This window comes from Tsukamurella soli (assembly GCF_039541155.1).
Taxonomy (GTDB): Bacteria; Actinomycetota; Actinomycetes; order Mycobacteriales; family Mycobacteriaceae; genus Tsukamurella; species Tsukamurella soli.
This window is the reverse complement of record NZ_BAABFR010000022.1, coordinates 1-55,216: the sequence shown is the minus strand read 5'-3', so window position 1 is coordinate 55,216 and position 55,216 is coordinate 1. Positions and strand designations below refer to the sequence as shown.

Genomic DNA, 55,216 nt, shown 5'->3' with positions numbered 1-55,216 from the left:
CAGCGCACGGCGGTCCGGGCGGAGCCGAGATGCAGCGTCTCCGCGAGGCCGCGCGGCAGCACGTCGACCGGGGCCCATTCGGCGGCACCGCACCGTTCGATCTCTGGTACGACGACGAGCGTGCCGATCCGGTGCAGTGGCTCACCGAGCGGGGCTGGACGGTTGAGCGTACGGCGATGGACGATCTGTTCCGGAGCTACGGGCGTGCGGTTCCGCAGCTGCCTGCCGATCTGGTCGAGGTGTTCGGCGAGTTGCGGAACCGGATGTCGTTCTGGACTGCGGTCAAGGGCGCCGCGCCGGCGGACTCGTAGCCTGCGATTGGTGGCGAGTCCGCCGCGCACCCGAGCAGCCGATAGGGCGTGCGCGTCTACGGGTGGTCCCGGGGGTGGGATACGCCCGTCGTAGTCCCGGCGGATCAAGGGCAACGGGACGAGTTCGTGCGATCGGGCGGGACGATGCCCGTGGTCGTCCGCCGGAGCAGGGGCCGCGGTGCCGTTGCGGTCGCGGGATGATGTTTGATGGACGGTGTGACGAACCGATACGTGATCATCGGCGCCGGCGCGATCGGCGGAGGAATCGGCGGGTTGCTGACCCGGAGCGGGGTGCCGACGGTGCTCGTCGCCCGCGGCGCGCACCTGGACCGCATGCGAGCGGATGGCCTGCGGATCCGCACGCCCGACACGGACGAGACCACCGCGGTCACCGTCGCCGGCTCGCCCGCGGACGTCGAGCTCACCGACAGCGACGTCCTGGTCTTCACCACGAAGACCCACCAGGTGGAGGCGGCCCTGGCCGAGTGGGCGGACGCGCCGGTGGGCGATCGCACCGCCGGTGAGGCACTGCCCGCACTGATCGCGCTCAACGGTGTCGCGGCCGACCGCCGTGCGCTGCGCTGGTTCTCGCGCGTGTACGGCGTGTGCGTGTGGATGCCCGCGGTGTACCTGACGCCCGGCGAGGTGATCGTCCGCGCCGCGCCCGTGCACGGGATCCTGCACACCAGCAGGGTCCCCGCAGAGGCGACCGACGACGCCGATCGGGCGCTGCTTGCGCGTATCGCCGCGGACTGGGCGCCGGCCGGCCTGGAGGTGCCATTGCCCGACGACGTGATGCCGTGGAAGTACCGCAAGCTGCTCAGCAACCTCGGGAACGCGGTGCAGGCGCTGCTCGGAACGATGGATCGCGAGATCGCAGAGGCGGCGCGGTCCGAGGCGCAGCGGATCTACGCCGCCGCGGCGATCACGATGAACTCCGAGGCGGATGAGCAGCGTTCGCGGGAGCGGCTGCAGGTCCGGCCCGTCCCGGGCGCGTCACCGGATGCGCTCGGCGGATCCACCTGGCAGTCGATGAAACGCCGTGCCGGCTCGAGCGAGGCGGACTTCCTCAACGGAGAGATCGCCTCGATCGCCCACGGGCTTGGGATGCGGGCACCCGTCAACGCCGGGCTCGCGCGGCTCATGCGCCAGGCGAGTCGCGCGGGGACCGAGCCGGGGGCGTCGACGGCAGACCAGCTGCGGGCCGCCCTGGAGTGATTACGGGATCGCGGTGATGGTGACGGTGCCGCCCGCGGCCACGCGGCTGCCGCCGCCGGGGGACTGCCAGATCACCTGTGAGCTGTCGGAGCTCAGCAGGCTCTGCACCTTCACGGCGAGGCCCAGCGCCTCGAGCGTCTGCCGCGCCTCGCGGACGCTCATCCCCGTCACGGACGGGACCACGATGTTGGTGGCGACGGTGAGCGTGACGTGGTTGTTGGACGGGTCCACGCGTGTCCCCGCGGCGGGGCTGGTGGCGGTGACCACGCCGCCGCCCGAGCTCGACGACGAGTCCTGCGGCGCCTCGCCTACCAGGCCGGCGTCGGTCAGCGCGCTGAGGGCGTCCGGCGTGGACTTGCCGGTCACGTCGGGCACCGTCAGCGCGTTCGAGAGCAGCAGCGTCACGCTGCCACCCTGATCGACCTGGCCTGACGGGTCGGTGCCGATCGCCTGCCCGGCGTCCACCCCGGGGTCGAACTGCTGGCGGGTACCCGACACCGTCAGACCCGCGGCGGTGAGCGCGGCGCGCGCGTCGGCCTCCGAGTCGCCGCGCACTTCGGGGATGGTGACCGGGTGGTTGCCGGCCGAGGCGACGACGGTGACCGTCGACCCCACCGCAACACGCGTGCCGGGGGTGGGGGACAGGCCGATCACGCCGCCCTGCGCGATGTTGGGGCTGAACCGGCTGGGGCCGTGCACCGGCTGGAGGCCGCGGCTGCGCAGTAGCGCATCGACTTTGTCCTCCGAGTCGCCGGCCGTGAACTGCGGCACGACGGGCCGGCCCAGCGAGTACTTCAGATGCACCGATGAGAAGCGGGTCACCCGTGTGCCCGGCGCCGGGTCGACGCCGGTGACCGTGTCCTCGGTGATGTCGTTGCTGTAGCTGGGGTCCTCCACGACATCGAGGCCGGCATGCCGGATCGCCGACTCGGCAGCCACCTTGTCGAGCCCGCTGATGGTGGGGACCGTGGTCCACCGGCCCGCGCCGAGCCACCAGCCGCCTATGGCCAGCAGGAGTGCGGCGATCGCGATCAGTGCGACCGCGATGTACGTGCGGGTCCGGCGGCGGCGCGGTGGGGCCGCGGGCGGCAACTCCTCGGGGAACGCGGTGCGCATGGTCTCGGCCCGGGTGTGCCGTGGACCGGGAACGGCCACCGGCGGCCCGACGGGGACGGGGCCCGCCATCGGCGCTCCCAGCGCGGCGGTGGGCCCGGGGGCGACCATGCCGGTCGGCTCCGCGGCGCCGGGGATGTGCGGCTGGTTGCGCTGCGCGTCGTACAGGCCCACGGCGGCGCGTTGCTCGGCGCTCGACCGCGGTGCCGGCACGGTGAACGCGGGCAGGTGCAGCTGCTCGGCGACGTCGGCGAGCGCGTCGGCCATGGCCTGGCCGTCGGCGTAGCGATCCCGGGGGTCGCGGCTGCAGGCGCGCGCGACGAACGCGTCGAGCGCGGGGGGCACGCCCGCGATAGCGCGGCTGGGCAGGGGGACGTCGTTGTGCAGGCGCTGGTAGGCCAGCGAGATCGCGGTGTCTCCGGTGAACGGGACGTCACCGGTGAGCAGCTCATACACCATGATCCCGGCCGAGTACACGTCGGAGCGGGGGTCCGCCACGCCCGACTCCACCTGCTCGGGGGACAGGTAGGCCGCCGTGCCGAGGATCACCGACGAGCTGGTGACCGACGCGGCCGCGATGGCGCGCACCAGGCCGAAATCGGCGATCTTCACCTCGCCGGCGTCGGAGATCAGGATGTTCTCGGGCTTGACGTCCCGGTGCACCAGACCTGCGCGGTGCGCGGTGCCCAGCGCGCCCAGCACGGGCGCCATCACGGCTGCGACGGCGTGCGGCGGCATCGGTCCGCGCTCGCCGAGCAACTCGCGCAGCGTGCCGCCGTTGACCAGCTCCATCACGAGGAATGCGAGGTCGCCGTCGACGCCCTGGTCGTACACCGCGACGAGACCGGGGTCCTTGAGCTTGGCTACGGACCGCGCCTCGAACTCGAAGCGGGCCACGAACTGACGGTCCTCGGCGTATTTGGGGTCCATCACCTTGATCGCGATCGGGCGGTCGAGTCGCAGGTCCAGGCCCATGTACACGGTGGACATGCCGCCGCGCGCGATCACCGCGTCGATCCGGTACCGCTGCTCGATACGGACGCCGATCAGGCGGTCGCGGGGTGCGTTCACCTTCTCCTCGTCCCTCCTCGCTGGGTGTGCCGACAGTTCAGACTACCGACAGCGCGACACGATTCCGCCGTCGCGCCCCGGCGGCGCGGGTCATGGGCCGCGGGGCGCGACAGCGGCGCGTCGGTAGGCTGACGCGCGTGAGCGCTATTCCCTATGTGGATCCCTCCGTCGTCCCGGCCGACGTCCCCACCCATACGGTCGAGGCCGTCTCCCGGCATCTCGGAGTGTCCACCTCCAAGGTGCTCCAGATGGTCCGCGACCACGAGCTGATCGCCGTGCGCCGCGACGGATCGCTGTGCGTGCCCAAGGTGTTCTTCGCCGAGATCGACGGCCGGTTCGCGGTGGCCAAGCACCTGACCGGCCTCATCCGCCTGCTACACGACGGTGGTTACTCCGACTCCGACGTGATGCGCTGGCTGTTCACGGTGCAGTCGGACCTGGTCGGCTGGGGCGGCCCGGCGGAGGGCGCCACCCCCGCCGACACCCTGCACACCGACGGTGCACGAGAGGTCATGCGGAGGGCCCAGTCGCTGGCGTTCTGACGGTTCCATCCTCGGCCGGCAGGGGCGCCAGCCCCAGCGCGGGGCGCAGACGCAGTGGGTCCGGCCGGAGCAGTGACCAGCCGGCGAGGACTCCCAGCGCGGCGGCGAGCAGCACGTTCCACCACGAGTAGAGGCCGATCGAACCCGTGGGCATGAACACCGCCATCACCCACGTGACCAGGCCCGCGACGATCGCCATCGTGCGCCGGGACAGCACCAGCCCACCCGAGACCGCGAGCGGCCACGTGTAATACCAGGGCAGCGAGGCGGGGGAGAGCAGGCACACGGCGAGCAAGCCGACGACGATGCCGGTCAGGTTGCGACGCTCGTCCTGGCGGAACCGCCACCACGCCCACACGAGGGTCACCGCGAGCAGGACCACGCCGACCGACCGGGTGACCGCGAGGATCGGCGCGAGGTGCAGGTGCACGAAGGGCGAGCACACCCAGGCGATGAGCTGCGCTGTGGCGGTGGGGATCGAGATGTAGTTGATGATCTTGATCGACCCGGACAGCGCCGCGAGCCAGCCGAGGCCCACGCCCGCGATCAGCGAGAACGCCGCGAAGACGGCCGTGAATATCAGCACGGCGATCGCGGCGACCCGGGCGAAGTCGAGCACCGGACTGGGCTGATGCGCATCGGAGCGACGGTCGGCGCGGACGTGGTGCAGCCACATCCACACCACGAACGGCAGCGCGATCCCGGCGGTGCCCTTGATCGCCACGGCCACCGCGAGCACCGCGACGCCCGCCACGTGTTTTCGGTCCAGGACGAGCACGATCCCGGTCAGCATGAGGCCGACCATGAGCAGCTCGTTGTGCACGCCGCCCACGAGGTGCACCACCAGGAGGGGATTGAGCACCGCGAACCACATCGCCACCTCGGGCCGCGCGCCCATCCGGCGCGCCAGCGCCGGAACCGCCCAGGCCAGCAGCAGGAGGCCGGGCAGCATCACGAGCCGCAGCGCCATCGTCCCGGTCATCACGTCGTCGCCGCACAGCTGCGTGACCAGCCGCGCCAGCATGATGAAGGCCGGGCCGTACGGCGCGGTGGTCGTGGTCCAGATGCCGCTCACGTCGTCGAGGATGGGGTTGGGGTCCACCACGGGACCCACGTGGTACGGGTCGAAGCCGTCGCGCAGCAGCGCCCCCTGCGCCAGGTACGAGTATGCGTCGCGCGAGTACAGCGGGACCGCGAACAGCAGCGGCACCACCCACACCACGAGCGTCCAGCGCAGCTGGGCGAGCGACACGCGCCCGTCCAGGGTGCAGCGGCCCAGCCGCACCCACGACAGCACCAGCAGCGCGATCCCGATCCAGAAGGCGATCGAGCTCAGCATCAGGCCGTGGCCGAACCGCAGCCACGACAGGTGCGCGTCCTCGAGGGCCACGTCGTGCACCCGCACCGCTGCCGCGCCGAAGCTGCCGAGTGTCGTCAACACGGCCCCGAGGCAGCCGGTGACGGTCGGGCGCCCGTCCCGGGAGCGGAGGAAGTCGCGGAAACTGCTCACCCGCGGATTGTAGGCGGCAGGCCCGACAGGTTCTGCCGCAGCGAGGAACGAGTGGAGGTAGCAACCTGTCGCATCGGTACCGACAGGTTCTGCCGCAGCGAGGAACGAGTGGAGGTAGCAACCTGTCGCATCGGTACCGACAGGTTCTGCCGCAGCGAGGAACGAGTGGAGGTAGCGGCCGAAACCGTCACGCTCTGCGGTCGGCGAGCTGCGAGGCCAGCGCGGACAGCACCGCCCGCGCGGAGTCCGGCACGTCCAGCGCGGCGACGGCGGCCGTGGCTCGTGCGGTCAGGGCGGCGATGCGCTCCTCCGCGGCGGCGACGGCGCCTGTCTCCCGTAGTGCCGCACGGGCCTGCTCGACACCGTCGTCGGCCAGGTCGGTGCCGACCAGGCCGCGCAACCGTTCGGCTGCGGGGCCGCCGGCCGCCAGCGCCGATGCCAGCATCGGCGTCCGCTTGCCGGACCGCAGGTCGTCGCCCGACGGCTTGCCCGTCACGGCCGGGTCGCCGAACGCGCCCAGCAGGTCGTCGCGCAGCTGGAACGCGACGCCCACGTCCACGCCGATGGCGCGCAGCGCGTCGACGGTGGCGGGGGCCGCCCCGGCCAGCGCCGCGCCGACGTGCAGCGGACGCTCCACGGTGTAGCCGGCGGTCTTGAACCGCACGACCCGCTCGGCGGCTTCGGCGCTGGTGTCGCCCGACGCCTCGTTGACGATGTCCAGGTACTGGCCGCCGAGGACCTCGGTGCGCATAGCGGCCCAGGCACCGTCGGCGCGCGCGTAACGTTCGGGCTCGAGGCCGGCACCGCGGTACATGTCGTCGGCCCACGCCAGCGCGAGGTCGCCCAGCAGGATCCCGGCGGCCTCGCCGAACCGGTCCGAGGAACCGCTCCAGGCACGCTCGGTGTGCTCGGCGGCGAACTCGCGGTGGGTGGTGGGGAACCCGCGGCGAGTGAGCGAGGCGTCGATGATGTCGTCGTGGATCAGGGCGCAGGCCTGCACGAATTCGAGTGACGCGCACGCGCGGCGCGCGGGCCGGGAGGCCGGGTCGCCGCTCCCGGCCAGCCAACCGGCCCAGGCGAACGCCGGCCGGATGCGCTTACCGCCGCGCAGCACGAACCGCTCCAGCCCCGCGACGGCCCTGACGAACGTCGGGCCGACCGATGCCACCAGCTCGCGGCGCTCGGCGAGGAACGCCTCCAGCTCGGGCACGACCGCGGCGGCGATGTCGGCGGGGGTGGTGTCCGGCTGCGGGGGCATGGGGGAAAACTATGCTGGTCGGCGTGACGGAACAAAACCGGGACCCGGGTGTCGAGGCGGTCGCCCCCACTGTGGGTGCGCGGATCCGAGCCCAACGCGCGGCCGGGCGGGTGCCCTTCTCGCTCGAGTTCATGCCGCCCCGCGATGCCGCGGGCGAGGCGCGGCTGTGGCGCGCGCTGCGCACCTTCGAGCGGCTCGACCCTGCCTTCGCATCGATGACCTATGGCGCCGGTGGTTCCACCCGCGAGCGCACCGTGCGCGTGACCGGCGAGATGGTCGAGACCACGCAACTGCTGCCGGTGGCTCACCTGACCGCCGTGAACCACAGCGTCGCCGAGCTGCGCGGCTTGGTCGGCGCCTACGCCGACCAGCGCGTCCGCAACCTGCTCGTGCTGCGCGGCGACCCGCCCGGCGACCCGCTCGGCGACTGGGTCCGCCACCCGCAGGGCGTCGCGCACGCGGCGGAGCTGGTGCGTCTCGTGCGCGAGCTGGGCGACTTCACCGTCGGCGTCGCCGCGTTCCCCGAGGGGCATCACCGCTCGCCGGACCTCGCGACCGACACGCGCTTCCTGGTCGAGAAGCTGCGCGCCGGCGCCGACTACTCGATCACCCAGATGTTCTTCGACGTCGACGACTACCTGCGGCTGCGCGACCGCGTCGCGGCGTACGACGCCGAGCAGGGCGCCAAGCCGATCATCCCCGGCATCATGCCCATCACCTCGCTGCGCAGCGCGGTGCGGATGGCGGAGCTGTGCAACGCCAGGATCCCGGACGCGATGCGCGCCACCCTGGACGCCGCCGCCGGCGACGGCCCGGAGGAGAACCGCGCGGCCGTCCGCGCCGCTGGTATCGAGATCGCCTCGTCGATCGCGCGCCGCCTGATCGATGAGGGCGCGCCGAGCCTGCACTTCTGCACCCTCAACTTCGCCCGCGCGACGTCCGAGGTGCTCGCGAACATCGGCATCATCCCCGCCGTGGCGCCGACGGTGGCCACCCGGGCCTGACTGCGACGGTCAGCGGTGCAGCTTCTGCCGCAGCCGCTGCGAGAGCTCGAGCAGCGACTCCCCGGCACCGTCGGCGCCCGGCCTGGGCGAGCGGTCCCGCTGCGTGTACGCGATGGCCCCGACGACGACCGCGACGAGCAGACCGACGAAGGCGCAGATCCACGACCACTTCGTGAACGCCTGGATCGACGGGTCGGCATAGTGGGCTTCACTCGTGAGGTTCGCCGACGAGCCGCCGTTCACGGTCCAGGTGACGGTGTCGTCGCTGTCCTGGCGGCCGTTGGTCGCGGTGACGGGGCCGGGGAACTGCACGGACATGATCACCGACGCGCTGTTCGTGGCCAGCGAGCTGAGGTCGATCGTGCCCGACAGCGCCACTACGGAGCCGGTGCGTGCCACCGTCGCCTTCATCGATGCGTCCGTATCGATGAACGACTGGGACACCACGTCGCCGAGCTGGTTGAACTGGCCGAAGGTGAGCGGCCCGAACGTCATCTGCGTGCCGGCCTTGCCGGCGGCGTTGTAGTCCGCGACCGACGCGAGGCCCTGCAGGTCGCCGGGCACCGACAGCTGCGGGCCCTTCGGGTCGGCGGCCGGGACCTGCGCGGCCACGATCTTCCCGTACACCCGGTCACCGCCCTGCGGATCGGGTGCGCACGCGCTGAGCGCGGGTGCGCACACCATGAACAGGAGGACGAGCACCGCGGCTATCCGGCCGGGGGAGCGTCGGGCTGAGGTGAGGCGATGGTTCGCGGGCACCCGCCTATCGTGCCAGCCGCGCGGCCGCACCGGCGAACACTCCCCGCGCGCCGCGCCGAGCGATGCCGCGGCCGGAGCGCCGCAGGTCGTGTTCCAGCAGCCGTGCCGCGGACCTTCCGCTCGCCCCGTTGACGCCTCCGCCGGGATGCATCGACGCCCCCGCCAGGGCGAGCCCGGGGGCGCCCGGGACCCGCTGCGCGGCCAGTTCGGGGGTCGGGCGGAACAACAGCATGTCGTGCAGCGCCATCTCCACGTGCATCACGTTGCCGCCGATCAGGCCGAGCTCGGACTCGAGGAGGTCCGGGGTCTGGATGTACCTGTGGGTGACAGACGCGGACAGCCCGGGGGCCCAGGCGTCTGCCTCGGCCAGTACGCGGTCGGCCTCGCGACCGGCGATGTCTGGCCACCTACTGCCGTCGGCGAGTCGGTAGGGATGCCACTGCGCCCACAGGGTCACGTTGTGCGCGCCGGGCGGGGCGATCGATGGATCGAGCGTGCTGAACGCCATCGAGAGCACCGCCGGACGGGTAGGCGGCAGGCCCGCGAGCATGTCGCCCCGGGTTCGGGCGAGGTGTGCGCGGTCGGCGGCCAGGAGGCCGAGGCCTGCCTGATCGGCCGCCGCGATGCCGGGAAAAGCGGGCATCGCGTCGGTGCCCAGGCGCAGCACCATCCCGACGCCGCGGCCGACCTCGATACGTCGGCGCCATGCGGCTATCCGCGTGGCGTCGTAGCCTCCGGCGGCGAGCAGGTCCAGGGTGGCCAGGATGTGGGAGCCGGCGAGTACGGTGCGGGCACGGACGGTGCCGCCGGCCGTCGTGACGAGCCACCCGGCACCGTCGGGCGCGAGGGCGGTGACGGGCGTACCGAGCCGCACCACGGCACCGTCGGCGGCGAGGCGGGTCAGCAGCGCTGCCGTGAGCGCCCCGCTGCCGCCGATCGCGCGGCCGGGTGGCCGCACGTGCATGAGCGCCGCGAAGCCGACCATCGGCGCGGTACCGGGCTCGCTCATGGCCGGGCCGGACTGGGAGCCGAACCACGCGAGCGCCGCGCGGAGCCGCTCGTCGTCGAAGTACTCGTCGAGCAGCGAGTCGCCGGACTGCAGGAACGCGTGCGACATCCCGACGACGGTGCGCGACAGGTTCGCCCGTATCGAGTGGCCGTTCGGCACCCGCCCCCGCGCGGGCCAGAACGCCCGGCCGAGGTGCGACGGCGACGGTGGCGCCCCGAACGCCGTCATCATCGCCCGTGCCCGCGGCAGCCAGTCCCCGACGAAGCGACGGTAGGCGGCCGCGTCGCGGGCCCCACACGCGCGGGCGATGGACTCGCAGGTGGCGTCGAGGTCGACGCGGAAGAGGATCGGCGGGACGCCGCGTGCTCCCGGCGGCGGGGGAGCGAACGCCCACGGATCGCAGTCGAGGTAGGTCAGCCCGTATCGGGACAGCTCGAGGTCGTCGACGATGCCGGTGTGCCGGATCATCAGGTGTGCGGACGAGCCGCGGTCGATTCGGAAGCCGGGGAACCGCTCGACGGTCGAGACCGCGCCGCCGGGGACGGTGTCGCGTTCGAACACCGTGACGGAGCGGCCGGCGCGGGCCAGGTATGCGGCGCCCACCAGCGCGTTGTGACCCGAGCCGACGACCGCGCAGTCCAACTCGGCGGTCACGGGCGCGGCGGGGTCGGGTGTGGTCGGAGCGGGCGGGGCTCGGCGGGGCGGGACTCGAGGGGAAGCGGGCGGCCGAGGACGGCGAAGGGCCGCGGGTCGCCGGAGAACCGGAAGTCGCGCAGTACGTCGGTGAACCCGAAGGTGCGGTACAGCCGCCAGGCGCGGTTGGACTCGCCCTCGACCTCCGGGGTGGACAGGAGTACACGCGGTTCGGAGCGGCCGGTGAGTAGGGCGGTCAGCAGGCGCGCGCCGAGGCCTCGGCCCTGCGCGGTGGGGTGTACGTGCAGCTCGGTGAGTTCGAAGTACTCCCTGGACATGTCGTCGATGACGGCGGGTGCGTGTCCGCGCTGCCGCAGGCCCAGCCGCAGCTGGTGGTTCCACCACTGGTCGCGCTCGCCGCGGTAGCCGTAGGCGACGCCGACCAGGTGGTCGACCGGCCCGGTCGCGGTGGGCAGCTTCGCCAGCGCCCCGAAGGCCGAGTAGCCCGTGCGGGCCAGGTGCTCGCGCCACATGGGGCCGCGGTGCACCTCGGTCCCCTGCGGGTAGTTCATGGCGCTGACGTAGATCTGCAACGCGGCCGGCAGCCACAGCGTCGCGTCCTGCGGCGACAGCGCGACGATCCGCGCGGCGGCGTAGTCGCCTCCGGTGGCGGGCGCCCCGGGTGGCGCGTCGTCCACGGTTCCCCCTCGAATAGGTGCCCTTGACGTGTCGGTGACCCACGCTATATTAGAGGGTGTCGAATGAAAGTTCGATCACTGAGGATCTGATTCGAATCACTTCGAACCGGTTCGACGTGGCCGGCGGCCTGGCACGAGGCGAGGGAAGCGCTACGTGTCAGACCCGTCCGGTAGACCGACGTATGGGTCCGCACGGGCGGTGCGGATACGACTCGAGCGGCGAGGCGCGGGCGGGAGGAGCGGACATGGTGGAGACGGTGACGGCGTTCGAGGCCGACCGCGCTGAGGTGCGGGACGGTGCGGCGGCGCGCGCTGCGACCGTCCATGCCGCCGTCGCCGGGCGGCCGGGCGCCCAGGGCCGGCCGGGTGTGGCGGAAGTCGGATCGTAGCCATGTCGTTCTGTGAGCCAAGGAGTTGGGACTAGTGGTTGTCTTCCTAAGACCGCTTGGCCTCCGACTTGTACAGCTCGCGGCGCGCGCGGGCGTATGCCTGCTGCCGCTCGTCGGGCGTCGCACCGGCGTCCACCGCGACCGCGAGCAGCCGCTGGGCCCGGGCGAGCCGCTCCTGCTCAAGGGCGTCGAAGTCGCCGCGCCGCCGGCGGTGGGCCTCCTGCTCGGCGATGTCGAACGCGGTGGCGTACGCGTGTACCGCCTCGCGGTAGTCGCCCAACGCCTCACGGGAGTCGAGCAGCGACTCGGGCGGCTGGGGGCGGAGCAGGTCGGCGCGATGGCGGGCCTTGTGGAACTCGACGGTAAGCGGCTCCCGCATATCGATCATCATCGGGAAGTCGAGGATCGTCGCGAGGTCGGTCTCGTAGCCGAACCAGCGGTCGTCGACGGTGTCGTGCTCGGCCACGGTCTTCGTCAGCTCGCGCCGCGCGGTCTCCCGGTCGACGCGACCCATCCCCTTGGCCTTCGCGAGCTCGGCCTTCGTGGCCTGCTTGATCCGATACCGCTCGAGGCGCCGCTGGGCACGGCGCTCGTTCCACGCGGCGACGCCGCGCACGGCGCCCCCGATCGAGCCACCGAACACGAAGAGCAGCCACCAGTTGTTCCCGAGTGCATGCATGATCGCGTCCACGCATTCCAGGATGCCACCGGCGCCGGATACGCATCACCCCACATGAACCTGTGCACCCTTCCGTCGGTCGACGGAAGGGTGCACAGGTTCGGTTCTACGGGCGCAGCCAGCGGCTACGGGCGCAGCGTGAGGATCCGCGGCCCGTCGGCGGTGACCGCCACGGTGTGCTCCCAGTGCGCGGCGCGGGAGCCGTCGTCGGTCACCACGGTCCAGTCGTCGTCGAGCACCGTGGTGGAGGCGGTACCGAGAGACAGCATCGGTTCGATCGCAAGGGTCGAGCCCACGACCAGTGCAGGCCCACGGCCCGGCTTGCCCTCGTTGGGAAGGAACGGGTCGAGGTGCATCTCGCGGCCGATGCCGTGGCCGCCGTAGCCGTCGACGATCGCGAGGTCGCGGCCGAACCTCCGGGCCGCTGCGTACGTCTCGGTCTCGATGGCGTGCGACACGTCGGTGAGGTGCCCGCCCTCGAGCATCGCGGCGATGCCCGCCTCCATAGCGAGTCGAGTGGCCTCGGACAGGTCCGCGTCGGCCTCGGAGAGCTCACCCACGCCGAACGTCCACGCGGAGTCGCCGTGCCAGCCGTCGAGGATGGCGCCACAGTCGATCGACACCAGGTCGCCGGCGGCGAGCACCGTCGCCCGGTCGGGGATGCCGTGGACGACGACCTCGTTGACCGAGGAACAGATCGATCCCGGGAAGCCGTGGTAGCCCTTGAAGGACGGCGTCGCGCCCGCACCACGGATCACCGCCTCGGCGACCTCGTCGAGTTCGAGCGTCGACACGCCGACCCGGGCGGCGTCACGGACGGCGACCAGAGCCGCCCCGACGACGGCGCCCGCGGCGGCCATCGCATCGAGCTCGCCCGCACTGCGGAACGGAACCGTCTTCTTCGGCCGGAAACGCACCACCGGCGTCAGGCGTCCAGCTTCGCCACGACGCGCCCCAGCACCTGGTCCACGTCACCGACGGCGTCGATGCGCGTGACGAAGTCGCCGTAGTAGTCGAGCAGCGGCGCGGTCTCCCGCTCGTACACGTGCATCCGATTGCGGATGACGTCCTCGGTGTCGTCGGCACGGCCGCGGGCCAGCATGCGCTCGACGACGGTGTCCTCCGAGATCTCGAACGAGAGCACGGCGTCGAGCTTCTCCGACCGGTCCGCCAGGATCTCGGTGAGCGCGTCGGCCTGCTCGGTCGACCGCGGAAAGCCGTCCAGGATGAACCCGTTCACGGCGTCGGGCTCGGCGAGGCGCGACCGCACCATGTCGACGGTGACGGACGACGGCACCAGGTCGCCCGCGTCCATGTACTTCTTGGCCTCGATGCCGAGCGGGGTCCCCGCGCTGATGTTCGCGCGGAACAGGTCACCGGTCGAGATGTGCGGGATCCCGTACTTCTCCGACAGTTGCTCCGCCTGCGTGCCCTTGCCCGCTCCGGGGGGGCCGAGAATCACCAGTCTCACTTCAAGAACCCTTCGTAGTTGCGTTGCATCAGTTGGCTCTCGACCTGCTTCACCGTGTCGAGGCCGACGCCCACCATGATCAGCACCGATGTACCACCGAAGGTGGCCGCGATGCCACCACCGTTGACACCCGACAGGAACAGGTTGGGCAGGATCGCGATGATACCGAGGTACAGCGACCCGGGAAGCGTGATCCGCTGCAGCACATAACTCAAGTAATCGGCGGTGGGCTTGCCCGGCCGGATGCCGGGGATGAAGCCACCGAACTTCTTCATCTCGTCCGCGCGCTCTTCGGGGTCGAAGGTGATCGCGACATAGAAGTAGGTGAAGAACACGATCAACAGGAAGTACACCAGCACGTGCACCCAGTTGCCAGCGTTACCGAGGTAGGTCTGGATCCACTGCTGCCAGCCGGAGACCTGGTTGCCGTTGGACAGCAACTGCACCAGGAGCGTCGGCAGGTACAGCAGCGACGACGCGAAGATGACCGGGATGACGCCGGCGGTGTTCACCTTGAGCGGCAGGTACGTGGACGACCCGCCGTACATACGTCGGCCCACCATCCGCTTGGCGTACTGCACCGGGATCCGGCGCTGGCCCTGCTCGATGAACACGACCGCCACGATGATGATCAGGGCGGCCACGAGCACGAGGCCCAGCACCAGGCCGCCGCGGCCGTCGAGGATCTGCTTGCCCTCGGCCGGCAGGCGCGAGGCGATGCCCGCGAAGATCAGCAGCGACATGCCGTTGCCGACGCCGCGCTCGGTGATCAGCTCACCCATCCACATGACGACGCAGGCGCCGGCGGTCATCACGAGCACGATCACGGAGAGCTGGAAGATCGACTTGCTGACGAGGATCTCCTGCTGGCAGCCCTGCAGCAGCTGACCGCGCGATGCGAGGGCGACGATGGCGGTGGACTGCAGCACTGCGAGCGCGACGGTGAGGTAGCGCGTGTACTGGGTGAGTTTGGCCTGCCCCGCCTGCCCTTCCGTGCGGAGGGTCTCGAAGCGTGGGATCACGACACCCAGCAGCTGGATGATGATCGATGCCGTGATGTACGGCATGATGCCGATCGCGAAAACGGACAGCTGCAGCAGCGCGCCGCCCGAGAACATGTTGATCAGCGAGTAGATGTCGGCGTTGGCGCCCTTACTGATCTGGTCGATGCAGGCGCTGACGTTCTTGTAGTTGACGCCGGGAGCCGGAAGCGTCGCGCCGAGCCGGTAGAGCACCAGGAGGCCCACGACGATCAGGATCTTCCGACGCAGATCCGGCGTGCGGAAGATCGGGACTAGGGCGGAAAGCACACATCCTCCTGGCCACGGGCAGTAGGTCTTCTAGCCCGAAGTTGCTTGGTCAGTTGCAAACGTCTGAAACTCTAACAGCCGTTCCCGATCCGGCCGCTCACGGAGCATCCCCGCCACCCGATCGGGCAGGCGGCTACTCACCGCAGGGCGCGGAGCAGCGGGAGGGCCGCTACGGACGAGCCCGGCGAACCGGACACACCCCAGAAACCCACGAAGCCGCGGCGGGTACACGCAGCACCCGCCGCGGCTCTCGCGACGATACCGTCAGGCCTTGCCGGCCTCGGTCACCGAGCCACCGGCTGCGGCGATCTTGTCCTTGGCAGCGCCCGACACCTTGTCGACGGCGACGGTGACGGCGACGGTGATGTCACCGTCGGCCAGCACCTTGACGAGGCGGTTCTTACGGACCGCGCCCGCCGCGACGAGCTCGTCGACGCCCACGGTGCCGCCCTGCGGGAACAGCCGGGCGATGTCGCCCACGTTGACGACCTGGTACTCGACCCGGTTGCGGTTCTTGAAGCCCTTGAGCTTCGGCAGCCGCATGTGCAGCGGCATCTGGCCACCCTCGAACGCCACGGGGACGTTCTTGCGGGCCTTCGTACCCTTGGTACCACGACCCGCGGTCTTACCCTTCGAGCCCTCACCACGACCCACGCGGGTCTTGGCCGTCTTCGCGCCCTTCGCGGGGCGAAGGTCGTGCAGCTTGATAGCCATGGTTACACCTCCTCAACTTCCACGAGATGCGCAACCACCTGGATCAGGCCACGGTTCTGCGGGTTGTCCTCGCGGACCACGCTCTTCCGGATGCCCTTCAGACCGAGGGTCCGCAGGCTCTCGCGCTGGTTCTTCTTGGTGCCGATGGTGCCACGCACCTGGGTCACCTTGAGTTCTGCCATGTCTACGCTCCCTGTCCTGCGCGAGCACGCAGCATGCCGGCCGGAGCGACGTCCTCGATGGGCAGGCCGCGGCGAGCCGCGACCTCCTCGGGGCGCTGCAGCGACTTGAGGGCCGCGACGGCCGCGTGCACGACGTTGATCGCGTTGTCGCTGCCGAGGCTCTTGGCGATGACGTCGTGAACGCCCGCCGCCTCGAGCACGGGACGGACGGCGCCACCGGCGATCACACCGGTACCGGGGCTGGCCGGACGCAGCAGGACGACGCCCGCCGCGGCCTCACCCTGCACCGGGTGCGTGATGGTGCTGCCGATGAGCGGAACCCGGAAGAAGTTCTTCCGCGCCTCCTCGACACCCTTCTGGATGGCCGCAGGAACTTCCTTGGCCTTGCCGTAGCCGACGCCCACCATGCCCTGGCCGTCGCCGACGATCACGAGGGCGGTGAAGCTGAAGCGACGACCACCCTTCACGACCTTCGACACGCGGTTGATGGTGACGACGCGCTCGATGTAGTTGCTCTTCTCGGCCTCGCCCCGACCACCACGCTGATCGCGGTCACGGCCGCGGCCGCGGCGATCGTTGTTGTTGTCGGGACCGTTGTTGTTGCCGGCGGGGCCGTTCCCGCCGTCACGACGCTGACGTCCGGGCATCAGGCACCCTCTCCTCGGATAGTGAACTTGGTCATCAGAACTTCAACCCGCCTTCGCGGGCGGCATCGGCGAGCGCCGCGATACGGCCGTGGTACTTGTTGCCACCACGGTCGAACACGACGGCCTCGACACCCGCCGCCTTGGCGCGGGCGGCGATCAGCTCGCCGACCTTCTTGCTCTGCTCGGTCTTGTCGCCACCGGCGGCACGCACGTCGGGCTCGATGGTCGACGCGGCGGCCAGCGTGTGGCCCTTCGCGTCGTCCACCAGCTGGACGTGGATGTGCCGGCTCGAGCGCTTGACCACGAGGCGCGGCCGCAGTGCGGTGCCCTCGATCTTCTTGCGGAGGCGGAAGTGCCGGCGAGCCTTCGCGGTGCGACGGCGGGTCGAGACGTCCTTACCCACCGGGGTGCGCTTGTTCTCGGTCTGTGCAGTAGCCATGTCTTACTTACCCGTCTTTCCGACCTTGCGACGGATCTGCTCGCCCTCGTAGCGGACGCCCTTGCCCTTGTAGGGGTCGGGCCGCCGCAGGCGACGAATGACCGCCGACACCTCGCCGACCTGCTGCTTGTCGATGCCGGTCACCGAGAACTTGGTGGGGCTCTCGACGGCGAACGTGATGCCCTCCGGCGCCGCGATCGGCACCGGGTGGCTGTAACCGAGGGAGAACTCGAGGTCCTTGCCCTTGAGCGCGACGCGGTAACCCACGCCGTAGATCTCCATCTTCTTGGTGTAGCCCTCGGTCACACCGGTCACCAGGTTCGCGACCAGGGTGCGGGAGAGGCCGTGCAGGGACTTGCTGCGCCGCTCGTCGTCGGGGCGGGACACCACCACGGCGCCCTCCTCGTTCTTAGCGACGGTGATGGGCTCGGCGATCGTCAGGCCGAGCTGTCCCTTGGGACCGGAGACGGTGATGTCCTGGCCCGTGATCTGAACATCGACGCCCGCGGGGACGACGACGGGGTGCTTGCCAATACGCGACATTGTGTATCCCCCTTACCAGACGTAGGCGAGGACTTCGCCGCCCACGCCCTGCTTGGCTGCCTGGCGGTCGGTGAGCAGACCCGAGGACGTGGAGATGATCGCCACGCCCAGGCCGCCCAGGACCTTCGGCAGGTTGGTGGACTTCGCGTACACGCGCAGCCCCGGCTTCGACACGCGCCGCAGGCCGGCGATCGAGCGCTCGCGGCTCTGGCCGTACTTCAGCGAGACGATGAGGCTCTTGCCCACCTCGGCGTCCTCGGTGCGGTAATCGGTGATGTAACCCTCACGCTTGAGGATCTCAGCGATGTTCGCCTTGATCTTCGAGTGCGGGAGCTTCACCTCGTCGTGGTACGCCGAGTTGGCGTTGCGCAGACGGGTCAAGAAGTCTGCGATCGGATCGGTCATGGTCATGACAGCGTCCGTCTACCTTTCTCGCAGCGGTTCCCATGCATCGACGGCGCACCGGTTCCCCGCGAGAACTACGGGCCTGATGCGTCCGACGGTGGGCCTACTACGAAGTAAACCGTCCTGCGAAGCCGTTGCGCCGCAGGGATTCCGGACCGGCGAACCGGTTCGGGGAAGTGCGCCGGCCGTGCTCACAGCACGGCAGGCAACCTCACAAGTGTAGAGAAGGCGTCGGTCGGAGTCGAATCGGTGCGGTTCACGGCGTCCGGCGGCGCGTCTCGCGGCTCGGTCCGGACGGATCACGGAGGCACATCCCCGAGCCGTGCCCGTCGACCCGCGGGACACCGATGCCGCTTCCGCTCCGGTTCGATCTGCTTGCATGCAAAAATTAATCTATCCGTACCTTTTATCGGTATTTTCTGTTGACTGAGGCCATTTTGGTATGCAATATATCTGTGTGACTGAAACCACACCCATCTCCACCCGCGCCGCTGACGACCTGGGACCGGGGCCGCTGGCCGGCATGCGGGTCGTCGAACTCGGACAGCTGGTGGCCGCGCCGTACTGCGGACAACTGCTCGGCGATCTCGGCGCAGAGGTGGTGAAGATCGAGGACCCGAACGGCGGCGACCCGATGCGCCAGTGGGGCCGGCAGAAGCCCGACGGCCATTCGCTGTGGTGGTCGGTGGTCGGGCGAAACAAGAAGTCGGTGTGCGTCGACCTGCGGAGGCCGGAGGGACAGGACCTCGTGCGCCGGCTCGTGGCGCAGGCGGATGTAGTCGTCGAGAACTTCCGCCCCGGGACCCTGGAACGTTGGGGCCTCGGCTACGACCGGCTCAGCGCTGACAACCCCGGCCTGGTACTGGCGCGGATCACCGGGTTCGGGCAGACCGGGCCCTACTCCGGCCGCGCCGGCTACGGCAGCATCGGCGAGGCGATGGGCGGCCTGCGGTACGTCGTCGGAGACCCCTCGGCCCCACCGAGCAGGGTGGGTATCGCGATCGGCGACACCCTCGCCGCCGTCTTCGCGGCCATGGGGGTGATGTCGGCCCTGATCGAGCGCGACCGCACCGGGCGGGGACAGATCGTCGATGCGGCGATCTACGAGTCGGTCTTCGCGGTGATGGAGTCGCTGATCGCCGACTACGAGATCGGCGGCCAGGTGCGGGAACGCTCCGGCAGCTTCCTGCCCGATGTCGCGCCGTCGAACGTCTACCCCTGCGCCGACGGCACCCAGGTGCTGCTGGCCGCCAACCAGGACACCGTCTTCCGGCGGCTGGCGAAGGCGATGGGCGAACCCGGACTGGCAACGGATCCCCGCTACGCGACGCACAACGCCCGCGGGGCCCGCCAGGCGGAACTCGACCGGCGGATCGCGGCCTGGACGGCGACGATGCCCTGGGAACGGCTGGATGAGATCTGCCAGGAGCACGGCGTCCCCGCCGGCATCATGTTCCGGGCGCCCGAGATGCTCGCCGATCCCCATTTCCGGGCGCGGGAGGCCATCGTCAGGGTCGCGCACCCCTACTTCGGTGACGTGCCGATGCAGAACGTCTTCCCCCGGCTCTCGCGCACCCCGGGAGAGGTCAAGTGGGCCGGACCGGAGCTCGGCCGGCACACCGACGAGGTGCTCACCCGACTCGGCGTCGACGCAGCGGACGTCGCCCGGCTGCGCCGGGAGGGTGTCCTGAGATGACGCGTCGAGAACCGGCACTGTGGCCTCCCTCGACGATCGCCCTGGTCGAGGTCGGCCTGCGGGACGGACTCCGGGTGATCGAGGAGCCGCTGCGTAGGGGTGGCACGCGGCGGGAACCGGCGGCACACCGATGGAACGCCGGCCCGGCAGCGCCGATGCGGGCGGAAGGAACACGTTCATGACCGACCCCGGTCCTCGCCTGGACCGTCTGCCGGTCGGCAGATTCCACAGACGCATCATCTGGCTCATCGGTGCCGGGATGTTCTTCGATTCGTTCGACGTCTATCTGGCGGCGGGCGTGCTCGGCGCCCTGGTGCACAGCGGCTGGTCGACGTTGGGCCACAACGCAACCTTCGTGTCCATCACCTCCGTCGGCATGCTGCTCGGGGCGTTGGCCGCGGGATATCTCGGAGACGTGAAAGGTCGTAAGTTCAGCTATCAGTTCAACCTGGCGATCTTCGGCCTGGCGTCGCTGGCCGGCGCGGTCGCACCGTCCATGGAGTGGCTGATCGTGTGCCGCTTCTTCATGGGGCTCGGCCTGGGCGCCGAGATCGTCATCGGCTACGGATGCCTGGGAGAGTTCGTGCCCCCGCAGGTCCGGGGGAAGTGGTCCGCCTACCTGTCGCTGATCGCCAACTCCGCGCTCTTCTTCTCGACGCTGCTCGGCTTCCTGATCATTCCGCACCTCGGCTGGCGGGTGATGTTCGTCATCGTCGGCGTCGGCGCGTTCGTGATCTGGTTCCGACGCCGCGCGATGCCCGAATCGCCGCGTTGGCTGAAGTCGCAGGGCAGGGATGCCGAGGCCGAAGCCGTCATGGCCGGCATCGAGCGGGAATTCGCACCGGCACAACTGCCCGACCCGCCCGACCCGGCAGCGGTGGACGACAGGCCCGCCCGCAAGCTCGGCAGCGTCGACCTGTTCAAGCCGCCCTATCTGCGTCGCACCGCGATCGCCGTCTGCGTGCACGTCGTCCTCAACATCGTGATCTACGGCTTCGTCGTCTGGGTGCCCACCTTCCTGGTCGGCCAGGGCCTCGGCGTGTCCTCGTCGCTGGGCTACTCGGCGCTGATGTCGCTGGGCGGCCCGGCGGGTGCCCTGATCGCGGCGCTGATCTCCGACCGGGTGGGCCGTAGGTACGGAATCCTCGTGTTCTCGCTGCTCGCAGCAGTCACCGGTTGGGCATATCTGTCGTCGCCGAACATCTACCTGGCGACATTCCTCGGATTCATCATGTTCACGCTCGTCTACCTGCTGGTGGCCTTCGGGATCGCCACCCACGTCCCGGAGCTCTTTCCCACCGACGTCCGCCTGCGCGGCAACGGCGTCGCCAACACCACCGGCCGGATCGCCGCGATCGCGGCGCCCCCGATCGTCGTCGGCCTCTACGGCGCGGGCGGAATCGACGCGGTCATGGCCCTGATCATCGGCGCCCTGCTGGTGTTGGCCGTCGCCATGTTGCTGATCGGGATCGAGACCCGCAACCGAACCCTCGAGGAGATCGATGCGCTCTGAACGGTCGGGTGGACGCCACTCGTGCTCCGACGGCGTCTGACACACTCCGTGTCGACGGCACACTGCGGCAGGAGGCCTGATGTCGAGCGAGAGCGAGCGGGTCTACGACGAGATCTGGGCCATGGTCCGGGACGGCCGCTTCGCCCAGGGGGCGCCGCTGCGCGAGGCGCACCTCGCCGAGACCATCGGGGTGTCGCGAACCCCGGTGCGCGAGGCCCTGCGCCGGCTGGCAGCGGAGGGGATCGTCGAGATCCGCCCGAACAAGGGCGCGCAGCTGATCGCGTTCGACGACGCGGACACGGCCACGATCTTCGATGTGCGCGCCCTGCTCGAGCCCTACACCGCGGGTCTCGCGGCCACCCGGGCGGACCCGGAAGCGATCGCGCGGCTGCACGAGCTGATCACCGAGATGGACGCCGTCACCGAGCTCGGCCCCGAACATCTCGATGAACTCGCGACGCTCAACGGTGAATTCCACCGCGTCATCATCGATTCCGCTCGCGCCCGGCTGGCCCGCGAAGCCATCTCCGTCGTGCTGCGTACACCACTGATCAGTCGGACCTTCCACTCCTACGACGCCCATCAGTTGGCCCGCTCCCAGCAACACCATCGCGAGATCGTGGCCGCTATCGAGGCACACGATCCGCAGTGGGCGCAGTCCATCATGCGCGCCCACATCGAGGCCGGACGCAGCATCTACTTCAGCCACAACGCGGGCCCCGCCGGTTGGACCGGCCCGCGCTCGACCACGTCCCGGCCACGCTGACGGCACCGTCATTCCGCGAACCGCGTGTCCACCGCGAGTGCCTCCCACTCGTCGATCTCGACGAGCTGCCGGTGCAGCTTGCCCCGGATGCGGTGGACGGCCTCCGGCCCGAGCGGCAACCGCAGCGGCGGAGCCGGGTGGTCGACCACCCGGAGGATCGCGGCGGCCGCCTTGGCGGGATCGTTCGGCTGGCGCCCGTCCTGGTCGCGGAAGCGGCGGCGCAGGGTGCCCGCGGCCGTGTCCGAGTACGCGTCGAGGGGAGCGGACATCCCGAGCGACCGGCCGGCGAACTCGGTGCGGAACGGCCCGGGCTCGACGACGGTGACCCGCACGCCCCAGGGCGCCACCTCCCCCGCGAGCGCTTCGGACATCCCCTCGAGCGCGAACTTGCTGGTCGCGTAGGCCGCGTGGCCCGGGTTGCCGACGATGCCACCGACCGACGACAGCGCAATGATGTGGCCCGAGCCCTGATGGCGCAGGTGCGGCAGTACCGCGCGGGTGACGCGCCACACGCCCAGCAGGTTCACCTCGAGCAGCGCACGCAACTCGGCATCGGACACCTCCTCCACCGCCCCGACCAGACCGTGCCCGGCGTTGTTGACCACGACGTCGATGCGGCCGTGGGCCGCAACGGCCGCGGCCACCGCGGCGTCCACCTGGGCGCCGTCGGTCACGTCCAGTCGCAGGGCGTGCGGGAAGCCCGCTGCGGAGAGAGGGTCGCGCGCCGTGGCGACGACGGTGTCGCCCCGGGCCTGGGCGGCCTCCGCGATCGCCCGACCGAAGCCGGCGCTGGCGCCGGTGATGAACCAGACCTTCGACACGGCTACCTCCACGGTTCTCGACTGTCACGACGATGGTATCTTGATAGTCAAGATATTGTTCGGCGAGGAGGCTGCGGATGGACTCGGTCGGCCGCGAGCTGCCCGACTGGCTCGCCCGCATGCCGTCGGCGGACACGGATCCCGACGTCGAGGCGCTGCGGCAGCGGATCGGCCGCCTGGCTCGGCAGTTCGAGCGGGTCCTCGACGAGGTCGCCGAGGCACAGGGCCTCAGCCGCGGCGACTGGACCGCCCTGTCGGTCCTGGTGCGCGCGGGCCGGCCGGTCACGCCGTCGGAGCTGATGCAGACCCTTGCGCTGACGTCCGGCACCGTCAGCACCCGGCTCAAGCGCCTCACGGAGGCCGGGCTGATCGGCCCCGCCACCGCCGACGGTGACGCGCGCAGCCGCCCGGTGACCATGACAGAGCGCGGGCGGGCGCGCTGGGCGGCCGCCACCGCCGAGCGCACCCGCCGCGAACGCGACCTCGTGCTGCCCGCCCTCGCCGGCCGCATAGACGGCCTCAACGACGGCCTCGCGACGCTGCTGGGCGCGCTCGAGGATCGGCTCGGCCGGAGCGGCGACCACGACCTCCCGCGCTGACCTGCCACGCAAGCGCGACCGGGCCCCGCGTTCGCCGCCTGGGTGGCGATCGCGGCCGTCTTCAACTTGACTTGGGTGGAAAGAACTCGGCCCGCGCGACCACCCGTCGCCCGCGGGCCACGCGACGGTGAGGCGACACGATGAGCATCCTGGTCGGATTCAAGGGCGGCGAGCCGGGCTCGGACGCGCTGCTGCTGGCGGCGCAGCTGGCCGCGGCGGCGAGGCTACCGATCCACGTGATGACGGTCGCGGTGCGCCCCCGCAACCTGATGCCGGGCCGGGCCACCGACGCGTTCGGCGAGTACACCCGGCGCAGGTTCGCCGAGTCCGAGGCAGAGGCGCGGTCCGTGTTGACCGCGCTCCCGTCCGCCGGGGACCTGGATGTGCGGTTCGCGCATCGGATCTCGCGGTCGACGGGCCTGGCGTTGATCGACGGCGTCTCGGAGGTCTCCGCGTCGCTCGTCGTCCTGGCCAGCGCGCCGGGCCGCGGCGGCCGCATCTCCGTCGGGCCGGTGGCGAATCGGCTCATCCACTCGAGCCGCGTCCCCGTCGCCGTCGCACCGCTGGGCTGGTCCGCCGTGGCCACCGCGGCGCCGCCCCGACGCACCGAGCTCACGGCCGCATTCGACGGCAGCACCGAGAACGAGCACGTGCTCGGTGAGACGCTCGCGTTGGCGGCGACGTTCGGGGCCCGCGTGCGCGTGGCGACGTTCGGCGTCCGCGGAGTCGTGATGTACCCGCCTGAGGGCGGCCTCGACAGCGAGGACGAGGCACTCGCCGAGTGGATCGACCAGACCGAGCGTGCGGTCGCGAAGCTGCGCCGGCCGGGTGGTCTGCTGGCGGATGTACCCACCGTCGTTTCGACCGGCGACGACTGGAGCGACGCGTTGTCCGCGCTCGACTGGGTGCCCGGCGACGTGCTGTGTGTGGGAACCACCCCGCACGGCGGGTTGGCCCGGGTGTTCATCGGCACGCGCGGCACCCGCATCCTGACGCATTCGCCGGTTCCCGTCATCGCCCTCCCGGCGTGAACCGGGTGCCGGGGCGCCGGCTCAGGCGACCCGGAGCGTGGTGGTGACGGGCGTGGGGTTCGCCGTCAGGTCGAGCACCGGGCAGTGGGCGTCGACGGTGTCGGTCAGCTCGCGATAGCGCTCGGGCGCGTCCGGTCCGAGGATGCGGATCTCCACCCGCACCTGCGTGAATCCGGGCCGCACGCCCTCGTCGAGGCCGAAGAACCCGCGCACGTCGAGGTCGCCCTCCGCGGAGAGGTCCAGCTCGTCGATCGTCAGCCCCAGCCGGTCGGCGTAGAACCGGTAGGTGACGACCTGACAGGTGAGCAGCGCGGCGAGGTAGGCCTCCACGGGGTTGATCGCAGTGTCCTCACCGCCCAGCGTGGGAGGTTCGTCGACGGTGAGCACATGCTGGCGCGCGCGGACGCGGCTACCGACCGCCCCCTCGGGCGTGGCGGCGGCGCGGAACGTGACGTGCGCGTTCGCGACGTTCCGCTCGACGGCGTCGCGGGTGACGTCGATGATGGCGCTCAGCGCGCCGGTGGTCGATGCGGTCATCAAGGTCTCCTCGGAACTGGCGTGGGGTGGCGTTCCGGACGCTATGCGCGCCCACGCGCCCTGCCCACGGTTGCGCTCACGGTGATCGCGGCCGAGCGGCCCGCGCCGTAGCCTGCCCACCACCCTTGCACTCATCGTGAGCGGGGCCGATAGGCTCCTGGACTATGTCTAAGGTCCTTGCCTCCCTCCCTGTCGGCGAACGCGTCGGCATCGCCTTCTCCGGTGGCCTCGACACCTCGGTGGCCGTGGCCTGGATGCGCGACAAGGGCGCGATCCCCTGCACCTACACGGCCGACATCGGCCAGCCCGACGAGCCCGATATCGCGGCCGTGCCCGACCGCGCCAAGGACTACGGCGCCGAGATCGCCCGCCTGGTCGATGTCCAGCAACTGCTGGTGCAGGAGGGCCTGGCCGCGCTGCAGACCGGCGCGTTCCACATCCGCTCCGGCGGCAAGACCTACTTCAACACCACGCCGATCGGCCGCGCCGTCACCGGCACGATGCTGGTCCGCGCGATGAAGGAGGACGGTGTCGACATCTGGGGCGACGGCTCCACCTACAAGGGCAACGACATCGAGCGGTTCTACCGCTACGGCCTCATGGCCAACCCCAACCTGCGGATCTACAAGCCGTGGTTGGACGCGCAGTTCGTCACCGAGCTGGGCGGCCGCAAGGAGATGAGCGAGTGGCTCGTCGCGCACGGCTTCCCGTACCGCGACTCCACCGAGAAGGCGTACTCGACGGACGCCAACATCTGGGGCGCGACGCATGAGGCGAAGGACCTCGAGTTCCTGTCCAACGGCGTCACGATCGTGGAGCCGATCATGGGCGTGGCCCCGTGGGACGAGTCGGTGGAGATCGCCGCCGAGGACGTGACGGTGACGTTCGAGGCCGGCGTACCGGTCGCGATCAACGGCGTCGAGTTCGCGGACCCCGTCGAGCTGGTCCACGAGGCCAACCGCATCGGTGGCAGGCACGGCCTCGGCATCTCCGACCAGATCGAGAACCGCATCATCGAGGCGAAGTCGCGTGGCATCTACGAGGCGCCCGGCATGGCGCTGCTGCACGCGACGTACGAGCGCCTGGTCAACGCGATCCACAACGAGGACACCATCGCGACCTACCACAACGAGGGCCGCCGCCTGGGCCGCCTGATGTACGAGGGCCGCTGGCTCGACCCGCAGGCGTTGATGCAGCGCGAGGCCATCATCCGCTGGGTCTCCTCGGCGGTCACCGGCTCGGTGACGCTGCGCCTGCGCCGCGGCGACGACTACTCGATCCTCGACACCACCGGCCCCAACCTCTCGTACCACCCCGAGAAGCTGTCGATGGAGCGCGTCGGCGACGCCGCGTTCGGGCCCGACGAGCGGATCGGCCAGCTCACCATGCGCAACCTCGACATCGCCGACTCCCGTGCCCGGCTCGAGCAGTACGCCGCGCAGGGCATCGTCGCGGGCGAGACCGCGGCGCTGGTCGGCGACCTCGAGGTCGGCGGGGCCAAGGCCATCGTCTCGGGCGGCGAGCAGACGCCCGCGCACCTCGACGAGGTGGGTAACAGCGCGGCGTTCGACCTCGGCACCGACTGAAGATGTGCACCGTTCCGTCGGCCCCCAGGTCAGCGGGGTGACCGACGGGACGGTGCACATGTTGGGAGGACGACGGCGACGGTATCGACGTCGGCGGGGCGGACCGCAGACACCGACGCACCGTCGTTCCCGACAGACCTCTCCGCCCGCCACGCCGGCCACCGTCAGTCCCCCGGCCCTGCTCACGCCTCGAGCTCAACGCCGGCGCGACACGACGACGGACGGCCCTGTCCGGTACGCGAGGTACCGGACAGGGCCGTCCGTGGATCAGGTGGGCGCCGCGGGGACCTGCCCTACGGCGCGGGTGTCACCAGCTGCTCTTGTGCACGCCGGGGAGCTCGCCGGCGTGCGCCATCTCACGCAGGCACACACGGCAGAGGCCGAACTTGCGGAACACCGAGTGCGGGCGGCCGCACCGGTTGCACCGGGTGTAGGCGCGGACCGCGAACTTCGGCGTCTTGTTGGCCTTGTTGACCAGCGCCTTCTTTGCCATTCTCAGTTCTCCTTGAAGGGGAAGCCGAGGTGCTTCAGCAGCGCGCGGCCTTCCTCGTTGTTGGTGGCGGACGTGACGACCGTGATGTCCATGCCGCGCGGGCGGTCGATCTTGTCCACGTCGATCTCGTGGAACATCGACTGCTCGTTCAGGCCGAACGTGTAGTTGCCGTTGCCGTCGAACTGATTGCCGTTGAGACCGCGGAAGTCGCGGATACGGGGCAGGGCGATGGAGGTCAGGCGATCCAGGAACTCCCACATGCGGTCGCCGCGCAGGGTGACGCGCGCGCCGATCGGCATGCCCTCACGCAGCTTGAACTGCGCGATGGACTTGCGGGCCTTGCGGATCTCCGGCTTCTGACCGGTGATCAGGGCGAGGTCGCTGACCGCGCCGTTGATCAGCTTCGCGTCGCGGGCGGCGTCGCCGACACCCATGTTGACGACGACCTTGACGACGCCGGGGATCTGCATGACGTTCTCGTACTTGAACTCGTCGTTCAGAGCCGTCTTGATCTCGTTGCGGTACTTGGCCTTCAGACGGGGCTGGGTCTTCTCAGTGGTGCTCATGTCAGATGTCCTTCCCGTTCTTGCGGGAAATCCGCACGCGCTTGCCGCTCTCCTCGTCGACGCGGTAGCCGACGCGGGTGGGATTGCCGTCCGAGTCGAGGACCATCACGTTGGACACGTGGATGGGAGCCTCCTGGACGACGATGCCGCCCTGCTCGGCGCCGCGCTCACCGGCAGGCGCGTTGGTGTGCTTCTTGATCCGGTTGACGCCCTCGACCAGAACCTTCTCGTTCTTGGGGAAGGCCTCGACGACCTTGCCCTTCGCGCCCTTGTCGGGGCCCGAGATCACGAGGACGGTGTCGCCCTTGTGCACCTTCATCTAGAGCACCTCCGGCGCCAGCGAGACGATCTTCATGAACTTCTTCTCACGCAGCTCGCGGCCGACCGGGCCGAAGATGCGGGTACCGCGGGGATCGTTGTCGTTCTTGATGATCACGGCCGCGTTCTCGTCGAAGCGGATGTACGAGCCGTCCGGGCGACGCCGCTCCTTGGCGGTGCGCACCACGACGGCCTTCACGACCTCGCCGCGCTTGACGTTGCCACCGGGGATGGCGTCCTTCACGGTGGCGACGATGATGTCGCCGATCCCGGCGTAGCGGCGTGAGCTACCACCGAGAACGCGGATGCAAAGGATCTCCTTCGCGCCCGTGTTGTCGGCGACACGCAGCCGCGACTCCTGCTGAATCACTACAGTCTCCTATAGACCTGGATTGTCATGCGTGCCGGATTTCCGACCCAGACACGCGCGGTCCGTCACCCGCCTGACGGCACGCGTTAGCGCGCCGCCCTTCAGGCAACCGGTCAATAGTACGTGAACCCGCAGGTGGGCACCAAATCACGGCGGCGGCGATCTCAGCCGGCGACCTCGGCAGGTAGCAGGTCGTCCCAACCGTGGCATCTACGCCACCACCTCTGCAAGCACAACGGGGACCGGGCCGCTGCGATCCACTGCTGTAAGGCGTACAACGGGCGCATCCAGCAAGAGTTCCTGTTGTCGGAGCATCAGCGGATCGCCGATCCCGGCCAGGACTCGACGGTCCGAACGAGTACCGAATCCCGAACGAGCTGTGCGAGACCGTCATGCACCTCCCTGACGTCGTCCGGTGCGTTCCGCTAGCCGCCCCGGGCCGGGGATCTCGTGCCGGTGGATGGTGCCGAACCGGTGCGCGGTCACCGATACCGCCTGCTCGCGCAGAAAGGTGAGCAACTCGACGCGCCCGGCGGAGACCACCGGGCCGTCGTACACCGCGACCGCGGGCGACCCGGCCGTCGCCTCCGCCACGGCGGTGCGGGACCCGCCGATCAGCCGCACCCGGCCACCGTCCCGGCCCAGCTGCGCGACGCGAGCCCGCCACCCGCCGTCGTCCTCGTAGGCGACGGTGACGCCCGCGTCGGCGAGCCAGGAGACGACGGTCGCGGGGAGCGCGACCGGCACGGACACCGTCAGCTCACCGCCGGCGCGGATCCCGGCGGCGCAGACGCGCACCAGCTGCGCGATCGGCTCCCCCTCGAACCGCACGGTCACCGGCGTGGCGCGGTAGCGGAACACGTTCTGCTCACGCACCAAGCCGGTCGCGTCGCGGACCACACCGAACTCGGCGGCCCAGGCGACCTGATCGCTGGCCAGGGCCGCATCGAGCCACGCATCGTCGGGGCAGGCGGCGAGGGCCGCACGGCGCAGCCCGTCCGCCCCCGCCGACGCGGAGACCGGTGCATCCGACCACGTCCCGAATCCGAACAGGTAGTTGGGGCCGCCCGCCTTGGCGCCGGCACCGACCGCCGACTTCCGCCAGCCGCCGAACGGCTGCCGCTGCACCACCGCCCCGGTGATGCCGCGGTTGACGTACAGGTTCCCAGCCTCCAGCCGCCGCAGCCACCGCGCGATCTCGACGTGGTCCAGCGAGTGCAGGCCGGAGGTCAGCCCGTAGTCGATGCGGTTGACCAGGTCGATCGCCTCGTCCAGGGTGTCGGCGGTCATGATCCCCAGTACGGGCCCGAAGTACTCGGTGAGGTGGAACCGCGACCCGGCCGCGACACCGTCACGGATGCCCGGCCGCCACAGGTCGTCCGCGAGCCGCTCGGGCTCGAGCAGCCACGACTGCCCCGCCTCGACCGTCGTCAGAGCGCGCAGCAGCTTTCCCGACGCCGGCTCGATCAGCGGGCCCACCTGCGCGGACGCATCCCACGGCCGCCCCACGCGGTAGGAGCGCACGGCGTCGAGCAGCTGCCTACGGAACCGTCCCGACCGCGCGACCGACCCGACCAGGATCACCAGCGACGCCGCCGAGCACTTCTGTCCCGCATGCCCGAATGCCGAGTACGCCACGTCCTTCGCCGCCAGGTCGAGGTCTGCGCTGGGTGTCACGACGATCGCGTTCTTCCCCGACGTCTCGGCGAGCAGTGGCAGGTCGGGCCGGAAACCACGGAACAGTTCGGCGGTCTCGTAGGCGCCCGTGAGCACCACCCGATCCACCCGCTGATCGCCGATCAGGGCGGCACCCAGTGCTCCCCCGGCGAGCTGCACGTACTGCAGCACCTCGCGCGGCACGCCGGCCTCCCACAGCGCCTCGACCAACACGGCGCCGCAGCGCCGGGCCTGCGCTGCGGGCTTGATCACGACGGCCGACCCCGCCGCGAGCGCGGCCAGCGTCGAGCCGGCAGGGATGGCGACGGGGAAGTTCCACGGCGGGGTGACGACGGTGACGCGCACGGGTGTGAACGTCGCGCCGTCGACGGTGTCGAGCAGCCGCGCCGACTCCCCGTAGTAGTGCGCGAAGTCGATCGCCTCGCTGACCTCGGGATCGGACTGGTCGAGCGTCTTCCCGCACTCCGCACCCATCACCTCGAGCAGCTCGGCGCGTCGCGCCTCGAGCGCATCGCCCGCGCGGTGCAGGATCTCGGCGCGCTCGTCGGCGGTCAGCGCGCCCCATGGACCGGCGGCCGCCCGCGCGATCGTGAGCACCTCGCCGAGGCGCTCGGCGTCGGGGACCAGGCCCGCGTCCGCGGTCGCCTCCCCCAGTGTCGAACCCTGCATCCGGCCGCGGATCGCATCCGCCCAGCGCCGGTTGGGCGCGAGGGCGGGGTCGGTGTCGGGGGTGTTCACGAATCCGCCGCGCAGCCCCGGCTCGGCCGGTCGGGTACGGTCCTGGACGCGGGCGGGCCCCGGCACCGTCGTCGGAACGTCCGCGACGGACCGCAGGAAGCGGTCGCGCTCCCGCTCGAACAGCGCGCGATTCGAGTCGAGGTCGAAGACCGCGGACATGAAATCGTCCTGCGACGCGCCCTCCTCGAGCCGCCGGATCAGGTAGGCGATCGCGACGTCGAAGTGCTGGGGGTGCACGACGGGGGTGTACAGCAGCAGCGAGCCCACGTCCCGCTTGACCACGGCGGCCTGGGCGGTGGCCATGCCCAGCAGCATCTCGAAGTCGATGTCGGCCGTGACCCCGCGGCGCTGTGCGAGCAGCCACGCGAGGGCGATGTCGAAGAGATTGTGCCCAGCGACCCCTATCCGCGCGTTGGCGGTGTGCTGGGGACGGAGTGCGTACTCGAGGATCGCCTTGTAGGAGGCGTCGGTCTGCTGCTTGGTGGACCAGGTGGCGAGCGGCCAGCCGTGGAGCTCGGCGTCGACACGCTCCATCGGCAGGTTGGCGCCCTTGACCACCCGCACCTTGATCCGAGCCCCGCCCGCCGCGACCCGCGCCGCCGCGAAGGCCTGCAGGTCGATCATCGCCGCCAGCGCGTCGGGCAGGTACGCCTGCAGCACGATTCCCGCCTCGAGGCCGCGGAACTCCGGCTCGGACAGCAGCGTCTCGAACACCGCGATCGTGAGGTCGAGGTCCTTGTACTCCTCCATATCGAGGTTGATGAACTTCCCGCGGGCGGAGGCGATCCGGTACAGCGGGCGGAGGGCGTCGACGGCGTGCGCCACGGCGGCGTCGAAGCCGTACGGGTTGTGCGGCGCCACGGTCGAGGAGACCTTGATCGACACGTAGTCGACGTCGTCGCGCTCGAGCAGCGCGCGCGTGCCGCCGATCCGCGCCGCGGCCTCCTCGTTCCCCAGGATCGCCTCGCCGAGCAGGTTGATGTTGAGCCGGATGTCACCGTCGTCGCCGCGCAGCCGCGCGATCGCCCGCCCCAGCCTGCGGTCGGTGGCGTCCACGATCAGGTGGCGGACCATCTGCCGCAACACCTTCCGTGCCGCCGGCACCACCACGCCGGGCGCCACCGGACCGGCGGCGGCACCGGCCCGGATCGCGACCCGCAGGGGGAGCGGCAGGAAGCCGGGGGTCAGCGACACCAGCGCCGCGAGGTTGCGGGCCGCGACCCGCGGATCCTCGGGCCGCACGACTCCGTCCACGAAGCCGACGGTGAAGTCGAGCCCGTGCGGGTCGCCCAACACGCCCGCGAGCCGCCGGGCCGCGGTATCGACGGGCTCTCCCCGACTGGCCACGAGCCATCGCTCGACCTGGGCGACGGCCTCCTGCGCCAGTTCCGCCGTGATCGTGTGCTCCATGGCCACCCCCTGTCCTGATGGATTCAGTGTGGGCCCGCCATATGATGAATAAAAGCGAAGATGATCGCACCATACTATTCGGACGTGCGGTACGAGGCCGCCGACCTGCACGTACACATGGGCCTCGTCGCCGCGGGCCACGCGGTCGGGATCCTCCCCGACCTGGTGCAGGCGCAGCGATACGAGGGGCTCCATCTGGTCGCCCTACCCGGATCGCCGCGCCGGGAGGTGTTCACCGTCTCCCGCTCCGCGTCCGCCGCCAGCGCCCCGGTACGCCTGGTCCGGGACGCGCTGACCGCGGCCGCCACCCCACCCCCGCCCGGCGACCCCAGCCGTCCGGTGTCCCCCTACATCCTGTAGGGGATGGGTGGGTGGGGCGACATCGCCGAGGCGGACACGCGCGAGTACGTTGCCCGGTATGCGCCTGGCGGACCTGCCCCTCGGCGGCGTCACCCGCCTGCCCGTGGCGCGGGGCGCGCTGGCCGCCGCGCTGGACGACCTCGACGCCGACGACCCCACGGTGGTCGTCCTCCCCCTCGGCTCCGGCTCGGCGTCTGACGTCGCGGAGGGCGTGGTAGAGGCGCTCACCGGCGTCGCGGTCGACCTGTTCCCCGCCTGGCTGCCGGGTGCCGGCTGGCTCGAGATCAAGGACCGCCGACCGGGCTCACGGTTGGTGACCCTCGCCGTCCGTGGTCTCGCACACGAGCACAGCGGCCCGCCGGGCGTGGGCACGGCGCTGAGCGAGTTGGCGCGGCTCGCAGTGGGACGTCCGGGGTTCGCACGGCTGCCGCGGCGCGAGCGGCTCGACGCGCTTGCTTACGCCCTGCCGCGCAGCTACGGGCGCACCCGGCTCGCGCTCGCCTGCGTCCTGGACGATGCACCCAGCGCGCCCGACGCCGTCACCGGCGCCTGCGACTGGGTGGCCGGCGCGGGGGTCACCGTGTGGCTGATCGGGCCCGGCGCGGCACCGCTGGACCGGTTCGCTCTGGTGCACGTCGACGAGGGCGACGACGGTGCCTCGGCGCCCGCCCCGCAGGTGCTGTACCCACCGCTGTCGGGGCGACCCCACCCCGCGAGCGCGGCCGAGCAGCGGCTCGAGGAGGCCCTCACGCGGCAGCCGTGGGCGGTCGCCCGACGATGGAACACGCTGGTCCCGCTGGGCGTGCTGCACCCCGACGTACGGGTCGACCTGCTCTTCGACGTGGCCCGGTTGGTAGTGGAGGTCGACGGTGCCGACCACCGAACGCCTGAGAAGTACGCCGCTGATCGCCGCCGCGATGCGGACCTGCTACTGGCCGGGTACCGGGTACTCCGGTTCACCAATGAGCACGTACTGAGCGACGTGTCGGAGGTGGCGTCCATAATTGCTGCGGTGGTCGAGCGTTACGCGCAGTAGGTTCGGCGCGGCGGGGAGGAGAGTCGGATGACTGTGGACGTTGCGGACCTGAAGGCGGTCGAGCGTGCGGTGCTGTTGGTGTTGGCGGCGGAGGCGGGCCCAGTGCTGAACAAGGACCTGTCGACGCTCGGTCCAAAGCTGGAAAAGGACAACCGAGACAAGCTCACCGACCTTGGATTGATCGACGTCGCCAAGAGTGGTCGCACGTTCACCCTGACCCTCACCGACGCCGGTTGGGGCCTGTGCAACGACCTCCTCACCACCGAGCCGCCGACCGGCACCCAGCCCCTGCCGCGCGCCATGTTCACGGTGCTCCGCGCTCTCGGCCGGCACCTCGACCGCGCAGGCCTCGGGCTCGGCGAGATCTTCACCCCGGTGCCCGACGGTGACGGTGCCCCCGATCCCGTCCAGCCCGCTACCGCGGCGCCAGCCGAGGTCGAGCAGCGGATACGCGCCGCCTACGCAGATCTCGGTGGCAGCGGTGGTTACATCGGCCTGGCACCGCTGCGCGAACGGCTCTCCGACCTACCGCGCGCCGATGTCGACGCAGCATTGGTTGCGATGTATCGCGAACCGGATGTCGACCTCGTCGAGGACGAGAACCGGAAGGTGCTCACCGATACTGCTCGGGCCGCAGGACTACTGCACGGTGGGCATGTCGCTCATGCGATCGCGATCGGAAACCGGTGATGGCAAAGCTACCGCCCGAACTCGCAGCGCTGCGAAAGGTGCGACTGTCGTGGGCCCCCAATTACGAGGACGTGTGGTCACAGGATCACAACCTCCACGTCGCTGGACTACACGAGGATGTGTGGGACGAACTGGAGTTGGCACTCGAAGATGCCGTCGAGTCGGACGCCACGTGCCCCCTCGGTCTCGTGCTGACCGGCACCAAGGGGGCGGGCAAAACCCACCTCCTCAGCGAGTTCCGTGGCGAGGTACAGCGCCGTGGCCAGTTCTTCGTGTTGCTGGAAATGCTCGATGCCACCGACTTCTGGCGCACATTGCTGACGTCGTTCAAGGAGTCGCTGGGTCGGCCCAGTCCCGAACCCGACCACGCAACCCAGCTCGGTGACCTACTGCATCGCCTTGCCGACAACGCCGGCCTGGGCCGCGTCGCGCGCCGATCGATCGCAGGCCACAGCGTCGTCACTCCCGAGTTGCTCGACGAGTTCGTCGCCGCGCTCCCGGCAGGCCTGCATGCCGAACACGGCGTGCTGCGCGCACTCGTACTGCTTGCTGCTCGTGACTCGCACATGGCTGATATCGGTACCGCATTCCTTTACAACATCGACGACGAAGATTCCGCGCGCGACCGTAGCGCCTGGGGCATGCCGAAGAGCGGCACGCCCGCGTCCGAAACCGTACGGTCGATATCGACGCTGATGGCCACCGTGGGTGCCACTGTTCTCGCGATCGACCAAATCGATACTCTGGTGGCGCAGTCGAATTCATCAGTCACAGCGACCGGCGACAACGACGGCGCAGCGATCGACCTCCTGGCGAACGGGTTGATGATGCTGCGGGAGGGGCTTCGTCGCACAGTGACCGTGGTGTGCATGCTCCCCAGCGCGTGGGAGATCATCGCGACACGCTCGACTGCGTCAGTCCCGGAACGATTTCGGAAAGCGCCGCGACTGAAGGGCCTCCCCGATGGCGCGATTGCACGCGCGATCGTGCTTCGTCGCCTCGGCGCCGCATACCTGAAGCAGCAGTTCGCTCCCCCATACCCGACGTGGCCAGTGCTGCCCGGCGCGTTCGACTCCGCCTCGAATTTCACCCCCCGCGAGGTGCTCCGAACAGTCGACGCTCATATCCAGAAGTGCATCCGCACACGCACGGTCACCGAACTCGCATCGTTCACCGCCGCGCAGCCGGACAGGCCGCAGCCGGCAGACGCGCCGGTGCCCGATTCTCGGGACCCGATTGCAGCACCGGTGCCGGACGTCCCTACGGGCACTCTCGACACCATCGATGCCCTGTACGCGCGATACCGCGCGTCGGCGCGGGTCGAGGACGTCGCCGGCAATCAGGCCACGGCAGACAAGCAGATGCCCGCGCTGTTGCGCGCGGGGCTGCAGGCTTGGGCCCGCGAACAGGGCGGCGACTTCGAGATCGAAACAGGCCGCGGCAAGGGACCTTTGGACGCGCGTCTGCGTGAATCACTCGGTGTCGACACCGACGACGAACGCCACTGGGCGTTCCGCGCGATCCCGGCGACCAACGCACTCGCGGTGATCTCGCGCGTGCGTGATGCCGCCAACTCCGCGCTCACGGCCGGGGTGTCCCGACGGCAGCTGTACCTGCTCCGCACAGGGCCGTGGCCGAGCGGACCGAAAACCGCTGCCGTAGTGCAGGAGGCACTCGAGCGCGGTGCCCACGTGCTACCGCTGGAGATCGACGATCTCCGCGCCCTCCGCGCGCTCGACGCTCTCATCAAGGACAACCCCGAGGGCCTGGACGAATGGCTACTCGCACGCAGGCCCGGCCACGACATCGGCCTCCTGCGGGAACTTCCTGGCGGCGAGCCCGTCTCGGCCGCGGCCGAGACGAGTGACTCGACCTCCAGCACTCCGGACACGGTCGCCGTCCCCGCTGCAGCCCCGGAACCGAACCGACCGGCCGAGGCGCCCACGCCACAGCCACCCGCACACGCCGCTCCCTCACTCTGGAAGGCCCCCGCGTCACCGGCGGAGGCCCCGCAACCGTCGGACGAAGCCGTCCCCGAGACACCTGCGCCGCCAAGGCCGTTCACCCCGTCGAGTCCGGAGTCGCCCGTTCCGGTATCCCCGACGGATCCGATCGCGATCGGCCGCGGCCCGGGCGGCATGCCGGCGTTCATCAAGCCCGCGGATCTGCGGCGGCACACCGCGATCTTCGCGGGCTCGGGATCCGGCAAGACCGTGCTCATCCGGCGTCTGGTCGAGGAGTGCGCTCTGCGTGGTGTATCGAGCATCGTGCTCGACCCCAACAACGACCTCGCGCGGCTGGGCGACGCATGGCCCCAGCCACCGTCGGGCTGGTGGTCCGGTGATGCGCGACGGGCGAGCGAGTACCTCGACTCCGTCGATGTAGTCGTGTGGACGCCACGGCGCACCGACGGACGACCCCTTGTCTTCCAACCGCTTCCGGACTTCCCGGCGATCCGCGACAACGAGCAGCAATTCGACCAGGCCGTGGACGCCGCGCTCGGTGCACTCGAGCGGTATGCGGGCATCGCGAGCACCGGGCCCAAGCGCGAGCAGCAGCGGGCTGTGATGAAGGAGGCCCTGCGGGCCTACGCGAAGATCTCCGAGCATCCCACGCTCGGCGGCTATACCGACTACCTGAGCGACTGGCACAACGCCGGACTGAGCCAGATCGGCACCGTCGACAAGCTGGCGCCCGGCCTCGCGACGACGCTGCGCGCCTCGATGATCAACAACCCGCTGCTCGGCGGCGCGGGTGAGCCGGTGAGCCCCGAACTGCTGCTCACTCCGGCCGCTGGCAAACGCGCGCGGGTGTCGGTGATCAGCCTGGTCGGGCTTCCCGATGAGGAGCAACGGCAGTCGTTCATCAGCCAGTTGCAGCTCGCGCTGTTCGCATGGGTCAAGCGCCATCCGTCGGACGCACCCGTGGGGTGGCTGCTGGTCATGGACGAGGCGCAACAGATCGCACCTTCCGGCCCACGCACGGCCACCACGGCGTCCACGCAGCTGTTGGCCTCGCAGGCTCGCAAGTACGGCCTCGGGCTGATCTTCGCGACACAGTCACCGAAGGGCATCGACAACAAGATCGTCGGCAACGCTGGGACCCAGTTCTACGGCCGGATGCAGGCATCGGCACAGATCCAGGCGGCACGGGAGATCGCCCAGGCGCGCGGCGGCAACGTCGACGGCATCGGAAGGCTCGGACGAGGGCAGTTCTTCCTCGCAACGGACAGCGGCATGCAACGGATCCAGGCCCCGAACTGTCTCTCCCTGCACCCCGCCAGCCCACCCACGGAGGACGAGGTGATCGAGCTGGCCCACCGGCTCGCCGTTCAGGACCCCGAGGTCGCGGCACGAACTTAAAACGGAGGGGGCGTGTCGGGGACGATGCCGTGCGCCTCGTCCCCGTCGTGGCGGAGGCGGCGATTGTTCTCCCGCATGGCTTCCCGGGCCCGGTTGCGGGCCTGGGTGCGGGTGGGTTCGCCGTCGAGGGGTTTCACCGACCCCGCAGCCTCGGGCTGGGCCTCCTCCACGGCGGGCCGGATCTGCCACACCAACTCGCCGAGGGCGGGGAACAGGTCGGTGTCCTGCTCGACACCGGCCCGGTAGACGGTGCCGTCGGGCTGACGCCACTCGACGGTGCCGTCGGGTAGCAGGTCCGAAAGCCAGCCGGTGTGTGTCTTGATGCGATGATGAAACCCGCAGAGCGGCACCAGATTCCCCACGTCGGTGCGCCCACCGGCGGCGGGATCGCGGTGGTCGTATTCCACGACGTGGTCCAGTTGGCAGCGCTCGGCCGGCACCTGGCAGCCCGGGAACACACAGTGCGAGTGCCGCATCCGCACGAACCGTTGCTGCAGAACGGTGGGGGTGTAGCCGCTGGCTGCGGCCGCAACGACGGTGCCGCCGGCGCGGCGGGCACCGAAGGTGCGCAGGTTCACCTCGCAGCGGGCAAGCATCTCGCGCATGTCGTCCGCGGCCATCGGCCCGCCGAGACCGGCGCCCAACCGCCCGCCCGCGATCAGCAGGCCGGGGAGCGAGAAACCGGGGAGCCCGGGAGCCGCCATGCTTCCGGGCACACCCGAGTCGGTGGCCACGCGTACGAGCGAACCCGACTGCGCAACAGGGCTCTTCGCCACCACAGGGACGTCGTAGGGGCTCTCCTCAGTGGCGGTATCGCTGAACACCGCCGCCTGCCCGTCGTCGGCCGCATGCCCGGCCGTCCCCTGCCCGACCCCTTCCTGGCGGTAGGCGGTCTCGTTCAGGACCAGCAGTAGGTCCACGTGCACGCGATCGGGGAGGTTCTCGATCCGCGGGCGCCGCTCGGCCCGGTCACACTCGGACTTGCCGCACCGGCAACCCAACGTGGCGTAGCCGTCGACGATCGCACAGAACGCGTCGACCTGCCGCTCCTGCAGATCCCGGCCGTCACCGCGGCAGACGGTACCCGCGACCTCATCGATCAACTCCGCGATCTGCGCACACTTCTCCCGCGCCAACCGCACGGTCAGCACCGCCTGGTCGCCACCGACCGGGGTGACATCCACGAACGGCCGCCGATGCTTCGGCTTCTCCCTCCGCGCGTCCAGGTCGATCGACGCGATCAGCTTGTCGCACATCGACTCCACCTGCCGCGCCGTCAACGACGCACCCTTCTTCGCGAGCCGCGCAGCCAGCTGCGCGGCGACCCGCGCGCTGTACTGCGCGACCAGGGCGAGGTCGACGATCGCCTGCCCCCGGGAGGCCACCACCCGCGCCTGACTCAGCGAGAGCACCCCCGACAGCATCAGGCTCAGAACATGCGGCAGCCGCTCCCGCAGGTCCAACGCCAGCGTGATCTGCCGCGCCGCCGCGGCCGCACCGACCTGCAACGCGGCCCCGAGCTCGGCCTCCAGCCGGTCGTAATCGTCGACGAAACCGCACACCCCGGCACCCGGCGCGACACACAGCAACTCCGCACGCCGCAACCGGTACACCTCGGTCACCGCGACCACCCGCCGCCCGTCCTCCCGATTACGCGCCCGGGCACCGTCGGTCAACAACACCAGTACCCCCGCCGCATCCCGCGGCAGATCGCACCCCTCAGGAAGGGGATTGTTCACCTCCCCGAGAGTTTCGAAGCCGTCACCGTTTCCGCTCATGCGTTCGATTGTAATCCACATCACAGCACTTGGCAAGGAGTTTACTCGCCTGTGCATTCGATCCGAGAAAGAGTTCAGGCCAGCGAACGACAACGAGGACTCGTCCGGCGACACCCGCAGGCTGGGATCGATCACCAAGGCCGGCGACGCGCATGTGCGGCGGCTACACGTGGAGGCGGCGTGGCACCACCGCCGCACTTACACCACCGCCGCGCCGGGGGTGCCCGCAGGTAAGCGATAGGACGAACCCGCGAAACCACTTTGTGCCATAGCAGATCCTATGACCTGACGCACGTCCCTAGACCAGCGGCAGGCGTTCCGGAGTCGAACACCGTCTTGCGGTACCCGACCCACGCATATCAGTCCGACACCACCCGCGTGAACAACGGCACCTCACGCGGCCCCTCACGCCGGCGACCGCAAACCGAAGCCGCTCCGATCAGCCCACCGGGGAGGCTTCGCCGTGCCACTCGACGTCTATAGGAGCATCAACCGGTACCCACATATCAGTGGATCCAGCGCGCTGTTAAGCGGGGGGCAAGCGTCGGCTGGACACTACGAGACATGCCTCCAGCAGCCACGAAGCCGCGGCCGGCACCGGGACCGGTCAAGCTGATCTTCAGCTGGGTGTTCCTGCTCGTCGTCGCGATCGCGCTCACCGTCGGTCCGATCTACGTGATCGCCTCCAGCGCGGTGTCTCTCAGCGCGCCGACAACGTGCGACGGGGTAGCGATGCACCCCCAGGACCGCTGCGCGGTGGTGCAGTTCTCGCGGGGCAGCCCGTATGAGACCCCGATTCAGCCGGGCGCGACAGTGGCCGGTGTGGTGCCGGTTGGCCTGTTCCTGTTCTGGATACTTCTGGCCCGTGTCTTCCCCCGCTCCATGGCGGCCGTCACGCGCGTGCTGGTGCGCACCGGCCGGTGGCCCGCCGCGGAACGAAGCGCACTATGACCGCCGCGATCGGCATCGTGGTGCGGGTCATCGCGGTGGCTGCGCTCGCACTGCTCGTCGCGGCGTGCGCGCAGGGAGCGGTGAAGTCCTTCACCACGCCCGTCGATGCGCGCCCACCGGACTACGTGAACGGCTGGATCTACGTGGCAGTGGCGGTATCGTGCATCGGGATCGCCGCGGTCCTGGTCCGTCGGCTGATGCGGGGTCGGGACGCCCCGACCCCGGTCCTCGACCGGGCGAGGGCAGCGGTCTGCGTGATCCTGGTAGTAGCGGTCGCGATCGTGCTGCCGATCGTGCTGCTCGTCGATGGTGTCGACGAACTCATCGAGCCCACTACCTGCCACACCGCGGTGATGCAGGCCGATGACGCCTGCACGGTCACAGACGGGCCCCACTATCACGACGAAGCCTGGGCGCCCGCTGGTTCGCCTCCGGTCGTCCGCCTCGCCGGTCCGGGCCAGGAGGTCCAGGTGCTGAACGCGGCCGGGATGCGCGCCGAGCACCGCAGCGACGCCGAGTTCACGCTCATCCTCGGCGGCGTGATCGCCCTGCTTCCGCTCACGCTCCTGTCGACAGTGGTACGGACGCTGCTGATGGCACGCCTGTCCCGGGACCGCCGCTCTGCGATTGCCAGAACCTGGCGCCGGATCGAGACCTGGCCTGCCAAGGGACCGGCGGCCGATGTCGCCTCCGAGAAGAGAACGTGAAGGAGTCGACCGGTCGAGAGCACGCGATACAGCCCCCACGCCGGCATCGCCCATTACCCGCTCCGCGCCCCCTCACTCCGCAGGATTAGCATCGCCTTACTGCATTCGGTGGCAGCTCGACGGAAACGGATGGTGGGATGAGGATTCGGAGTGCGGTAGCGGCCGCTGTGTTGGCGGCCGGCGTGGCCCTCAGTGCCGCGGCATGCGGAAGCAGCAGCGACAGCGCATCGGCAACGTCCACGATGGCATCGTTCGAAGCACCTGCCTCGGCGGACCCGGCCGCCGAGACGCTCGACGTCCCGACCGCGCAGCAGATCCTGCGCTCCGTGATCGACCCCGCATCGACCGCCGCGCACGATGCGACCCAGGTCGACAGCACCGATCCCGCCATCGGCCAGAAGCTGCACGGGTTCGCCGTGGGCGCCGGCCAGGGCGGTTACACCCCCGACAAGTGGACGGTGAAGTCGATCGCCGCCACCGGCGCGACCACGGCCACCGCCACCGTCGCCGTCGCGAGCCCGCATGCGCCCGCTCCCGTCGACGTGACGTACACGTTCGTGCGCGTCGGCGGCACCTGGAAGCTCACGCAGCACGCGGCCGACGCGCTGCTCGCGATGAGCGGCGGGCCGCACGGACACTGACCCGTGACCTCCTCCGCAGCCGGAATCCAGCGCAGCCGCACCGTCGTCGCGGCGGTGCTGGCCGTGCTGCTGGTGCTGACCGGATGCTCGACGCAGCCGCTGCAGGTCGCGGGCCCGTCCAGCTCGGCGGCCGCGCCGTCGATCGCGCCGACGCTGCGCACCGCCACCGTCGCCGCCGACCCGGTGCCGGTGTCCCCGGCACCGGTCCCGAGCCTGCCGGTCACTGTGCACTCGGCCGACGGCCGGGACGTCACGGTCCGGGATGCGAGCCGCATCGTCGCGCTCGACCGCTACGGCACCTACGGCACCACGGTGTTCGCGCTGGGGCTCGGCAGCCACCTGGTCGGCCGCGACATCGCGACCGACTTCCCCGCGGCCTCCCACATCCCGGATCTCACGCCGGACGGCAGCACCGCCAACGCCGAGGCGATCATCGCGCTGCGGCCCACGGTGGTACTCACGGACACGACGATGCCGGCGGCGTCGACGCTCGTCACGCAGCTCACCGCGGCGGGCATCCCGGTGGTGCTGGGGAACCCGACGCGCAGCGTGGACTCCACCGACGACACGCTGCGGGCGGTCGCCAAGGCGCTCGGCGTGCCCGCCGCGGGCGACGAGCTGGTGCGCCGCACCGACGACCAGATCGCGCAGGCCCGGGCGATGGTGCCCGCGTCGATCACGTCCGGCGCGCACCGACGACCGCGCATCGCGTTCCTCTACGCGCGGGGCACCGGGCTGTTGATCCTGGGCGGGCGCGGATCGGGGGCCGACGCGCTCATCTCCCTGATCGGTGGCGTCGATGCCGGCACCGCCGCCGGGCTCACCGACCCGTTCACCTCGCTGACCTCGGAAGGGCTGATCAAGGCCGCGCCCGACGCGCTGCTCATGATGACCGGCGGGCTGACGTCGGTGGGCGGCGTCGCCGGGCTGCTCACCGTCCCCGGCGTCGCACAGACCCCCGCCGGCCGCAGCCGCACCGTCATCGACATGGCCGACGGGCAACTGCTGTCCTTCGGGCCGCGCACCGGTGAGGTCGCGATCGCGCTCGCCCGGGCGCTGTACGCGCGGTGACGGGGCTCACGACGCGCCGCGTCGGGGTGTTCGCCGTGCTCGTCGCGGCCGTCGCCGTCGCCGCCGTCGTGTCTGCCGGCATCGGCCAGAACCCGGTGCCGCTCGGGCAGGTGATCGGATCGCTGCTGCACCACCTGCACGTCCCCGCCGGGCCGCTGCCCGACCAGACCGGCGAGGAGACGCTGTGGAGCGTCCGCTTCCCCCGCGTCGTGCTGGCGCTGCTGGTCGGCGCCGCGCTGGCGACCGCGGGCGCCGTCCTACAGGGCGTGTTCGCCAACCCGCTCGCCGACCCCGGCGTGATCGGGGTGTCGTCGGGCGCCGCGGCCGGTGCCGCGACCGTCATCGCGATAGGCGGCCTGGGCGTCGCGGGCTACGCGGTGGCGGGTGGCGCGTTCGCCGCGGGCATGGTGACCACCTCGATCGTCTACGTGTTCGCGCGGTCGGGCGGTCGCACGGAGGTGGTGACGCTGATCCTCACAGGCATCGCCGTCAACGCCTTCGCGGGCGGCGTCATCGCGTGGTGCACGTTCCGCGCCACCCCCACGGCGCGCGACCAGATCGTGTTCTGGCAGCTGGGCAGCCTCAACCGGGCCACCTGGTCACAGGTCTATCTGGTGGCACCGTTCGTCGCCGTCGGGCTGGTCGCGGCCCTGCTCCTGGCCCGCCGCATCGACCTGCTCTCGCTCGGCGAGTACAGCGCCAGTCATCTCGGCGTCGACGTCGAGCGGCTGCGGCGCTACGCCGTCGTGGTGGTCGCGGTGCTCACGGCCGCGGCGGTGAGCTTCTGCGGCATCATCCTGTTCGTGGGCCTGGTGATCCCGCACCTGATGCGGCTGCTGGTCGGGCCGCGACACGCCACCCTGATCCCGGCCAGCGCGCTCGCGGGCGCACTGTTGCTCACGATCACCGATCTCGGGGCGCGCACGCTGGTGGGCTACGCCGACCTGCCGCTGGGCATGCTCACCAGCCTCGTGGGCGGGCCGGCGTTCCTGCTCCTGCTGCGCCGCTCGATGCGGGGAGGCCGACCGTGACCAGCCCGACGGTGGCGCTCGCGGCCGACGCGGTCACCGTCCGCCGACGCGGGGCGACCGTGCTCGACGCCGTCTCCCTCCAGCTACGCGCGGGCGAGGTCATGTGCCTGGTCGGCCCCAACGGTGCCGGCAAGTCCACCCTGGTCGCGGCCCTGGCCGGCTCCCTCGTACCCCACTCCGGCACCGTCGGGACCGGGGGCGAGCCGCTGCGCCGGCTGTCCACGCTGGCGCAGGCCCGGCGGCGCGCGGTGCTGCCGCAGCAGCACACGATCGGCTTCGCGTTCACGTGCCGGGAGGTGGTCGAGATGGGCCGCTTCCCGTGGCGCGGGACGCCCCAGGCGGCGGAGGACGACGGTGCCGTGGCCGCCGCGATCGACGAGTGCGCCGTCGGCCACCTGGCGGAGCGTCCGTTCGGCAGCCTGTCCGGCGGGGAGCGCGCCCGGGTGGCGCTGGCGCGGGTCCTGGCGCAGCGCACACCGGTGCTGCTGCTCGACGAGCCCACCGCCGCGCTCGACCCGCACCACCAGGAATCGGTGATGCAGGTGGTGCGGCGGCGTGCCGCCGAGGGCGACGCGGCGCTCGTCGTGGTGCACGACCTGAGCCTGGCCGCGGCGTACAGCGACCGCGTAGCCGTGCTGGTCGACGGCCGTATCGACGCGGTGGGGCCGCCGGTCGAGGTACTCACCGAGGAGCGACTCGAGCGGGTGTACGGCCTGCCGATGGCGACTGTCACCGTCGCCGGCCAGCGCCTGATCGTCCCGCGTCGTTCACCCGATCCTGCTGAGCGCCGCTTTACAGATCGCCAAGTGGGACTGGCGTAACATACACGTGGATACTCAGCGGCTACAGGGGGCGGAGCATGAGATTTCGAGCTGGGCTCGCGATAGCGACGATGGCCCTCGGCGCGACGCTGACGGTGTCGGGTTGCGCGACCACGGTGGCCGGAACGGGAACCGCGGACGTCGCCGCGGTGACCGCATACCAGTCGGCGGTGGCGGCGAAGCTGGCCGCGACCGTGAGCGGCGTGTGCACCGACTGGAACACCGCGTACACCACGCGTCTCGCGGCGTCCAACGCCACGGTGGCCTTCACCAAGAACTCGTCGTGGACGTGGGACGGTATCCAGGCGACGATCGCCACCGAGCAGTCGGCGATCCAGACCGAGACGGGGGTGTTGGACGGGCTGATCACCCGGGCCTCGGTGAAGTCCGACCTGCAGGCCGCGCTTCAGGACTACCGGGCCAAACTCACCGCCTACTCCTCCGCGCTGCAGGCCGACAACGCCGCGCGCGGCACCGGCACCGCGACGTGGGAGAGGTCCAACCCGGCGAGTGACGCCCTCGCCGCGTCAGCGCGCTCCGTGCGCAGCGTCTGCAACCTCTAGCCGGATCGCACCGATCCGCCCGGCACCGATCCGGCTCCGAAGCAGCGAGTAATAGACGCGAGAACCCCCGACTCCCACAAGGGAATCGGGGGTTCCTCGCTCAGGTGGAGTGGCCTACCTGGCCTTCTCCAGCACCTCGACCAGGCGCCAGCGCTTGGTAGCGCTCAGCGGCCGGGTCTCCATGAGCCGGACGCGGTCGCCGATACCGGCGACGCCCTTCTCATCGTGCGCCTTCACCTTGCTGGTGGTGCGGATGATCTTGCCGTACAGGGGGTGCTTCACGCGGTCCTCGAGCTCGACCACGATGGTCTTCTCCATCTTGTCGGACACGACGTACCCGACACGCACCTTGCGGCTGTTGCGCTGCTCAGTCACGGTTTCCTTGCCTTCACTCATGCGACGTCACCCTCCGGGCCCGCCGAGAGGCCGAGCTCCCGCTCGCGGAGGACCGTGTAGATCCGCGCGATGTCGGTGCGCACGGCCCGCAGGCGGCGGTTGTTGTCCATCTGCCCGGTGGCCATCTGGAAGCGCAGGTTGAACAGCTCCTCCTTGGCCTCACGGAGCTTCTCGACGAGCTCGTCGCGCGTCAGACCGCGGAGATCGGCGGCTACGGTGTTCGCCATCAGAACTGCTCCTCTCGGGTCACGATGCGGGTCTTGCAGGGGAGCTTGTGCTGCGCGCGGCGCAGGGCCTCGCGAGCGATCTGCTCGTTGGGGTAGGTCATCTCGAACAGCACGCGACCGGGCTTGACGTTCGCGACCCACCACTCGGGCGATCCCTTACCGGAACCCATGCGGGTCTCGGCAGGCTTCTTGGTCAGCGGGCGGTCCGGGAAGATGTTGATCCAGACCTTGCCGCCACGCTTGATGTGGCGGTTGATCGCGATACGCGCGGACTCGATCTGCCGGTTGGTGATGTAGGCGGGCTCGAGAGCCTGGATGCCGAAGTCACCGAACGCGACCTTGGTGCCACCGGAGGCGGCGCCGGAGCGGGTGGGGTGGTGCTGCTTGCGGTGCTTCACCCGACGGGGGATCAACATGGCGTCAGCCCTCCTGATTCTGCGTAGTGGCTGCAGTCGCCACCGGCTCCTCCGTGCCGGCGCGGCCGGCCTCGGTGCTGGTGGCGGTCGTGCCCGACGAGCCGCTGCGGCGCGGACGCTGCGGACGCTCGCGACGCGGACGGCGATCGGCGGCGGCTGCGTCGGCGGTCAGCTCGCGCCGGCCACCCACGATGTCGCCCTTGTAGATCCACACCTTGACGCCGATGCGACCGAACGTGGTCTTCGCCTCGTACAGGCCGTAGTCGATGTCGGCGCGCAGCGTGTGCAGGGGCACGCGGCCCTCGCGGTAGAACTCGCTGCGGCTCATCTCGGCGCCGCCCAGGCGGCCGGAGCACTGCACCCGGATGCCCTTGACGTTGGGCTGCCGCATGGCCGACTGGATCGCCTTGCGCATCGCGCGGCGGAACGCCACGCGGTTGCTCAGCTGCTCCGCGACACCCTGCGCGACGAGCTGAGCATCGGCCTCGGAGTTCTTGACCTCGAGGATGTTCAGCTGCACCTGCTTGCCCGTGAGCTTCTCGAGCTCGGAGCGGATGCGGTCGGCCTCGGCGCCGCGGCGGCCGATGACGATGCCGGGACGCGCCGTGTGGATGTCCACGCGGACACGGTCACGGGTGCGCTCGATCTCGATCTTGCTGATGCCGGCGCGCTCGAGGCCGTTGGTCAGCTTCCTGCGGATCGCGACGTCTTCCTTGACGTACTCGGCGTACTGCTTATCGGCGTACCACCGGGACTTCCAGTCCGTGGTGATGCCGAGGCGGAAGCCGTGCGGGTTGATCTTCTGCCCCATGCTTACGCTCCCTTCCGGCGGTTACGGCTGGCGGCGGGCTTCTTCGACTCCAGCGACTCGACCACGACGGTGATGTGGCTGGTGCGCTTGCGGACCCGGTACGCGCGGCCCTGGGCACGCGGCTGGATGCGCTTCATCGTCGGCCCCTCGTTGGCATACGCCTCCGAGACGACCAGCGTGCGCGGGTCGATGCCGAGGTTGTTCTGCGCGTTGGCGATCGCCGAGGCGAGCACCTTCGCGACCGGCTCGCTGGCCGCCTGCGGCGCGAACCGCAGGATGGCGAGGGCCTGCTCGGCGTCCTTACCCTTGACGAGCGCAATGACGCGGCGCGCCTTCATGGGCGTGACACGGACGAACTTCGCAGTCGCCGAAGCCTTCGGGTTCTGGGTTTCGATTGCTTCAGTCATTAGCGGCGCTTCGACTTCCGGTCGTCCTTGATGTGGCCCCTGAACGTCCGCGTGGGCGCGAACTCGCCCAGCTTGTGGCCGACCATGTTGTCCGAGACGAACACCGGCACGTGCTTACGACCGTCGTGGACGGCGAAGGTGTGACCGATGAAGTCGGGGATGATGGTCGAGCGGCGCGACCAGGTCTTGATGACCTGCTTGGTGCCCTTCTCGTTCTGGACGTCCACCTTCGCGAGGAGGTGATCGTCGACGAACGGGCCCTTCTTGAGGCTGCGTGGCATTCTCTAACTCCCTCCTAGCGCTTGTTCTTGCCAGTGCGACGCCGGCGAACGATCAGCTTGTCGCTCGGCTTGCTCTTACGGGTCCGGCCCTCGGGCTTGCCCCAGGGGCTGACCGGGTGACGACCACCAGAGGTCTTACCCTCACCACCACCGTGCGGGTGGTCGACCGGGTTCATCACGACACCACGGACGGTCGGGCGCTTGCCCTTCCACCGCATACGGCCGGCCTTACCCCAGTTGATGTTGCTCTGCTCGGCATTGCCCACCTCGCCGACGGTGGCGCGGCAGCGCACGTCGACGCGACGGATCTCGCCCGAGGGCATACGCAGGGTGGCATGCGCACCCTCCTTGCCCAGCAGCTGGATGCTCGCACCAGCGGAGCGGGCCATCTTGGCACCGCCACCCGGACGCAGCTCCACGTTGTGGATCACCGTGCCGGCGGGGATGTTCCGCAGCGGCAGGCAGTTACCCGGCTTGATGTCGGCGTTCGGGCCCGACTCGACGACGTCGCCCTGCTTCAGATCCTTCGGCGCCAGGATGTAGCGCTTCTCGCCGTCCACGTAGTGGAGCAGCGCGATCCGCGAGGTGCGGTTCGGGTCGTACTCGATGTGCGCGACCTTGGCGTCGATGCCGTCCTTGTCGTGGCGACGGAAGTCGATGAGTCGGTACGCGCGCTTGTGCCCGCCACCCTTGTGCCGGGTGGTGATGCGGCCGTGTGCGTTACGACCACCACGACCGTGCAGCGGGCGGACCAGCGACTTCTCGGGCGTCGAGCGAGTGACCTCGTCGAACGTCGAACCCGACGAGCCACGACGGCCCGGCGTAGTCGGCTTGTACTTACGGATTGCCATTTAGCTCGCGCCTCCGAAGATCTCGATGGGCTTGCTGCCCTCGCTCAGGGTCACGATGGCGCGCTTGGTGGACTTTCGCGTGCCGTAGCCGAAGCGGGTGCGCTTCCGCTTGCCCGGGCGGTTCAGTGTGTTGACGCTGTCGACCTTGACGCCGAAGACCTTCTCGACGGCGATCTTGATCTGCGTCTTGTTGGCGTCGGGGTGCACCAGGAAGGTGTAGGTGCCCTCCTCGTGGAGGCCCACCGCCTTCTCGGTCACGACCGGCGCCAGCAGGATGTCCCGCGGGTCAGCGGGGATGGTTGCGGTGGCCATCAGGCACCGACCTCCTCGGTCTTCTTGGAAGCGGCAGCGATGAACGTGCCCAGGGCCTCGCGGCTGAACACCAGGTCGTCGCTGTCCAGCACGTCGTACGTGTTGAGCTGGTCCGGGAAGATCCACTTCGCGTTCGGCAGGTTGTTGACGCTGCGCTGCGCGGTGACGTCCTCGCGGCCGATGACCACCAGGAACTTCTTGCGGTCCGACAGACGGGCCAGCAACGTGCGCGCCGTCTTGGTCGACGGCTCCTGGCCGGCGACGAGCTCGGTCACGACGTGGATCCGGTCCTCGCGCACCCGGTCGGTGAGGGCCCCACGCAGGGCGGCGGCCTTCATCTTCTTGGGCGTGCGCTGGCTGTAGTCACGCGGCTGCGGGCCGTGGACGACGCCGCCGCCGGTGAACTGCGGCGCGCGGGTCGAGCCCTGACGGGCGCGACCGGTGCCCTTCTGCCGGTACGGCTTGCGACCACCACCGCGGACCTCGCCGCGGGTCTTGGTGGAGTGCGTCCCCTCGCGAGCGGCCGCGAGCTGAGCGACGACCACCTGGTGCATCAGAGCGATGTTGGGTTCGACGTCGAAGATGTCCGCGGGGAGGTCGACGGTGCCGTCGACCGTGCCATCGGCGGTCTGGACGTTCAGAGTCAGCTTGCTCACGCGTGAGCACCACCCTTCACAGCGGTACGGACCACCACGACGGCGCCCTTGCGGCCCGGGATAGCGCCCTTGATCAGCAGCACGCCGGCCTCGGCGTCCACCTTGAAGACGCTGAGGTTCTGCGTGGTCACCTTGTCGGAGCCCATGCGGCCCGCCATGCGCACGCCCTTGAAGACGCGGCCGGGGGTCGCGCAACCACCGATGGAACCGGGGGCGCGGTGCACGGCCTGAACGCCGTGGCTGGCGCCGAGGCCGGCGAAGCCGTGGCGCTTCATGACGCCGGCATAGCCCTTGCCCTTGCTGATGCCGGTCACGTCGACGTAGTTGCCGGCCTCGAACTCGTCAGCGCCGAGCTCCTGGCCGATCTCGTAAGCGGACGCGGCCTCGGCATCAGCGAGCCGCAGCTCGGCGATGTGCCGGCGCGGCGTGACGCCCGCCTTGGCGAAGTGGCCGGCGACCGGCTTGGTCACCTTGCGGGGGTCGATCGCGCCATAGGCGACCTGGACGGCATTGTAGCCGTCCGCGGCCTCCGTGCGGATCTGGGTCACGACGTTCGGCCCGGCCTTCACGACGGTCACCGGGACGACCCGGTTGTTCTCGTCGAAGACCTGGGTCATGCCGAGCTTCGTGCCCAGGATGCCCTTGATCTTGTTGTCAGTCATAAGGTCAGTACTCTCCGTAGCTACCCGACGTCGTCTACTGGATGTTCACATCGACGCTGGCAGGCAGGTCGATGCGCATGAGCGCATCCACCGTCTTGGGCGTCGGGTCCAGGATGTCGATGAGCCGCTTGTGGGTCCGCATCTCGAAGTGCTCGCGCGAGTCCTTGTACTTGTGCGGCGAACGGATCACGCAGTACACGTTCTTCTCCGTCGGCAGCGGCACGGGACCGACCACGCGGGCGCCGGTGCGGGTCACGGTCTCGACGATCTTGCGCGCGGACGCGTCGATCGCCTCATGGTCGTAGGCCTTGAGCCTGATGCGGATCTTCTGTCCCGCCACTTCTCGTGTCCTCTTCCGTCAGATGTTCCTAGGTAGGCACACGGACAGCAGGGGGCCGACCCGACCGGTGAGCCGAGCACCCGCTCGCGCGGCACCCGGGTCCGATCACTACTTCGAGTCGATCGACGCTGTTCATGTGTCAAATGGCTCCGGTCCACGCGGTCGGGCGTGTCGCCCTTCCGCTCAGCATTCTGCGGCGGCTTCCAGATCTCCCCGGAGGGATGGTCGAGACTTCCGTCGCGGCCCGCTGGGACCGGACGCACCCTCACGCCCCGGAGGGCTGGGTGCTACGTGCGGTTGACGGCTCGTCCGCCTCCGGCCAGTTCGGATTCCCCGCTTGGTTCGGAATAGGGTGGAGCCTCTCCATCCGAGGGCCGCACGAAGCCGCGCCACCCGGAGAAGGCAACCCGAACAGTATGCACCGTTGCGGCGCCGGGTTCAAATCAGGCCGCTCGCCACAGGGGACACACGGCCTCGTCTGGAACAATCGTCGCCATGGGTCGAGGGCACCGCGTGCGGCGAGCGATGGCGGCGGTGGCCGCCGCCGCAACCGTCGTCGCCGCGGTCGCCGGCTGCACCGTGGGCACCCCCGACACCCTTCCCGATCCCACACAGTCCGGCGCGATGCCCGGCGAGTCCCGCGGATCCCAGGCGCAGGACACGTCGAGCCCGTACGTCTACCTCAGCGCACCGACCGGGGATCCGCGGCAGGACTTCGGCTCCCTGTACCTGCCGCCGGGCCGGTTCGCGCCGGGGACGGTGCCCGTGGTGGTGCTGATCCACGGCGGCGGCTGGAAGTCACGCTGGAGCCTGCGCTACATGTCGGATATGGCCCGGGCGCTGCAGGCGTCCGGCCTGGCCGTATGGAACGTGGAGTATCGACGCGTCGGATCGGGCGGCGGCTGGCCGACCACGTTCACGGACGTCGCGGCAGCCGTCGACTTCGTGCCGCGCCTGCGGTCCACCGTCGCGCCCGAGCTCGATACCGCGAACGTGACCTTCGTCGGCCACTCCGCGGGCGGCGAGCTCGCCGCCTGGGCCGCGACGCGCGGCTCCCTGCCCGCCGACGCGCCGGGCGCCCATCCGGTGGTGGTGCCGAAGGCGTTCATCAGCCTGTCCGGTGTGCTCGACATGCGCCGCTCCGACCACCAGAACGACCACGTCAGGCAGCTCATGGGCGGACACCAGGCGCAGCAGCCGCTGCGCTACGCGCTGGTCGACCCGATCGAGCGGATCGACCCGTCGATCCCCGCGATCGTGGTGCACGGCACCAAGGATCCGATCGTCCCGATGCAGGAGTCCGTCGACTTCGCCCGCGCCGTGGGCCTCGCCGGCGGGCGTGCACACCTCGTGGAGCTCGCGGGCGCCGGCCACGCGGCGACGGTGTCGGTGAGGTCGAAGTGGTGGCCACAGATCCGCTCGCTGATCGTGAAGACGGCGAAGTACGGCTACGACGCCGCGGTGAGCGGAGCGGACGAGCCCACCACCAGGCCACCCACACACCACAGCAGGTCGACCCGGCGGCCGGACATCCTGGCGGCGGCACCGTCGGGCAGCGAGCCCGGACCGCGCTGACGCAACTTACTGCAGAGTAAGATCTATCGCATGACCTCCCGAACGTCGACCCTCAAGGCGTGGCAGACGCTGCGCGACAAGCCACTGGGAAAGGCCGCGTTCTCGGCGGCCGCCTCGATCCGAGCCCCGTACTTCGCGTCCATCACCCCGTACGTGAAGGAGATGGAGTACGGCCGCGCCGTGGTCCTGGGCCCCAAGTGGTGGTACGTGCAGAACCACATCGGCACCTACCACGCGATCGCCGCCTGCAACCTCGCCGAGGTCGCGATGGGGATGGTGATGGAGGCGTCGACGCCGCCCAGCCATCGCTGGCTGCCGAAGTCGATGAAGGTCGACTACCTGGCCAAGGCGACCTCGTCGCTCACGGCGACCGCCACGTTCGCAGAGCCCGTCGACTTCGACGCGATCACCACCGGGCGAGAGGTCGTCGTGTCGATCGCAGTGACCGACAGTCGAGGCGCCGAGGTGGTGCACGCCGACATCACGACCTGGGTGACACCGAAACCCGCTCACTGATCCCGGACGCGTCACCTCAACTAGCGCATCAGCCACACCACGGGCATCATTGGTCTCGCCCCGGAACCTCACGCCCTCGACTGTTTTCTTGCGGTTCCGACAGATTCTGTGGGACCCTTCCCGCCGACCCGCCCCCGACGTGAGGAGCGTCACCGCTATGACAGCGCGCTCGTTGATCCCCGCCGCCGCCCTCGCCGCGGCGCTGACCGCCGCCGTCGCACCGGCCGCCGCCTACGCCGATCCCGTGCTCACCTCCGTGAGCACCGCCTCCATCGGGCCCGGGAGCACCGTGATGACGGTGTCGCAGATGCACGGCAACACCGCCGACGGACTCGGCTGCACGGTCGGTTTCCTCGCCCAGCGCCCCGACGGAACCCGCGTCGGCGTGTACGCCGGGCACTGCGGCGACGTCGGGCAGAAGGTGGTGTTCCAGAACCACATCGTGGGTACCGTCGCCAGTTCGTCGTCGCCGAAGCTCACCGCGGCCGAGACCTTCGTCGATACCAACGCGCCCGACTGGGCGACGTTCACCGTCGACCCCGCCGCCGCGTCGCTGATGCCGGTCGGCCGGGTGCACCCGTTGTCGGTCGGCCACGCGAAGGTCGGCGACGCCGTCTGCAGCGACGGCGCGACGTCCGGCTGGCGCTGCGGCACCGTCGTCGACGTGACCGGCAGCTACATCGCGACCACGATCGGCGTGAGTACCGGCGACAGCGGTGGTCCCCTGATTCGCACCTCGGACAACGCGGCGCTGGGCATCGCGAGCCGAGCGGCGACGTTCGGCAACGCCCCCACCCCCACTGGCTCGCTGTTCTACGACCTCGGCTCGGCGCTCGCCGCGGCGGGCGGGCTGTCGCTCGTCACCGGATAACCTGTGCACCCTTCCGTCGATCCGCCCAACATGTGCACCGTTCCGTCGGTCCGCCCAACATGTGCACCGTTCCGTCGGTCGCACGGAGTCGCTAAGCGCCGAGGGCGGGAAGTAGGAAGTCGGCCACCGCTTCGGCGGCGAGCCTGGGTGCCCCCGACTTCGCGGGCGCCAGATCGTGTGCTGCGGCGACGGTGACGATCCGTGTCGGCGCCGGGATCAGCGCCGCGGCCGCGGCCAGTTCCTCCTCGGACGCGAACGGGTCGCGCCTACCGTGCACGAACACCGTCGGGACCGCGATCCGTGGCAGGTGCTCGGTGCGCGCCTTCTCCGGCTTGCCGGGCGGGTGCAGCGGGTAGGACAGCAGCAGCAGTCCCGACGGTGCCGGTCCGTCGCCACCGTCGACACCCGCGGCGGCCATGCTCGCCATCCGCCCGCCGTACGACTGCCCACCCCAGATCGTCGGCACACCGTCGACGGCGAACCGCTCGGTCGCCTCGGCGAATGCGGCGCGGTCGGCGGCCTGACCCGACGGGCTGGGCGGGCCTTTGGGCCGACGCCGCCGGAACGGCAGGTCGATGCGGACGACCCGCAGGCCGGCCAGCACCGACTCGCCCGCGGTCGCGGTGAGAATCGCCTGGTCTCGGTTGCCGCCGGCGCCGTGCGCGAGGATCGCGACCGCGCGCGGGTGGGCGCCCGGCTCATCGAGAGAGAACCACGTCACTGCACCACCGTAGGCGCGGGATAACGTCGATCCCATGAGCGCACCGAAGAGTGGTCCCCTCGCGGGCCTGAAAGTAGTCGAGTTCGCCGGACTCGGCCCCGGCCCCCACGCCGCCATGCTGCTCGCCGACCTCGGCGCCCACGTCGTGTCGCTGCAGCGCCCCGGAACCGGCGTCAACGGCCTCACCGGCAAACCCCAAATGGTCAAACGAGGCCGCACCATCGCCGAGGCCGACCTCAAGAACCCCGACGACATCGCCACCGTCCTCGACCTCCTCGACCGCGCCGACGTCCTGCTCGAAGGATTCCGCCCCGGCGTCATGGAGCGCCTCGGCCTCGGCCCCGACACCGTCCTCGAGCACAACCCGCGCCTCGTGTACGGCCGCATGACCGGCTGGGGACAAACCGGCCCCGCCGCGCCGCGCGCCGGCCACGACATGAACTACCTCGCCCTCACCGGCCTGCTGCACGCCATCGGCCGCAAGGGCGAGCGCCCCGTACCACCACTCAACCTCGTCGGCGACTTCGGCGGCGGCTCGATGTTCCTCGTGTTCGGCGTCCTCGCCGCGCTGTTCGAACGTGGGGTGTCCGGCAAGGGGCAGGTGGTGGACGCCGCGATGGTCGACGGCGCCTCCCTCCTCGGGCAGATGCAGTGGGACTTCCGCGGCCAGGGCCTGTGGACCGACGAACGCGGCGTCAACACCCTCGACGGCGGCGCCCCGTTCTACGACACCTACGAGTGCGGCGACGGCCGATACTTCTCGGTCGGCGCCATCGAGCCGCAGTTCTTCGCCGAGATGCTGCAACGCCTCGAACTGGACCAGGCCGACCTGCCCTACCAACTCGACGTCGCCCGCTGGAGCGAGCTACGGGAGGCGATCGCCACCCGGTTCAAAGAAAAATCACGCGACGAATGGGCCCAAGTATTCGACGGCTCCGACGCCTGCTGCTGGCCCATCCTCACCTTCGCAGAAGCACCCCACCACCCCCACATGGCCGCCCGCGCAAACCTCCAAGAAATCGACGGCGTCACCACCCCCATGCCCGCACCCCGCTTCTCCCGCACCCCCGCCGCCACACCCACCCCACCCGACCCCACACCCACACCCATCACCGACATCTGGCGCTGAGCCACTCG

The 55,216-nt window shown here is 70.3% G+C and carries 60 protein-coding genes and 1 pseudogene (1 of these 61 cut by a window edge); 26 read left to right on the top strand and 35 right to left on the bottom strand.

Features of this window, described 5'->3' with window-relative positions:
* Both ABD908_RS09330 and ABD908_RS09325 read left to right on the top strand, forming a co-directional pair.
* Positions 1-311: the 3' end of a class I SAM-dependent methyltransferase gene (locus ABD908_RS09330; RefSeq protein ID WP_344994172.1), read on the top strand. 610 nt of this gene lie to the left of the window's left edge; 311 of the gene's 921 nt are visible here — the last part of the coding sequence; its start codon lies off the left edge, out of view; its stop codon occupies positions 309-311.
* A 216-nt stretch (positions 312-527) separates the two neighbouring features.
* Positions 528-1,529, top strand: coding sequence for a ketopantoate reductase family protein (locus ABD908_RS09325; protein WP_344994169.1), 1,002 nt, complete (start codon positions 528-530; stop codon positions 1,527-1,529).
* On the opposite strand, the gene pknB is transcribed toward ABD908_RS09325, so the two are convergent.
* Positions 1,530-3,713 carry a Stk1 family PASTA domain-containing Ser/Thr kinase gene (gene pknB, locus ABD908_RS09320; protein ID WP_344994166.1) on the bottom strand — a complete coding sequence of 728 codons (2,184 nt, stop codon included), beginning with the start codon at positions 3,711-3,713 and terminating at the stop codon, positions 1,530-1,532. It lies immediately after the preceding gene.
* Between the two features lie 137 nt (positions 3,714-3,850).
* On the opposite strand from pknB, the gene ABD908_RS09315 reads away from it, so the two are divergent.
* Positions 3,851-4,255, top strand: coding sequence for an Rv2175c family DNA-binding protein (locus ABD908_RS09315; RefSeq protein ID WP_344994163.1), 405 nt, complete (start codon positions 3,851-3,853; stop codon positions 4,253-4,255).
* Here the strand turns inward: ABD908_RS09315 and ABD908_RS09310 are convergent.
* The gene (locus ABD908_RS09310) at positions 4,224-5,765 is read right to left on the bottom strand and encodes an alpha-(1->6)-mannopyranosyltransferase A (RefSeq protein ID WP_344994160.1); all 1,542 of its coding nucleotides are present in this window, start codon (positions 5,763-5,765) and stop codon (positions 4,224-4,226) included. The two genes, ABD908_RS09315 and ABD908_RS09310, sit on opposite strands and share 32 nt — an antisense overlap.
* Before the next feature lie 187 nt (positions 5,766-5,952).
* Positions 5,953-7,023 carry a polyprenyl synthetase family protein gene (locus ABD908_RS09305; protein WP_344994157.1) on the bottom strand — a complete coding sequence of 357 codons (1,071 nt, stop codon included), beginning with the start codon at positions 7,021-7,023 and terminating at the stop codon, positions 5,953-5,955.
* 11 nt (positions 7,024-7,034) lie between these two features.
* Between ABD908_RS09305 and ABD908_RS09300 the strand changes: the two genes are divergently transcribed.
* A complete protein-coding gene (locus ABD908_RS09300) occupies positions 7,035-8,027 on the top strand; it encodes a methylenetetrahydrofolate reductase (RefSeq protein ID WP_425584363.1) in 993 nt (330 codons plus the stop codon).
* 9 nt (positions 8,028-8,036) lie between these two features.
* Here ABD908_RS09300 and ABD908_RS09295 read toward each other — a convergent pair whose 3' ends face one another.
* The 12 genes from ABD908_RS09295 to rpsH all read right to left on the bottom strand — a co-directional run bounded on the left by ABD908_RS09295 (position 8,037) and on the right by rpsH (position 17,911).
* Positions 8,037-8,786, bottom strand: coding sequence for an LppM family (lipo)protein (locus tag ABD908_RS09295; protein ID WP_344994151.1), 750 nt, complete (start codon positions 8,784-8,786; stop codon positions 8,037-8,039).
* Between the two features lie 4 nt (positions 8,787-8,790).
* Positions 8,791-10,449 (bottom strand): phytoene desaturase family protein, encoded by a 1,659-nt coding sequence (locus ABD908_RS09290; protein ID WP_344994148.1) that lies wholly within the window; start codon positions 10,447-10,449, stop codon positions 8,791-8,793.
* Positions 10,446-11,126 carry a GNAT family N-acetyltransferase gene (locus ABD908_RS09285; protein ID WP_344994145.1) on the bottom strand — a complete coding sequence of 227 codons (681 nt, stop codon included), beginning with the start codon at positions 11,124-11,126 and terminating at the stop codon, positions 10,446-10,448. The genes ABD908_RS09290 and ABD908_RS09285 overlap by 4 nt, the downstream gene beginning before the upstream one ends.
* A gap of 1,193 nt (positions 11,127-12,319) precedes the next feature.
* Entirely contained in the window at positions 12,320-13,111 is a 792-nt protein-coding gene (map, locus tag ABD908_RS09270) for a type I methionyl aminopeptidase (RefSeq protein ID WP_344994187.1), read from the bottom strand.
* An 8-nt stretch (positions 13,112-13,119) separates the two neighbouring features.
* Positions 13,120-13,665: an adenylate kinase gene (locus ABD908_RS09265; protein ID WP_344994140.1), complete on the bottom strand. Its 546-nt coding sequence runs from the start codon at positions 13,663-13,665 to the stop codon at positions 13,120-13,122.
* Positions 13,662-14,975 (bottom strand): preprotein translocase subunit SecY, encoded by a 1,314-nt coding sequence (gene secY / locus ABD908_RS09260; protein WP_344994137.1) that lies wholly within the window; start codon positions 14,973-14,975, stop codon positions 13,662-13,664. The genes ABD908_RS09265 and secY overlap by 4 nt, the downstream gene beginning before the upstream one ends.
* A gap of 264 nt (positions 14,976-15,239) precedes the next feature.
* Positions 15,240-15,689, bottom strand: a complete 450-nt coding sequence (gene rplO / locus ABD908_RS09255) for a 50S ribosomal protein L15 (protein WP_344994134.1) — start codon at positions 15,687-15,689, stop codon at positions 15,240-15,242.
* 2 nt (positions 15,690-15,691) lie between these two features.
* Positions 15,692-15,871, bottom strand: a complete 180-nt coding sequence (rpmD, locus tag ABD908_RS09250) for a 50S ribosomal protein L30 (RefSeq protein ID WP_344994131.1) — start codon at positions 15,869-15,871, stop codon at positions 15,692-15,694.
* A 2-nt stretch (positions 15,872-15,873) separates the two neighbouring features.
* Positions 15,874-16,518 (bottom strand): 30S ribosomal protein S5, encoded by a 645-nt coding sequence (gene rpsE / locus ABD908_RS09245; protein WP_344994128.1) that lies wholly within the window; start codon positions 16,516-16,518, stop codon positions 15,874-15,876.
* Between the two features lie 34 nt (positions 16,519-16,552).
* Positions 16,553-16,957 (bottom strand): 50S ribosomal protein L18, encoded by a 405-nt coding sequence (gene rplR, locus ABD908_RS09240; RefSeq protein WP_344994125.1) that lies wholly within the window; start codon positions 16,955-16,957, stop codon positions 16,553-16,555.
* A gap of 3 nt (positions 16,958-16,960) precedes the next feature.
* Positions 16,961-17,500: a 50S ribosomal protein L6 gene (gene rplF, locus ABD908_RS09235; RefSeq protein WP_344994122.1), complete on the bottom strand. Its 540-nt coding sequence runs from the start codon at positions 17,498-17,500 to the stop codon at positions 16,961-16,963.
* Between the two features lie 12 nt (positions 17,501-17,512).
* Positions 17,513-17,911: a 30S ribosomal protein S8 gene (gene rpsH, locus ABD908_RS09230; protein ID WP_344994120.1), complete on the bottom strand. Its 399-nt coding sequence runs from the start codon at positions 17,909-17,911 to the stop codon at positions 17,513-17,515.
* A gap of 517 nt (positions 17,912-18,428) precedes the next feature.
* Between rpsH and ABD908_RS09225 the strand changes: the two genes are divergently transcribed.
* The 3 genes from ABD908_RS09225 (at position 18,429) to ABD908_RS09215 (ending at position 21,880) form a co-directional block, all read left to right on the top strand.
* The gene (locus ABD908_RS09225) at positions 18,429-19,601 is read left to right on the top strand and encodes a CaiB/BaiF CoA transferase family protein (protein WP_344994184.1); all 1,173 of its coding nucleotides are present in this window, start codon (positions 18,429-18,431) and stop codon (positions 19,599-19,601) included.
* A 178-nt stretch (positions 19,602-19,779) separates the two neighbouring features.
* On the top strand, positions 19,780-21,114 hold the full coding sequence (locus ABD908_RS09220) for an MFS transporter (protein ID WP_344994118.1): 1,335 nt from the start codon (positions 19,780-19,782) through the stop codon (positions 21,112-21,114).
* Positions 21,115-21,193: 79 nt separating this feature from the next.
* Positions 21,194-21,880, top strand: coding sequence for a GntR family transcriptional regulator (locus ABD908_RS09215; RefSeq protein ID WP_344994116.1), 687 nt, complete (start codon positions 21,194-21,196; stop codon positions 21,878-21,880).
* 8 nt (positions 21,881-21,888) lie between these two features.
* On the opposite strand, the gene ABD908_RS09210 is transcribed toward ABD908_RS09215, so the two are convergent.
* A complete protein-coding gene (locus tag ABD908_RS09210; protein ID WP_344994113.1) occupies positions 21,889-22,701 on the bottom strand; it encodes an oxidoreductase in 813 nt (270 codons plus the stop codon).
* Between the two features lie 77 nt (positions 22,702-22,778).
* Between ABD908_RS09210 and ABD908_RS09205 the strand changes: the two genes are divergently transcribed.
* Positions 22,779-23,300, top strand: a complete 522-nt coding sequence (locus ABD908_RS09205) for a MarR family winged helix-turn-helix transcriptional regulator (RefSeq protein ID WP_344994111.1) — start codon at positions 22,779-22,781, stop codon at positions 23,298-23,300.
* Positions 23,301-23,440: 140 nt separating this feature from the next.
* Entirely contained in the window at positions 23,441-24,331 is an 891-nt protein-coding gene (locus tag ABD908_RS09200) for a universal stress protein (protein ID WP_344994109.1), read from the top strand.
* A 21-nt stretch (positions 24,332-24,352) separates the two neighbouring features.
* Here ABD908_RS09200 and ABD908_RS09195 read toward each other — a convergent pair whose 3' ends face one another.
* Positions 24,353-24,868: an OsmC family protein gene (locus ABD908_RS09195; protein WP_344994107.1), complete on the bottom strand. Its 516-nt coding sequence runs from the start codon at positions 24,866-24,868 to the stop codon at positions 24,353-24,355.
* Between the two features lie 164 nt (positions 24,869-25,032).
* On the opposite strand from ABD908_RS09195, the gene argG reads away from it, so the two are divergent.
* Positions 25,033-26,454 (top strand): argininosuccinate synthase, encoded by a 1,422-nt coding sequence (gene argG / locus ABD908_RS09190; RefSeq protein ID WP_344994104.1) that lies wholly within the window; start codon positions 25,033-25,035, stop codon positions 26,452-26,454.
* A gap of 307 nt (positions 26,455-26,761) precedes the next feature.
* Here the strand turns inward: argG and ABD908_RS09185 are convergent, their stop codons facing one another.
* From ABD908_RS09185 to ABD908_RS09165, 5 genes are all read right to left on the bottom strand, one after another.
* A complete protein-coding gene (locus ABD908_RS09185) occupies positions 26,762-26,947 on the bottom strand; it encodes a type Z 30S ribosomal protein S14 (RefSeq protein WP_344994101.1) in 186 nt (61 codons plus the stop codon).
* 2 nt (positions 26,948-26,949) lie between these two features.
* Positions 26,950-27,513, bottom strand: coding sequence for a 50S ribosomal protein L5 (gene rplE, locus ABD908_RS09180; protein ID WP_344994098.1), 564 nt, complete (start codon positions 27,511-27,513; stop codon positions 26,950-26,952).
* 1 nt (position 27,514) lies between these two features.
* The gene (gene rplX, locus ABD908_RS09175; protein WP_344994095.1) at positions 27,515-27,832 is read right to left on the bottom strand and encodes a 50S ribosomal protein L24; all 318 of its coding nucleotides are present in this window, start codon (positions 27,830-27,832) and stop codon (positions 27,515-27,517) included.
* The gene (rplN, locus tag ABD908_RS09170) at positions 27,833-28,201 is read right to left on the bottom strand and encodes a 50S ribosomal protein L14 (RefSeq protein WP_344994092.1); all 369 of its coding nucleotides are present in this window, start codon (positions 28,199-28,201) and stop codon (positions 27,833-27,835) included. It lies immediately after the preceding gene.
* A gap of 390 nt (positions 28,202-28,591) precedes the next feature.
* A complete protein-coding gene (locus tag ABD908_RS09165) occupies positions 28,592-32,026 on the bottom strand; it encodes a bifunctional proline dehydrogenase/L-glutamate gamma-semialdehyde dehydrogenase (RefSeq protein ID WP_344994089.1) in 3,435 nt (1,144 codons plus the stop codon).
* 60 nt (positions 32,027-32,086) lie between these two features.
* Here ABD908_RS09165 and ABD908_RS09160 point away from each other — a divergent pair, with 60 nt between their 5' ends.
* Genes ABD908_RS09160 through ABD908_RS09145 form a run of 4 tightly spaced genes read left to right on the top strand, consistent with a single transcriptional unit; the run spans position 32,087 to position 37,474 of the window.
* Positions 32,087-32,386, top strand: coding sequence for a LysR substrate-binding domain-containing protein (locus ABD908_RS09160; protein ID WP_344994086.1), 300 nt, complete (start codon positions 32,087-32,089; stop codon positions 32,384-32,386).
* A gap of 58 nt (positions 32,387-32,444) precedes the next feature.
* Positions 32,445-33,422 carry an endonuclease domain-containing protein gene (locus tag ABD908_RS09155; protein ID WP_344994083.1) on the top strand — a complete coding sequence of 326 codons (978 nt, stop codon included), beginning with the start codon at positions 32,445-32,447 and terminating at the stop codon, positions 33,420-33,422.
* 27 nt (positions 33,423-33,449) lie between these two features.
* Entirely contained in the window at positions 33,450-34,112 is a 663-nt protein-coding gene (locus ABD908_RS09150; RefSeq protein WP_344994081.1) for a hypothetical protein, read from the top strand.
* Positions 34,112-37,474: a helicase HerA domain-containing protein gene (locus tag ABD908_RS09145; protein WP_344994078.1), complete on the top strand. Its 3,363-nt coding sequence runs from the start codon at positions 34,112-34,114 to the stop codon at positions 37,472-37,474. The genes ABD908_RS09150 and ABD908_RS09145 overlap by 1 nt, the downstream gene beginning before the upstream one ends.
* On the opposite strand, the gene ABD908_RS09140 is transcribed toward ABD908_RS09145, so the two are convergent.
* A complete protein-coding gene (locus tag ABD908_RS09140; RefSeq protein ID WP_344994076.1) occupies positions 37,471-39,252 on the bottom strand; it encodes an HNH endonuclease signature motif containing protein in 1,782 nt (593 codons plus the stop codon). The genes ABD908_RS09145 and ABD908_RS09140 overlap by 4 nt on opposite strands.
* A gap of 91 nt (positions 39,253-39,343) precedes the next feature.
* Here ABD908_RS09140 and ABD908_RS09135 point away from each other — a divergent pair.
* From ABD908_RS09135 to ABD908_RS09100, 8 genes and pseudogenes are all read left to right on the top strand, one after another.
* Positions 39,344-39,445: pseudogene (locus tag ABD908_RS09135) on the top strand (transposase); the annotation flags it as partial.
* Between the two features lie 371 nt (positions 39,446-39,816).
* Entirely contained in the window at positions 39,817-40,203 is a 387-nt protein-coding gene (locus ABD908_RS09130) for a hypothetical protein (protein WP_344994073.1), read from the top strand.
* The gene (locus ABD908_RS09125) at positions 40,200-40,910 is read left to right on the top strand and encodes a hypothetical protein (protein ID WP_344994070.1); all 711 of its coding nucleotides are present in this window, start codon (positions 40,200-40,202) and stop codon (positions 40,908-40,910) included. The genes ABD908_RS09130 and ABD908_RS09125 overlap by 4 nt, the downstream gene beginning before the upstream one ends.
* Positions 40,911-41,152: 242 nt before the next feature.
* Positions 41,153-41,551 carry an MTB12 C-terminal domain-containing protein gene (locus tag ABD908_RS09120; protein WP_344994067.1) on the top strand — a complete coding sequence of 133 codons (399 nt, stop codon included), beginning with the start codon at positions 41,153-41,155 and terminating at the stop codon, positions 41,549-41,551.
* A gap of 3 nt (positions 41,552-41,554) precedes the next feature.
* Entirely contained in the window at positions 41,555-42,622 is a 1,068-nt protein-coding gene (locus ABD908_RS09115; protein ID WP_344994064.1) for a heme/hemin ABC transporter substrate-binding protein, read from the top strand.
* Positions 42,619-43,653 carry a FecCD family ABC transporter permease gene (locus ABD908_RS09110; RefSeq protein WP_344994061.1) on the top strand — a complete coding sequence of 345 codons (1,035 nt, stop codon included), beginning with the start codon at positions 42,619-42,621 and terminating at the stop codon, positions 43,651-43,653. Before ABD908_RS09115 ends, ABD908_RS09110 begins: the two co-directional genes overlap by 4 nt.
* Positions 43,650-44,474 carry a heme ABC transporter ATP-binding protein gene (locus ABD908_RS09105; RefSeq protein WP_344994058.1) on the top strand — a complete coding sequence of 275 codons (825 nt, stop codon included), beginning with the start codon at positions 43,650-43,652 and terminating at the stop codon, positions 44,472-44,474. The genes ABD908_RS09110 and ABD908_RS09105 overlap by 4 nt, the downstream gene beginning before the upstream one ends.
* Before the next feature lie 38 nt (positions 44,475-44,512).
* Positions 44,513-45,037 carry a hypothetical protein gene (locus ABD908_RS09100; RefSeq protein ID WP_344994055.1) on the top strand — a complete coding sequence of 175 codons (525 nt, stop codon included), beginning with the start codon at positions 44,513-44,515 and terminating at the stop codon, positions 45,035-45,037.
* 114 nt (positions 45,038-45,151) lie between these two features.
* On the opposite strand, the gene rpsQ is transcribed toward ABD908_RS09100, so the two are convergent.
* Genes rpsQ through rpsJ form a run of 11 tightly spaced genes read right to left on the bottom strand, consistent with a single transcriptional unit; the run spans position 45,152 to position 50,396 of the window.
* Complete coding sequence (gene rpsQ / locus ABD908_RS09095; protein WP_344994052.1) at positions 45,152-45,433, bottom strand: 30S ribosomal protein S17; 282 nt, start codon at positions 45,431-45,433, stop codon at positions 45,152-45,154.
* Positions 45,430-45,660, bottom strand: a complete 231-nt coding sequence (gene rpmC / locus ABD908_RS09090) for a 50S ribosomal protein L29 (protein WP_344994049.1) — start codon at positions 45,658-45,660, stop codon at positions 45,430-45,432. Before rpmC ends, rpsQ begins: the two co-directional genes overlap by 4 nt.
* Positions 45,660-46,076 (bottom strand): 50S ribosomal protein L16, encoded by a 417-nt coding sequence (gene rplP / locus ABD908_RS09085; protein ID WP_344994046.1) that lies wholly within the window; start codon positions 46,074-46,076, stop codon positions 45,660-45,662. Before rplP ends, rpmC begins: the two co-directional genes overlap by 1 nt.
* Positions 46,077-46,080: 4 nt before the next feature.
* Positions 46,081-46,887, bottom strand: coding sequence for a 30S ribosomal protein S3 (gene rpsC, locus ABD908_RS09080; protein ID WP_344994043.1), 807 nt, complete (start codon positions 46,885-46,887; stop codon positions 46,081-46,083).
* Positions 46,888-46,889: 2 nt separating this feature from the next.
* A complete protein-coding gene (gene rplV, locus ABD908_RS09075; protein ID WP_344994040.1) occupies positions 46,890-47,294 on the bottom strand; it encodes a 50S ribosomal protein L22 in 405 nt (134 codons plus the stop codon).
* Positions 47,294-47,575 (bottom strand): 30S ribosomal protein S19, encoded by a 282-nt coding sequence (gene rpsS, locus ABD908_RS09070; protein ID WP_344994037.1) that lies wholly within the window; start codon positions 47,573-47,575, stop codon positions 47,294-47,296. The genes rplV and rpsS overlap by 1 nt, the downstream gene beginning before the upstream one ends.
* Before the next feature lie 14 nt (positions 47,576-47,589).
* On the bottom strand, positions 47,590-48,426 hold the full coding sequence (gene rplB / locus ABD908_RS09065; protein WP_344994034.1) for a 50S ribosomal protein L2: 837 nt from the start codon (positions 48,424-48,426) through the stop codon (positions 47,590-47,592).
* A complete protein-coding gene (rplW, locus tag ABD908_RS09060; protein ID WP_344994031.1) occupies positions 48,427-48,738 on the bottom strand; it encodes a 50S ribosomal protein L23 in 312 nt (103 codons plus the stop codon).
* Positions 48,738-49,394, bottom strand: a complete 657-nt coding sequence (rplD, locus tag ABD908_RS09055) for a 50S ribosomal protein L4 (RefSeq protein ID WP_344994028.1) — start codon at positions 49,392-49,394, stop codon at positions 48,738-48,740. The genes rplW and rplD overlap by 1 nt, the downstream gene beginning before the upstream one ends.
* Positions 49,391-50,056 (bottom strand): 50S ribosomal protein L3, encoded by a 666-nt coding sequence (gene rplC, locus ABD908_RS09050; protein ID WP_344994025.1) that lies wholly within the window; start codon positions 50,054-50,056, stop codon positions 49,391-49,393. Before rplC ends, rplD begins: the two co-directional genes overlap by 4 nt.
* Before the next feature lie 34 nt (positions 50,057-50,090).
* Positions 50,091-50,396, bottom strand: a complete 306-nt coding sequence (rpsJ, locus tag ABD908_RS09045) for a 30S ribosomal protein S10 (protein ID WP_003938093.1) — start codon at positions 50,394-50,396, stop codon at positions 50,091-50,093.
* Between the two features lie 495 nt (positions 50,397-50,891).
* Between rpsJ and ABD908_RS09040 the strand changes: the two genes are divergently transcribed.
* From ABD908_RS09040 to ABD908_RS09030, 3 genes are all read left to right on the top strand, one after another.
* Complete coding sequence (locus ABD908_RS09040) at positions 50,892-51,971, top strand: alpha/beta hydrolase family protein (RefSeq protein ID WP_344994021.1); 1,080 nt, start codon at positions 50,892-50,894, stop codon at positions 51,969-51,971.
* Between the two features lie 30 nt (positions 51,972-52,001).
* On the top strand, positions 52,002-52,487 hold the full coding sequence (locus ABD908_RS09035) for a hotdog fold domain-containing protein (protein WP_344994018.1): 486 nt from the start codon (positions 52,002-52,004) through the stop codon (positions 52,485-52,487).
* Positions 52,488-52,644: 157 nt separating this feature from the next.
* The gene (locus ABD908_RS09030) at positions 52,645-53,358 is read left to right on the top strand and encodes a S1 family peptidase (RefSeq protein WP_344994016.1); all 714 of its coding nucleotides are present in this window, start codon (positions 52,645-52,647) and stop codon (positions 53,356-53,358) included.
* Between the two features lie 91 nt (positions 53,359-53,449).
* On the opposite strand, the gene ABD908_RS09025 is transcribed toward ABD908_RS09030, so the two are convergent.
* Positions 53,450-54,079: an alpha/beta hydrolase family protein gene (locus tag ABD908_RS09025; protein WP_344994014.1), complete on the bottom strand. Its 630-nt coding sequence runs from the start codon at positions 54,077-54,079 to the stop codon at positions 53,450-53,452.
* 34 nt (positions 54,080-54,113) lie between these two features.
* On the opposite strand from ABD908_RS09025, the gene ABD908_RS09020 reads away from it, so the two are divergent.
* Positions 54,114-55,208, top strand: a complete 1,095-nt coding sequence (locus tag ABD908_RS09020) for a CaiB/BaiF CoA transferase family protein (RefSeq protein ID WP_344994012.1) — start codon at positions 54,114-54,116, stop codon at positions 55,206-55,208.
* Positions 55,209-55,216 lie beyond the last annotated feature (8 nt).

Excerpts from the sequence above, each read along its gene's own strand:
- ABD908_RS09305 (WP_344994157.1), bottom strand. The coding sequence starts at position 7,023 with ATGCCCCCGCAGCCGGACACCACCCCCGCCGACATCGCCGCCGCGGTC.
- ABD908_RS09300 (WP_425584363.1), top strand. The coding sequence starts at position 7,035 with ATGCTGGTCGGCGTGACGGAACAAAACCGGGACCCGGGTGTCGAGGCG.
- rplO (WP_344994134.1), bottom strand. The coding sequence starts at position 15,689 with ATGGCTATCAAGCTGCACGACCTTCGCCCCGCGAAGGGCGCGAAGACG.
- rpmD (WP_344994131.1), bottom strand. The coding sequence starts at position 15,871 with ATGGCAGAACTCAAGGTGACCCAGGTGCGTGGCACCATCGGCACCAAG.
- rpsE (WP_344994128.1), bottom strand. The coding sequence starts at position 16,518 with ATGCCCGGACGTCAGCGTCGTGACGGCGGGAACGGCCCCGCCGGCAAC.
- rplR (WP_344994125.1), bottom strand. The coding sequence starts at position 16,957 with ATGGCTACTGCACAGACCGAGAACAAGCGCACCCCGGTGGGTAAGGAC.
- rplF (WP_344994122.1), bottom strand. The coding sequence starts at position 17,500 with ATGTCGCGTATTGGCAAGCACCCCGTCGTCGTCCCCGCGGGCGTCGAT.
- rpsH (WP_344994120.1), bottom strand. The coding sequence starts at position 17,911 with ATGACCATGACCGATCCGATCGCAGACTTCTTGACCCGTCTGCGCAAC.
- ABD908_RS09225 (WP_344994184.1), top strand. The coding sequence starts at position 18,429 with ATGCGGGTCGTCGAACTCGGACAGCTGGTGGCCGCGCCGTACTGCGGA.
- ABD908_RS09220 (WP_344994118.1), top strand. The coding sequence starts at position 19,780 with ATGACCGACCCCGGTCCTCGCCTGGACCGTCTGCCGGTCGGCAGATTC.
- ABD908_RS09215 (WP_344994116.1), top strand. The coding sequence starts at position 21,194 with ATGTCGAGCGAGAGCGAGCGGGTCTACGACGAGATCTGGGCCATGGTC.
- ABD908_RS09205 (WP_344994111.1), top strand. The coding sequence starts at position 22,779 with ATGGACTCGGTCGGCCGCGAGCTGCCCGACTGGCTCGCCCGCATGCCG.
- ABD908_RS09200 (WP_344994109.1), top strand. The coding sequence starts at position 23,441 with ATGAGCATCCTGGTCGGATTCAAGGGCGGCGAGCCGGGCTCGGACGCG.
- ABD908_RS09195 (WP_344994107.1), bottom strand. The coding sequence starts at position 24,868 with ATGACCGCATCGACCACCGGCGCGCTGAGCGCCATCATCGACGTCACC.
- argG (WP_344994104.1), top strand. The coding sequence starts at position 25,033 with ATGTCTAAGGTCCTTGCCTCCCTCCCTGTCGGCGAACGCGTCGGCATC.
- ABD908_RS09185 (WP_344994101.1), bottom strand. The coding sequence starts at position 26,947 with ATGGCAAAGAAGGCGCTGGTCAACAAGGCCAACAAGACGCCGAAGTTC.
- rplE (WP_344994098.1), bottom strand. The coding sequence starts at position 27,513 with ATGAGCACCACTGAGAAGACCCAGCCCCGTCTGAAGGCCAAGTACCGC.
- rplX (WP_344994095.1), bottom strand. The coding sequence starts at position 27,832 with ATGAAGGTGCACAAGGGCGACACCGTCCTCGTGATCTCGGGCCCCGAC.
- ABD908_RS09165 (WP_344994089.1), bottom strand. The coding sequence starts at position 32,026 with ATGGAGCACACGATCACGGCGGAACTGGCGCAGGAGGCCGTCGCCCAG.
- ABD908_RS09160 (WP_344994086.1), top strand. The coding sequence starts at position 32,087 with ATGATCGCACCATACTATTCGGACGTGCGGTACGAGGCCGCCGACCTG.
- ABD908_RS09155 (WP_344994083.1), top strand. The coding sequence starts at position 32,445 with ATGCGCCTGGCGGACCTGCCCCTCGGCGGCGTCACCCGCCTGCCCGTG.
- ABD908_RS09150 (WP_344994081.1), top strand. The coding sequence starts at position 33,450 with ATGACTGTGGACGTTGCGGACCTGAAGGCGGTCGAGCGTGCGGTGCTG.
- ABD908_RS09145 (WP_344994078.1), top strand. The coding sequence starts at position 34,112 with ATGGCAAAGCTACCGCCCGAACTCGCAGCGCTGCGAAAGGTGCGACTG.
- ABD908_RS09140 (WP_344994076.1), bottom strand. The coding sequence starts at position 39,252 with ATGAGCGGAAACGGTGACGGCTTCGAAACTCTCGGGGAGGTGAACAAT.
- ABD908_RS09130 (WP_344994073.1), top strand. The coding sequence starts at position 39,817 with ATGCCTCCAGCAGCCACGAAGCCGCGGCCGGCACCGGGACCGGTCAAG.
- ABD908_RS09125 (WP_344994070.1), top strand. The coding sequence starts at position 40,200 with ATGACCGCCGCGATCGGCATCGTGGTGCGGGTCATCGCGGTGGCTGCG.
- ABD908_RS09120 (WP_344994067.1), top strand. The coding sequence starts at position 41,153 with ATGGCATCGTTCGAAGCACCTGCCTCGGCGGACCCGGCCGCCGAGACG.
- ABD908_RS09100 (WP_344994055.1), top strand. The coding sequence starts at position 44,513 with ATGAGATTTCGAGCTGGGCTCGCGATAGCGACGATGGCCCTCGGCGCG.
- rpsQ (WP_344994052.1), bottom strand. The coding sequence starts at position 45,433 with ATGAGTGAAGGCAAGGAAACCGTGACTGAGCAGCGCAACAGCCGCAAG.
- rpmC (WP_344994049.1), bottom strand. The coding sequence starts at position 45,660 with ATGGCGAACACCGTAGCCGCCGATCTCCGCGGTCTGACGCGCGACGAG.
- rplP (WP_344994046.1), bottom strand. The coding sequence starts at position 46,076 with ATGTTGATCCCCCGTCGGGTGAAGCACCGCAAGCAGCACCACCCCACC.
- rpsC (WP_344994043.1), bottom strand. The coding sequence starts at position 46,887 with ATGGGGCAGAAGATCAACCCGCACGGCTTCCGCCTCGGCATCACCACG.
- rplV (WP_344994040.1), bottom strand. The coding sequence starts at position 47,294 with ATGACTGAAGCAATCGAAACCCAGAACCCGAAGGCTTCGGCGACTGCG.
- rpsS (WP_344994037.1), bottom strand. The coding sequence starts at position 47,575 with ATGCCACGCAGCCTCAAGAAGGGCCCGTTCGTCGACGATCACCTCCTC.
- rplB (WP_344994034.1), bottom strand. The coding sequence starts at position 48,426 with ATGGCAATCCGTAAGTACAAGCCGACTACGCCGGGCCGTCGTGGCTCG.
- rplW (WP_344994031.1), bottom strand. The coding sequence starts at position 48,738 with ATGGCCACCGCAACCATCCCCGCTGACCCGCGGGACATCCTGCTGGCG.
- rplC (WP_344994025.1), bottom strand. The coding sequence starts at position 50,056 with ATGACTGACAACAAGATCAAGGGCATCCTGGGCACGAAGCTCGGCATG.
- ABD908_RS09040 (WP_344994021.1), top strand. The coding sequence starts at position 50,892 with ATGGGTCGAGGGCACCGCGTGCGGCGAGCGATGGCGGCGGTGGCCGCC.
- ABD908_RS09035 (WP_344994018.1), top strand. The coding sequence starts at position 52,002 with ATGACCTCCCGAACGTCGACCCTCAAGGCGTGGCAGACGCTGCGCGAC.
- ABD908_RS09030 (WP_344994016.1), top strand. The coding sequence starts at position 52,645 with ATGACAGCGCGCTCGTTGATCCCCGCCGCCGCCCTCGCCGCGGCGCTG.
- ABD908_RS09020 (WP_344994012.1), top strand. The coding sequence starts at position 54,114 with ATGAGCGCACCGAAGAGTGGTCCCCTCGCGGGCCTGAAAGTAGTCGAG.